This is a genomic window from Undibacterium sp. CY21W, assembly GCF_014284265.1.
Classification (GTDB): domain Bacteria; phylum Pseudomonadota; class Gammaproteobacteria; order Burkholderiales; family Burkholderiaceae_D; genus Undibacterium; species Undibacterium aquatile.
In genome coordinates this window covers 749,728-807,398 of sequence record NZ_JACOGE010000001.1, presented here as the reverse complement: position 1 = coordinate 807,398, position 57,671 = coordinate 749,728, and the positions used below count along the sequence as shown (strand labels likewise).

At 50.8% G+C, this 57,671-nt stretch carries 46 protein-coding genes and 1 other RNA gene (1 of these 47 running past the window's edge); 20 read left to right on the top strand and 27 right to left on the bottom strand.

The genetic code is table 11. From position 1 onward, the window contains the following. Nucleotides 1–22 precede the first annotated feature (22 nt). The 7 genes from H8K29_RS03595 (at nucleotide 23) to H8K29_RS03565 (ending at nucleotide 7,565) form a co-directional block, all read left to right on the top strand. Nucleotides 23–1,018 carry a BMP family protein gene (locus H8K29_RS03595; RefSeq protein WP_186896407.1) on the top strand — a complete coding sequence of 332 codons (996 nt, stop codon included), beginning with the start codon at nucleotides 23–25 and terminating at the stop codon, nucleotides 1,016–1,018. A gap of 91 nt (nucleotides 1,019–1,109) precedes the next feature. Then, nucleotides 1,110–2,639 (top strand): ABC transporter ATP-binding protein, encoded by a 1,530-nt coding sequence (locus tag H8K29_RS03590; RefSeq protein ID WP_186884808.1) that lies wholly within the window; start codon nucleotides 1,110–1,112, stop codon nucleotides 2,637–2,639. A gap of 65 nt (nucleotides 2,640–2,704) precedes the next feature. Beyond that, nucleotides 2,705–3,787 carry an ABC transporter permease gene (locus H8K29_RS03585; RefSeq protein ID WP_186896406.1) on the top strand — a complete coding sequence of 361 codons (1,083 nt, stop codon included), beginning with the start codon at nucleotides 2,705–2,707 and terminating at the stop codon, nucleotides 3,785–3,787. After that, on the top strand, nucleotides 3,784–4,755 hold the full coding sequence (locus H8K29_RS03580; RefSeq protein ID WP_186896405.1) for an ABC transporter permease: 972 nt from the start codon (nucleotides 3,784–3,786) through the stop codon (nucleotides 4,753–4,755). Before H8K29_RS03585 ends, H8K29_RS03580 begins: the two co-directional genes overlap by 4 nt. Nucleotides 4,756–5,200: 445 nt before the next feature. After that, a complete protein-coding gene (locus H8K29_RS03575) occupies nucleotides 5,201–6,193 on the top strand; it encodes a nucleoside hydrolase (protein WP_186896404.1) in 993 nt (330 codons plus the stop codon). A gap of 11 nt (nucleotides 6,194–6,204) precedes the next feature. Continuing rightward, complete coding sequence (locus tag H8K29_RS03570; RefSeq protein WP_186884804.1) at nucleotides 6,205–7,044, top strand: isopenicillin N synthase family oxygenase; 840 nt, start codon at nucleotides 6,205–6,207, stop codon at nucleotides 7,042–7,044. Between the two features lie 122 nt (nucleotides 7,045–7,166). Then, a complete protein-coding gene (locus H8K29_RS03565; protein WP_186896403.1) occupies nucleotides 7,167–7,565 on the top strand; it encodes a cytidine deaminase in 399 nt (132 codons plus the stop codon). Nucleotides 7,566–7,792: 227 nt separating this feature from the next. Here the strand turns inward: H8K29_RS03565 and H8K29_RS03560 are convergent, their stop codons facing one another. Next, nucleotides 7,793–8,365 (bottom strand): hypothetical protein, encoded by a 573-nt coding sequence (locus H8K29_RS03560; protein ID WP_186896402.1) that lies wholly within the window; start codon nucleotides 8,363–8,365, stop codon nucleotides 7,793–7,795. Nucleotides 8,366–8,870: 505 nt separating this feature from the next. Between H8K29_RS03560 and H8K29_RS03555 the strand changes: the two genes are divergently transcribed. After that, nucleotides 8,871–10,292, top strand: coding sequence for an MBL fold metallo-hydrolase RNA specificity domain-containing protein (locus tag H8K29_RS03555; protein WP_186896401.1), 1,422 nt, complete (start codon nucleotides 8,871–8,873; stop codon nucleotides 10,290–10,292). An 83-nt stretch (nucleotides 10,293–10,375) separates the two neighbouring features. Here H8K29_RS03555 and H8K29_RS03550 read toward each other — a convergent pair whose 3' ends face one another. Next, a complete protein-coding gene (locus H8K29_RS03550; protein WP_186896400.1) occupies nucleotides 10,376–12,073 on the bottom strand; it encodes an L-lactate permease in 1,698 nt (565 codons plus the stop codon). A 394-nt stretch (nucleotides 12,074–12,467) separates the two neighbouring features. On the opposite strand from H8K29_RS03550, the gene H8K29_RS03545 reads away from it, so the two are divergent. Both H8K29_RS03545 and H8K29_RS03540 read left to right on the top strand, forming a co-directional pair. Continuing rightward, nucleotides 12,468–13,349, top strand: coding sequence for a dienelactone hydrolase family protein (locus tag H8K29_RS03545; protein ID WP_186896399.1), 882 nt, complete (start codon nucleotides 12,468–12,470; stop codon nucleotides 13,347–13,349). Between the two features lie 209 nt (nucleotides 13,350–13,558). Then, entirely contained in the window at nucleotides 13,559–14,260 is a 702-nt protein-coding gene (locus H8K29_RS03540; protein WP_317889242.1) for a ZIP family metal transporter, read from the top strand. 80 nt (nucleotides 14,261–14,340) lie between these two features. Here the strand turns inward: H8K29_RS03540 and H8K29_RS03535 are convergent, their stop codons facing one another. From H8K29_RS03535 to H8K29_RS03525, 3 genes are all read right to left on the bottom strand, one after another. Beyond that, nucleotides 14,341–15,207 (bottom strand): sulfurtransferase, encoded by an 867-nt coding sequence (locus H8K29_RS03535; protein WP_186896398.1) that lies wholly within the window; start codon nucleotides 15,205–15,207, stop codon nucleotides 14,341–14,343. A 41-nt stretch (nucleotides 15,208–15,248) separates the two neighbouring features. After that, nucleotides 15,249–16,169: a DMT family transporter gene (locus H8K29_RS03530; protein WP_186896397.1), complete on the bottom strand. Its 921-nt coding sequence runs from the start codon at nucleotides 16,167–16,169 to the stop codon at nucleotides 15,249–15,251. Between the two features lie 63 nt (nucleotides 16,170–16,232). Further along, nucleotides 16,233–17,333: an SRPBCC family protein gene (locus H8K29_RS03525; protein WP_186896396.1), complete on the bottom strand. Its 1,101-nt coding sequence runs from the start codon at nucleotides 17,331–17,333 to the stop codon at nucleotides 16,233–16,235. 542 nt (nucleotides 17,334–17,875) lie between these two features. On the opposite strand from H8K29_RS03525, the gene H8K29_RS03520 reads away from it, so the two are divergent. Next, entirely contained in the window at nucleotides 17,876–18,808 is a 933-nt protein-coding gene (locus H8K29_RS03520; RefSeq protein ID WP_186896395.1) for a triacylglycerol lipase, read from the top strand. A gap of 50 nt (nucleotides 18,809–18,858) precedes the next feature. Then, nucleotides 18,859–19,830: a lipase secretion chaperone gene (locus tag H8K29_RS03515; RefSeq protein ID WP_186896394.1), complete on the top strand. Its 972-nt coding sequence runs from the start codon at nucleotides 18,859–18,861 to the stop codon at nucleotides 19,828–19,830. A 48-nt stretch (nucleotides 19,831–19,878) separates the two neighbouring features. On the opposite strand, the gene H8K29_RS03510 is transcribed toward H8K29_RS03515, so the two are convergent. Next, entirely contained in the window at nucleotides 19,879–22,095 is a 2,217-nt protein-coding gene (locus H8K29_RS03510) for a DUF1631 family protein (protein WP_186896393.1), read from the bottom strand. Between the two features lie 411 nt (nucleotides 22,096–22,506). On the opposite strand from H8K29_RS03510, the gene H8K29_RS03505 reads away from it, so the two are divergent. Genes H8K29_RS03505 through dxs form a run of 3 tightly spaced genes read left to right on the top strand, consistent with a single transcriptional unit; the run spans nucleotide 22,507 to nucleotide 25,547 of the window. Beyond that, entirely contained in the window at nucleotides 22,507–22,779 is a 273-nt protein-coding gene (locus tag H8K29_RS03505) for an exodeoxyribonuclease VII small subunit (RefSeq protein ID WP_186884790.1), read from the top strand. Beyond that, nucleotides 22,776–23,663, top strand: coding sequence for a polyprenyl synthetase family protein (locus H8K29_RS03500; RefSeq protein ID WP_186896392.1), 888 nt, complete (start codon nucleotides 22,776–22,778; stop codon nucleotides 23,661–23,663). The genes H8K29_RS03505 and H8K29_RS03500 overlap by 4 nt, the downstream gene beginning before the upstream one ends. A gap of 12 nt (nucleotides 23,664–23,675) precedes the next feature. Next, a complete protein-coding gene (gene dxs / locus H8K29_RS03495; protein ID WP_186896391.1) occupies nucleotides 23,676–25,547 on the top strand; it encodes a 1-deoxy-D-xylulose-5-phosphate synthase in 1,872 nt (623 codons plus the stop codon). 204 nt (nucleotides 25,548–25,751) lie between these two features. On the opposite strand, the gene lpxC is transcribed toward dxs, so the two are convergent. Both lpxC and H8K29_RS03485 read right to left on the bottom strand, forming a co-directional pair. Then, a complete protein-coding gene (lpxC, locus tag H8K29_RS03490) occupies nucleotides 25,752–26,687 on the bottom strand; it encodes a UDP-3-O-acyl-N-acetylglucosamine deacetylase (RefSeq protein ID WP_186896390.1) in 936 nt (311 codons plus the stop codon). Between the two features lie 155 nt (nucleotides 26,688–26,842). Then, on the bottom strand, nucleotides 26,843–27,349 hold the full coding sequence (locus H8K29_RS03485; RefSeq protein WP_186896389.1) for a peroxiredoxin: 507 nt from the start codon (nucleotides 27,347–27,349) through the stop codon (nucleotides 26,843–26,845). A gap of 289 nt (nucleotides 27,350–27,638) precedes the next feature. On the opposite strand from H8K29_RS03485, the gene H8K29_RS03480 reads away from it, so the two are divergent. Together H8K29_RS03480 and H8K29_RS03475 are read left to right on the top strand one after the other, a co-directional pair. Then, the gene (locus tag H8K29_RS03480; RefSeq protein ID WP_186896388.1) at nucleotides 27,639–29,306 is read left to right on the top strand and encodes a hypothetical protein; all 1,668 of its coding nucleotides are present in this window, start codon (nucleotides 27,639–27,641) and stop codon (nucleotides 29,304–29,306) included. A 52-nt stretch (nucleotides 29,307–29,358) separates the two neighbouring features. Continuing rightward, the gene (locus H8K29_RS03475) at nucleotides 29,359–30,867 is read left to right on the top strand and encodes a S8 family peptidase (protein ID WP_186896387.1); all 1,509 of its coding nucleotides are present in this window, start codon (nucleotides 29,359–29,361) and stop codon (nucleotides 30,865–30,867) included. A gap of 104 nt (nucleotides 30,868–30,971) precedes the next feature. Here the strand turns inward: H8K29_RS03475 and ftsZ are convergent, their stop codons facing one another. From ftsZ to rnpB, 17 genes are all read right to left on the bottom strand, one after another. Next, the gene (gene ftsZ, locus H8K29_RS03470) at nucleotides 30,972–32,168 is read right to left on the bottom strand and encodes a cell division protein FtsZ (RefSeq protein ID WP_186884961.1); all 1,197 of its coding nucleotides are present in this window, start codon (nucleotides 32,166–32,168) and stop codon (nucleotides 30,972–30,974) included. A 123-nt stretch (nucleotides 32,169–32,291) separates the two neighbouring features. Beyond that, nucleotides 32,292–33,524, bottom strand: a complete 1,233-nt coding sequence (gene ftsA, locus H8K29_RS03465) for a cell division protein FtsA (protein WP_186884784.1) — start codon at nucleotides 33,522–33,524, stop codon at nucleotides 32,292–32,294. Next, complete coding sequence (locus H8K29_RS03460) at nucleotides 33,521–34,303, bottom strand: cell division protein FtsQ/DivIB (protein ID WP_186884783.1); 783 nt, start codon at nucleotides 34,301–34,303, stop codon at nucleotides 33,521–33,523. The genes ftsA and H8K29_RS03460 overlap by 4 nt, the downstream gene beginning before the upstream one ends. A gap of 14 nt (nucleotides 34,304–34,317) precedes the next feature. Beyond that, entirely contained in the window at nucleotides 34,318–35,277 is a 960-nt protein-coding gene (locus tag H8K29_RS03455) for a D-alanine--D-alanine ligase (RefSeq protein WP_186896386.1), read from the bottom strand. An 18-nt stretch (nucleotides 35,278–35,295) separates the two neighbouring features. Beyond that, the gene (gene murC, locus H8K29_RS03450; protein ID WP_186884781.1) at nucleotides 35,296–36,681 is read right to left on the bottom strand and encodes a UDP-N-acetylmuramate--L-alanine ligase; all 1,386 of its coding nucleotides are present in this window, start codon (nucleotides 36,679–36,681) and stop codon (nucleotides 35,296–35,298) included. Further along, a complete protein-coding gene (gene murG / locus H8K29_RS03445; RefSeq protein WP_186896385.1) occupies nucleotides 36,678–37,760 on the bottom strand; it encodes an undecaprenyldiphospho-muramoylpentapeptide beta-N-acetylglucosaminyltransferase in 1,083 nt (360 codons plus the stop codon). The genes murC and murG overlap by 4 nt, the downstream gene beginning before the upstream one ends. Then, the gene (gene ftsW, locus H8K29_RS03440) at nucleotides 37,757–38,890 is read right to left on the bottom strand and encodes a putative lipid II flippase FtsW (protein WP_223826840.1); all 1,134 of its coding nucleotides are present in this window, start codon (nucleotides 38,888–38,890) and stop codon (nucleotides 37,757–37,759) included. The genes murG and ftsW overlap by 4 nt, the downstream gene beginning before the upstream one ends. Before the next feature lie 83 nt (nucleotides 38,891–38,973). Next, on the bottom strand, nucleotides 38,974–40,476 hold the full coding sequence (gene murD, locus H8K29_RS03435; protein ID WP_186896384.1) for a UDP-N-acetylmuramoyl-L-alanine--D-glutamate ligase: 1,503 nt from the start codon (nucleotides 40,474–40,476) through the stop codon (nucleotides 38,974–38,976). Nucleotides 40,477–40,514: 38 nt separating this feature from the next. Continuing rightward, on the bottom strand, nucleotides 40,515–41,684 hold the full coding sequence (gene mraY, locus H8K29_RS03430; protein WP_186884777.1) for a phospho-N-acetylmuramoyl-pentapeptide-transferase: 1,170 nt from the start codon (nucleotides 41,682–41,684) through the stop codon (nucleotides 40,515–40,517). 1 nt (nucleotide 41,685) lies between these two features. Then, the gene (gene murF / locus H8K29_RS03425; RefSeq protein ID WP_186896383.1) at nucleotides 41,686–43,083 is read right to left on the bottom strand and encodes a UDP-N-acetylmuramoyl-tripeptide--D-alanyl-D-alanine ligase; all 1,398 of its coding nucleotides are present in this window, start codon (nucleotides 43,081–43,083) and stop codon (nucleotides 41,686–41,688) included. Continuing rightward, nucleotides 43,083–44,618: a UDP-N-acetylmuramoyl-L-alanyl-D-glutamate--2,6-diaminopimelate ligase gene (locus H8K29_RS03420; protein WP_186896382.1), complete on the bottom strand. Its 1,536-nt coding sequence runs from the start codon at nucleotides 44,616–44,618 to the stop codon at nucleotides 43,083–43,085. The genes murF and H8K29_RS03420 overlap by 1 nt, the downstream gene beginning before the upstream one ends. Then, on the bottom strand, nucleotides 44,618–46,381 hold the full coding sequence (locus H8K29_RS03415) for a penicillin-binding protein 2 (RefSeq protein ID WP_186896381.1): 1,764 nt from the start codon (nucleotides 46,379–46,381) through the stop codon (nucleotides 44,618–44,620). Before H8K29_RS03415 ends, H8K29_RS03420 begins: the two co-directional genes overlap by 1 nt. After that, the gene (gene ftsL / locus H8K29_RS03410; RefSeq protein WP_186884773.1) at nucleotides 46,378–46,653 is read right to left on the bottom strand and encodes a cell division protein FtsL; all 276 of its coding nucleotides are present in this window, start codon (nucleotides 46,651–46,653) and stop codon (nucleotides 46,378–46,380) included. Before ftsL ends, H8K29_RS03415 begins: the two co-directional genes overlap by 4 nt. Continuing rightward, nucleotides 46,650–47,609 (bottom strand): 16S rRNA (cytosine(1402)-N(4))-methyltransferase RsmH, encoded by a 960-nt coding sequence (rsmH, locus tag H8K29_RS03405; RefSeq protein WP_186896380.1) that lies wholly within the window; start codon nucleotides 47,607–47,609, stop codon nucleotides 46,650–46,652. The genes ftsL and rsmH overlap by 4 nt, the downstream gene beginning before the upstream one ends. 9 nt (nucleotides 47,610–47,618) lie before the next feature. After that, complete coding sequence (gene mraZ, locus H8K29_RS03400; protein WP_186896379.1) at nucleotides 47,619–48,047, bottom strand: division/cell wall cluster transcriptional repressor MraZ; 429 nt, start codon at nucleotides 48,045–48,047, stop codon at nucleotides 47,619–47,621. 430 nt (nucleotides 48,048–48,477) lie between these two features. After that, nucleotides 48,478–51,672, bottom strand: a complete 3,195-nt coding sequence (locus tag H8K29_RS03395; protein WP_186896378.1) for an EAL domain-containing protein — start codon at nucleotides 51,670–51,672, stop codon at nucleotides 48,478–48,480. Nucleotides 51,673–51,945: 273 nt separating this feature from the next. Then, nucleotides 51,946–52,285, bottom strand: an RNA gene (gene rnpB / locus H8K29_RS03390) — RNase P RNA component class A. A 122-nt stretch (nucleotides 52,286–52,407) separates the two neighbouring features. Between rnpB and H8K29_RS03385 the strand changes: the two genes are divergently transcribed. Further along, nucleotides 52,408–54,114, top strand: coding sequence for a thiamine pyrophosphate-binding protein (locus H8K29_RS03385; RefSeq protein ID WP_186896377.1), 1,707 nt, complete (start codon nucleotides 52,408–52,410; stop codon nucleotides 54,112–54,114). Nucleotides 54,115–54,196: 82 nt separating this feature from the next. After that, the gene (locus H8K29_RS03380; RefSeq protein WP_186896376.1) at nucleotides 54,197–55,390 is read left to right on the top strand and encodes an MFS transporter; all 1,194 of its coding nucleotides are present in this window, start codon (nucleotides 54,197–54,199) and stop codon (nucleotides 55,388–55,390) included. A 26-nt stretch (nucleotides 55,391–55,416) separates the two neighbouring features. Here H8K29_RS03380 and H8K29_RS03375 read toward each other — a convergent pair whose 3' ends face one another. Continuing rightward, nucleotides 55,417–55,590 carry a hypothetical protein gene (locus H8K29_RS03375; RefSeq protein WP_186884767.1) on the bottom strand — a complete coding sequence of 58 codons (174 nt, stop codon included), beginning with the start codon at nucleotides 55,588–55,590 and terminating at the stop codon, nucleotides 55,417–55,419. Nucleotides 55,591–55,889: 299 nt separating this feature from the next. Here H8K29_RS03375 and H8K29_RS03370 point away from each other — a divergent pair, with 299 nt between their 5' ends. After that, entirely contained in the window at nucleotides 55,890–56,615 is a 726-nt protein-coding gene (locus tag H8K29_RS03370) for a DNA/RNA non-specific endonuclease (protein ID WP_186896375.1), read from the top strand. A gap of 895 nt (nucleotides 56,616–57,510) precedes the next feature. On the opposite strand, the gene H8K29_RS03365 is transcribed toward H8K29_RS03370, so the two are convergent. After that, a protein-coding gene (locus tag H8K29_RS03365) for an enoyl-CoA hydratase (protein WP_186884765.1) crosses the window boundary here: on the bottom strand, nucleotides 57,511–57,671 show its end. Its footprint extends 616 nt past the window's final position; 161 of the gene's 777 nt are visible here — the last part of the coding sequence; the start codon falls outside the window, past its right edge; the stop codon is at nucleotides 57,511–57,513.

The following is a 57,671-nucleotide window of genomic DNA, read 5'->3' as shown; positions in this document are numbered from 1 at the left end:
ATATACGAATAAGGAAGCTCTCATGAAACTCAAACAACTCTGCCTGACTCTGGCTGGCTTGCTCGTTGCAGGCGGCGCTTATGCTGCAGACCCGAAATTTGCCGTTATCTACGATGCGGGCGGTAAGTTTGATAAGTCTTTCAATCAGTCCGCTTCCGAAGGTGCGGAGCGCTTCAAGAAAGAAACGAAAATCGGCTTCATGGAAGTGCAGGTCGCCAGCGACACGCAAACGGAACAAGTGCTGCGTAATCTGGCACGTAAAAATGTTGATCTGATTGCCGCAATCGGCTTCGGACAAGCGCAGGCAGTGCAAAACATCGCCAAAGAATTTCCGAAAACAAAATTCGTGTTGATTGACGGCGTTGCCGCTGGCAACAATGTCAGCTCGGTATTATTTAAAGAGCAGGAAGGTTCCTATCTGGTCGGTGTTGCTGCAGCACTCAGCAGCAAATCCAAAAAAATTGGTTTCATCGGCGGCATGGATATTCCACTGATCCGCAATTTCTCCTGCGGTTATACACAAGGGGCAAAAGCCACCGATGGCAAAGTTGAAGTGATTCAGAATATGGTTGGCACCACGACCGCAGCATGGAACGATCCGGCCAAAGGCGGCGAACTTGCGCGCGCGCAGTTTGAACGTGGCGTCGACGTGATCTTTGCAGCAGCAGGTGGCAGCGGCATGGGCACACTGCAGGCCGTGAAAGAAAAAGGCAAACTCGGTATCGGCGTTGACTCGAATCAAAATTATATGCATCCGGGCAATATGCTGACATCGATGGTCAAGCGCGTTGATCAAGCGATTTATGACAGCTTCATGCAATTGAAAAATGGCAAATGGCAAGGCGGTACCATCTACAAAGGCCTGAAAGAAGGCGGCGTGGACTGGGCGCTGGATAAAGACAACCGCAGCGTTGTCAGTGCCGAGGTTGAAAAACGCGTCAATGCAGCGAAACAAGACATCATCAACGGGAAAATCAAAGTCGTCGATTTCCGTGATGCCAATAAATGCCCGATTTAAAATAAAACTCACCATGATCGGGGCGCCAACATCGGCGCCCCGAAATTTTTACCCCTATTCCTGACTCGATCACACCGAGAATCCCGAACGTATGCAAGCTGCCGTCGAATTTCAACACATATCCAAACGCTTTGGCGCAGTGCAGGCGAATCGCGATGTGAGTTTTTCCATTGCACCCGGTTCCATCCACGGCATCATCGGAGAAAATGGTGCAGGCAAATCGACATTGATGAGCATCCTGTACGGTTACTATCGTGCGGATGGCGGTCAGTTGCTGATCAATGGCACGCCACAACAAATCCGTAACAGTCAGGAAGCAATCGATCTCGGCATCGGCATGGTGCATCAGCATTTCATGCTGGTCGAAAACATGACCGTGCTGGATAACGTGATGCTCGGCTCTGAAGGCGGCTTCCGCCTTGCCGCTCATCGCAAACAAGTTGAAGCCAGCCTGCGTGAAATTTGTCAGCGTTACTCGCTCGACGTTGATCCACTCGCCAAAATTCAGGATTTATCGGTCGGCATACAGCAGCGCGTTGAGATTCTGAAACAGATATACCGCAGTGCGAATATCCTGATTCTGGATGAACCAACGGCAGTGCTGACGGTACAGGAAACCGCCTCGCTGTTTGCTGTTTTGCGATTATTCAAAGAACAAGGCAAAACGATTATTCTGATCACCCACAAGCTGCAGGAAATTCTCGACATCACTGACGAAGTGACCGTGATGCGCGCGGGTACCGTCGTCGGCTCCGTGCAGACGGCGAACACCAATAAAGAGCAACTGGCCGAGCTGATGGTGGGTCGCCCAATCGAAACACATCTGCCGCGTGCGCCGTATGCGCCGGGTGAAACAGTACTCGATGTGAAGGGTCTGAATCTGATCAACGCCCAGCAAGTCAGTTTGCTCAAAGATTTGAATTTCAATATCCGCGCCGGAGAAATCGTCGCCATCGCTGGCGTCTCCGGCAATGGACAAAGCGAGCTGCTGGAAGTGCTGAGCGGTATGCGCTTACCGAGCAGCGGTGCAGTGATGATGCAAGGAAAGCCGCTGCCATTTGCAGGGCGCAAAGATGCTGATGGTTTGCCTGCGACGTTCCGCGAACTCGGTATCGCACATGTACCGGAAGACCGCTTGCGCGATGCGGTCGTGAAGAATTTCTCAGTCATGATGAACAGCTTTCTCGGCTATCAGAAAAAACTCGGCAAAGCCTTTGGCCTGCTCGACTACAAAGCCATACTGAAAACCTGCAACGAGTTGCTGAATAAGTTTGATGTGCGCCCGGCTGATCCGCATTTGCGCATTGCCCTGCTTTCCGGCGGTAATCAGCAAAAAGTGGTGATGGCGCGTGAGATGGCATCAGAACCCAAACTGATGCTGGTTGGCCAGCCAACACGTGGTGTCGATATCGGCACCATAGAAAGTCTGCACGCGCGCCTGCTGGCGATGCGCGATGCCGGTGTCGCCATACTGTTAGTGTCTGTGGAGTTGGAAGAAGTCCGCGCCCTGGCTGACCGCATACTGGTGATGTCGGGTGGCTGTATCACTGGCGAGCTGAAAGTAGAAGAATTTGATGCGACCCGCATCGGCCTACTGATGGGTGGATTACACAAGCACTAAGCAAGCAGCCGGAATACAAAGCAAACATAAGCGAAATAAGCGAACAAACAAGCGACGAACCACGTATGAATCAAGCCGATCTTCCCCGCTGGGCCACCGCCTTTGCCCTGCCTTTACTGAACTTGCTGTCCGCCTTGCTGGTGGCAGCCGGTGTGATTTATCTGCTGGGTGAAAGCCCGCTGGAGTCGCTGGGCATACTACTGAATGCTGCCGTTTTCAATCCTGAAGGACTGGGCTACACCCTGTTCTACGCCGCCACATTTATCTTCACCGGTCTGTCGGTGTCAATTGCGATGCAGGCAGGTTTATTCAATATCGGCAGCGAAGGTCAGATGTATCTGGGCGGACTCGGGCTGACACTGGTGCTGCTGGCTTTTGACGCCAGCTTACCGGCATGGCTGCTGATACCGCTGGCGATTGCCGGCAGCGCGATCTTCGGCGCGGCATGGGCTTTTTTGCCGGGTTATCTGCAGGCAAAACGCGGCAGCCATGTGGTGGTGACGACCATCATGTTCAATTTCATTGCGGCCAGCCTGATGAACTACGTCATCGTCAGTTTTCTGATTCCTGCCGGTGAACAAAACACCGCCAGCCGTGTCTTTGCCGATAGCGCATGGCTGCCTAAGCTGAATGGCATCCTGCCGGTGCTGGGCGAAACACCGCTGAATATCAGCTTCATCATGGCCTTGCTGGCCTTAGTTATTTACGGTGTTGCTGTATGGCGCACAACTTGGGGTTATCAGTTACGCGCGACTGGTATGAACCAGCACGCGGCGCACTATGCGGGCATTTCCATCAGCAAAACCATCATTATTGCGATGATGATTTCCGGCGCACTGGCTGGTCTGGCATCGGTCAATTCCGTGATGGGTTCCACGCATTATCTGGGCTTGAATTTCCCCGCAGGTGCAGGCTTCATCGGTATCGCCGTGGCATTGATGGGGCGCCAGCATCCGATAGGTATTTTGCTGTCGTCGATACTGTTCGGTGCGCTGATACAAGGTGGCTTTGATCTGTCGCTGGAAAAACCGAATATTCCGACCGAGACTTTTATTTTCATTCAGGGCCTGATCATACTGTTTTGCGGTGCGATGGAAAATCTGTATGCCCCGGCGTTATCCGCCCTGCTCAAACGTAAGGAAAAATGATGTTTGATGATTTTCAATTTTCCAGCATTCTGGTCTCTACTATCCGCAATGCACCTGTATTAATGTTCGCAGCGATGGCGGGTCTGTTCGCTGAACGCAGCGGCGTGGTCGATCTGGCACTCGAAGGCAAAATGCTGGCAGCGGCATTTGTGTCAGCAGCAGTCGCCTTCGCGACGCAAAACCCGTGGTTCGGCATACTCGCCGGTATCGGCATTTCCGCTGTCATCGCTTTGTTGCAAGGCTTTGTCAGCATCACGCAAAAAGGTAATCAACTGGTGGCCGGTATTGCGTTGAATATTGCCCTCAGCGGTCTGACCTTTGTGCTTGCCCAGTTTTTCTTTATGCAAGGCGGACGCACGCCTGATCTCGGCTCAGCCCGATTGTTCGATATTGTTTTACCGGGTTCAGATGCAGTGGCCGGTATTCCGTTTCTGGGCTGGTTTTACACCAAACTGATCGGCGGTCACAGCGCGCTGGTGTATCTGGCGTTTGTCCTGATACCACTGGTGCACTGGGTCTTGTATCACAGCCGTTTCGGTCTGCGTCTGCGCGCCGTTGGTGAAAACCCGCACGCAGCCGATGCCGCCGGCATCAACGTCGAGCGCACCCGTTTTATGGCGATGCTGTGCGCCGGTGTGTTGTGCTCATTCTCCGGCGCTTATCTGTCCATCGTACAAAGCGGTTTCTTCCTGCGCGATATGTCGGCCGGTAACGGTTATCTGGCACTCACCGCGCTGGTGTTCGGTAACTGGCGGCCACTGCAAACGGCGCTCGGTTGCCTGATGTTCGGTTTTTTCACTGCTCTGCAAGTTCAGATCGAAGGCGTGGTCTTCCCTGGCTTGGGCAAAGTACCGGGATCATTGATACAGATGATTCCGTATGTAGTCACCGTCGTCGTTCTTGCGGGCCTGATGGCGAAATCCGTCGCGCCGAAGGCGATAGGCGTGCCGTTTGTAAAGTCACGATAAAAGACTATAAAACCTGCCGGTCGTCCGTATGGGCTTGTCCCGTACAGACTGCCGGTGATTTATTTTTTAAATCGACAAAGTTAGGGTCTGTTAACATTTAAATTACGTGTGCGAAAGGGGTAAAACAGTTGCAGGGCTAGGCGCAGCCCGCGCAGCAGTGTGATCACTGTCAGCGGGATGCAACAACGCCATGCGGCTGTTTTACCCCTTTCCCTCCGGGTTCAAGTCAAAACGCATGCTGGACTGCGTTGCGCGTCTTGTCAGGGGCACCAGCCCTGACTGCGACACACGCCTTGCCAGCCCACGTTTTGGATTGAACGCATCTCGCAATTTAAATGTTAACAAACCCTAATAACGGCCTCCTTGAACCAGGTCAAACACAACAAATTGCTTCAAACTGGGTTCTGTTCAATGGCCAGTTGAAGTTAATTCCTGGAGTATTTCCATGCAAGCAAAACATAAAGTCATTTTCGATACGGACCCTGGCGTTGATGACGCAATGGCCTTGTATTTCGCGCTCGCGCATCCTGATATTGATGTCGTTGGTATCACCACTACTTTCGGCAATGTGTATGTCGAACAGGCGACTATCAATGCGCTCTATTTGACCCGTATTGCAGGCCGCACTATCCCGGTCGCGCAAGGTGTGAATGTGCCGTTTGCGAAAGCCGCCGGCACTCCGCCAGATTTCATCCACGGTGCAGATGGTCTCGGCAATCTGCCTTCCCGTATCGAAGTCGGCGGTAAAGCTGAAGTGGAAAGCGCGGCAGAATTCATCGTCAAGATGGCACGTCAGCATCCGGGTGAAATCACACTGGTTGCAGTTGGCCCGCTGGGCAATCTGGGTCTGGCACTGAAAATGGAACCGCAACTGCCTAAGCTGCTGAAAAAAGTCGTGCTGATGGCCGGTGCTGTCGATGAACCGGGCAATGTCTCACCAGTCGCAGAAGCGAATGTCTGGAATGATCCGGATGCCGCCGATCTGGTTTTCACTGCAGGCTGGGATCTGACCATGGTTGGTCTGGATGTCACGCATCGCGTGGTCTTGCCATCGAGCTTCTTTGCGCGTCTGGCTGGGCAACACAAACACGTGGCGATGGATACGCTGTCGCACGCCGTGAATTTCTACGCGAATTTCTACCAAAGCATACGCCCTGACCTCGGTCACGCTTGCTATGGGCATGACGTGCTGGCGTTTGTCTGGCTGGTCGCGCCGGAAATTTTCGAAACGCAAAATGGCCGTGTGCGCGTTGCTAAAGAAGGCATAGGCAATGGTCAGACCATGATGGCGAAACTCGCGATTCCTTACCCACAAGCGGGTTGGGAAGCCAGCAAGCCAGAAACCCGCGTCTGTATGAAAGTGGATGCCGAGGCCTGCGCTAAGCTGATCGACCAGACCTTGTCCGGCGACTGGCTGAAACCAGCACTGGCAAAATAAGGGGAACCGTCATGTTGATACAACCAGTTGATTACCGTGATCCGGATGCGGCAAGAAAATTCACTGAAAGCCTGCACAACACCGGCTTTGGCGTACTGACCAATCATCCTTTATCGCAAAATCTGCTCAACACCATTTATCAGGAATGGTACGAGTTTTTCCAGACCGATGCGAAAAACAAATACGCGTTTACGGAAAAAATGGACGGCTATTTTTCGCCGAAAATTTCCGAGACCGCCAAAGGCTATGCCAAGCGCGATCTGAAAGAGTTTTACCACGTTTACCCGTGGGGACAATATCCATCCGAAGTCTCCAAGGCTGCGCTGGAATACTACGAACACGGCAACAAGCTCGCCACTGAATTGCTGCAATGGGTCGAAGACCATACCCCGGCAGACATCAAGGCCAAGTATTCGATGCCCTTGTCTGACATGATCACCGACAGCGATCTGACCCTGCTGCGCGTACTGCACTATCCACCGCTGACGGGCGATGAAGAACCAGATGCAGTGCGGGCTGCAGCACATGGCGACATCAATCTGCTGACCGTGCTGCCAGCCGCCACCCAGGCCGGTTTGCAGGTATTGGGCAAAGACAATGCGTGGCACGATGTGCCATGCGATTTCGGCATGCTGATCGTCAACATCGGTGACATGCTCGATGAAGCCTCGCAAGGGTATTACCCTTCGACCATTCACCGCGTGCTGAATCCGACCGGCGAAGAAGCGAAGAAATCCCGTATTTCATTGCCACTGTTCCTGCATCCGCGTCCAGACGTCGTGCTGTCTGAACGTCACACGTCCGGCAGCTATCTGCAGGAACGTTTGCGCGAACTGGGCGTGAAAAAATAATCTCCCAAACCTGCTGCGCCTTTCAGGGCATAAATGATCTGAAAGGCGCAGCAGATATAAGGGATGAACCTGAACAACAAAGAGGCATGCTGACCAGCGTGCCTTTTTAAATGGAGAATGACATGAACACGCAAGAACTGATCATTGAAGCCAAACTGGCACGCGAACGTGCATACGCACCGTATTCCAAATTCAAAGTCGGCGCGGCAGTGCTGACCAAAGACGGCAAGGTTTTCCACGGCTGCAATGTGGAAAATGCGTCGTACGGCCTGTGCAACTGCGCCGAGCGCACCGCCTTATTCAGCGCCGTCGCCGCTGGCTATCGCCCCGGTGATTTCCAACAAATCGCCGTCACCGGCGACACCGACGGCCCGATCGCCCCTTGCGGCGCCTGCCGTCAGGTCATCATCGAACTCGGCGGCCCCGAACTCGAAGTCGTGCTGACCAACACCAAAGGCGACATCAAAACCACCACCGCCGGCGCACAATTACCGGACGCGTTTTATCTGCAACCGGAATAAGTTTCCACCCAATAAAAATCCCCGCCAGATCGTCTGATTTGTCGGGGATTTTTTATTTGTGGGATGTATCAGGCCGTTGTTATCGCCAGATCAGCTTTGAGAATTATGGAAAATCTATTAAACATCGATATTCTTGTATCCCATGGAGCGCAAGAATGGAACAACAGCAAAATAGGTAAACGAAACCAACATTAGCATAACGCCCAGCTTCTCAGCCAACCATAAGATTACGTGTTAATGCCGCCGAGTTTTTTGAGTTTTTCGAACGCGATAGTATTCGATAATCGTCCCATTAACTGCAAGCTAGATAGAATTCGTGCTCGTGGTTCCTCCGGCTCAAAAACGAAGTCCTCAGAATTGATCGTATTGATTAACTGATGCTTGCTAGCTTGCCCTTCCGGCGACGATAAATTGTCAATTTCAAAAAGCTTTTGCTGGACAACAGATGCCTTAGCGGTCAAATTAGAATAGAAGATGTCAAGTATTCTTTTACGAGCGTCTGCAATCTCTGTGCAAGCGACAAAGAATCTATTGAATGCGGCGAAATCATCTTGTGAAAAGTCAGATGCAAAAAGGTGCTTGTATTTTGCCCAATTGTTCTCCAATAGTATTTCTTTGAGATTCCTATCGACCACTTGTTTCTCGAGTATTGTGAGCACAACTTGCTCTGCATGACGAATGTCCATTACGACGATAGTGGCCGCATTTCTTTTCTCAGCGCGCTTAGTAAGCCAATAAACGACAAATGCAATAAGGCCAACAATGAAAGTTACGGTTGCATTCAAAAGTTCCATACTCATCTATTCTCCGTGGAATACATAACTTGTTTTTAAACGAATGAATCAAAACTAACATGCCTTTGTAAAATTAGCTACACTATTCCGAGCTTCTCAAGAGCATGATATTTTCGATTTACGGGCAAGCCAGCAACACCAAAGTTGCTTGCTATTCGCTTCATCACCCCATTCGACGTCAAAACCCCTTCAAACAGCCCAATATATACTCCCCCCAGTATGCTTTAAGCCCCTTTATTCTTACTGAGGTTAGGGCGATTTTCATGAAATATGGGGGGAGTATCTTGTTTTCTGAGAATGTAGCGTCCAAAAGGCGCAGCCATCATCAACGCCAAAGCGGATCACGTAGTGCGCGAAGTTTGCGCTGCCTCAGCAGGCGTGCATTCATTGCGGCATTCGCTGACGATGGTGCGGCGTTCGCTATCTGAATGGCATCACACTGGCTATACTTGATACCTCGGGCGGCGCAGCGGTAAGCACGATGCCCTGATTATTCAGTGAGGAAATTCAATTGAAACTTTCATTTCATGGTGCCGATCTCGGTGTGACCGGTTCCTGCCATCTGCTGGAATGCGATGGCGTGCGCATACTGATTGACTGCGGCATGTATCAGGGTAGCCGTAATCTGAATGAAGAGAATGCCGATGCCTTCGGCTTCGATGCGGCATCCATCGACTATGTGTTGCTGACGCATGCGCATCTGGATCATTGCGGTCGTCTGCCATTGCTGGTGCGACGCGGCTTCCGTGGCAACATCATCGCCACCGCGGCGACCCGCGATCTGGCGCGCATCGTGTTGCTCGATTCTGCGCATCTGCAGGAATCGGAAGCGGAATATCAGAACAAGAAAAGCGCGCGACGCGGCGAGGAAAAACGCACCGAAGCGCTGTACAACACGCATGATGTGTTGCATATGCTGGATCACTTTAACCAGACTGTGCATTACGATCAGGAGCTGCTGATCGCGCCCGGCATCACCGCGACGTTTATCGATGCTGGCCATATTCTGGGCTCGTCCTCCGTCGTGCTGAATCTGACGGAAGACGGCAAAAAATGCCGCATCGTTTTTTCCGGCGATATCGGCAGCAATGGCAGAAAACTGTTGCGCAACCCGACGACGCCGCCGAAAGCCGATGTGGTGGTGATGGAAACCACGTATGGCGACCGTCTGCACAAACCGCTGGATCTATCGATAGAAGAGCTGTATCAGGTGATTACCGACACCTTCCGGCACGGCGGCAATGTCGTGATTCCGACCTTCGCGCTGGAACGTGCGCAAGAGTTGCTGTATTACCTGCGTGAAGGCGTGCAGCAGCATCGTTTACCGCGTTCCATGCAGGTGTTTCTGGATTCACCGATGGCGATCTCGGCGACGGAAATTTTCCGTCAGCATACCGGTTGTTATGACGCCGAAACGGCAGCGATGTTCAGCAATGAGCATGATCCGTTTGATTTGCCCGGTCTGCATTTCACGCGGGATGTGGCGGACAGTATGGCGATCAATCGTTTTTCCGGCGGCGCGGTCATTATGGCAGGCGCTGGCATGTGTACCGGCGGCCGTATCCAGCATCATCTGAAGCATCATTTATGGCGACAAAACGCCAGCATCGTGTTCGTCGGTTTTGCGGCGAAAGGAACGCTGGCGAGGGAAATTATCGACGGTGCGCGTACAGTGCGTGTGCTTGGTGAAGAGATTGCAGTCAGAGCTGGCGTACATACCATCAACGGTTTTTCAGCGCATGCCGACCGCGATGAATTACTGGCCTGGCATCAGCATACGCATGCCACACATACGTTTCTGGTACATGGTGAAGAAGAAGTCATGCGCAGCTTTGCGCGCTTGCTGCCAGCAGGTGCAGTCAGCCTGCCGCAGACGGCCGACAGCATTGATCTGACGCCGTATTGCCATCCTAAGAAAACAGCGAAGCACTGAAAAAAATCCCTGCGCACAGCGTCCTGTGGCAGGGATTTTTTTATACGACAGGGACAATCGCCCCTATCGTTTGTAATGCGTCTTTAATGTACCAGTGAGGTGAATGGAGCAACGTAGGCTTGCATAAACACGAAAAAGCCAACCAGCACCGCCAGCGCCAGACTGTGGAAAAACACGAAGCGCAGAATCGTGCCTTCATGTCCATACCAACGTGTGGCAGTACTGGCGACCACGATACTCTGCGCATCGACCATCTTGCCCATCACACCGCCCGAACTATTGGCCGCCGCCATCAGCACAGGGCTTAAACCGAGTTGCTCTGCGGTGGTTTTTTGCAGCCCGCCGAACAACACATTGGCGGCAGTGTCCGACCCCGTCAGCGCCACACCTAACCAACCGAGCAAGGTGCCGAAGATAGGATAGAAAGCACCGGTATGCGCAAACACCAGACCCAGCGTGGCATCGGTACCGGAATAGCGTGTCAGATAACCCAGCGCCAGCATCAGTACGATGGTCAGCAGGGAATAACGTACCAGCCAGATCGTGCGGAAATAAATTTTGACCAGATCAATCGGTTTGTATTTCATCAGCAAGCCGCTAATGATGGAGGCAAGGAAAATCCCGGAACCTGTGGCCGACAGCCAGTTCAGCGTGTACACCGCCGCTTCTTTATGCGGCTTGGCAACGACAGGGGCGACCTTCTCGACCATGTTATGCAAACCGGTAAATGGAATCTTGAACACAGAAATGCCATCGACCCATTTTTTGAATTCTGGTATGCCCCAGATAAACACTAACGCCGTTAAGATCACCCACGGCATCCATGCCAGCACCAGCGCACGGGTATCGTGCTTTTTGAAAATCGCTGCCGCGGCATCGGCTTCATGACCATGTGGTTTTTCACTTTCCAGATCAGGTTCGCCGGAATCAGTTTCATGACCTTTGAGTGAAGTCGACGTCCAGATTTTTTTTGGCTTCCAGACTTTCAGGAACAAGATCAGGCTGACCATAGACACAATCGCCGCGACCACGTCCACCAGCCACGGACCGTGGTAGTTAGACACCAGATATTGCGGAATCGCGAAGCTCAGACCGGCAACCAGAATCGCTGGCCAGATTTGCAGCATGCCGCGGAAACCGGCAAACGCCCAGATCAGCCAGAACGGCACCAGCAAAGAGAATAAGGGCAACTGACGGCCGATCATGCCGGACAACTGCATCAGATCGATGCCTGTCACAGCCGCCAGCGCAATCACCGGCGTGCCCAGCGCACCATACGCCACTGGCGCGGTGTTCGCGATCAGACACAGACCTGATGCCGCCAACGGAGAAAATCCCAGGCCGATCATGATCGCTGCTGTCACCGCAACCGGAGTACCAAAGCCGGCAGCGCCTTCAAAGAATGCGCCGAAACAGAAGGCGATCAGCAATAACTGTATGCGGCGATCATCGGTGATGCCGGTCAGGCTATCCTGCAATACAGAGAATGAACCGTTTTCTATGGTCAGTTGGTGCAGGAAAATAATATTCAACACGATCCAGCCGATGGGCAGCAGGCCAAATGCCGCACCAAAACCTGCCGCATTCCATGCCAGCCCGGCAGGCATGCCAAAGCCAAAAATCGACACTGCCAATGCGCTCGCTAAACCAAGACCCGCAGCGTAATGCGCCTTCATGTGACCAAATGCAATACATCCCAGCATCACAACCACAGGTATCGCCGCCATGAGGGCGGATAACCATATATTGCCTAGCGGGTCATAAACCTGACTCCAGACCATTTCTATCTCCATTGTTTTAAAAGCGTGTGCGGACAATTGCCGCTATGGCGGCGATAGTACGACAGGAAGCCATGCAGTTTTCGCATTGCACAGATGAAATGATTTTCAACTATTGTTGAATAATTCGATGCTTTCCTTAAAACAGAATTGCGCTTTAGTTAAAGCTGCTTTATTTGATGCGGCAACGTTGCACACCGCAAAACCGTAAAAAGCAACAAGGCGATGCCTCGCTGACGTTATAGTGCGCGGCCAAAGTGCCGTATATGCCTGCGGCAATTGACGTGATTGCGCTAACCGGGGCGGCTTCAGAATAATTTTTCTTTTCAGGTTAATATCTTTCGCACAGCTGCTCACCCGTTTGCAGCTTCCCCCCAAAATACCACCGGAGATCACCATGCAACTTGAAAAAGACTGCCGCAGCCTGATCGGGCATACGGATGTTGATGAAGGCATCAATCGCAGAAATTTTATTCAGACAGCAGTCGGCGTCGGCTTTGCGGCAGCAGCACTGCCCGTGTTTGCGCAAAGTGTGATTAAAACCGATACCAAAGGGTTGACCAGCGGTGTGGTTTCACTCGACATACAAGGGCAGAAAGTACCGCTCTACTATGCGCAGCAAGAAGGTAAAAGTAATCTGCCGGTGATACTGGTGATCTCGGAAATATTTGGCGTGCATGAGCATATTGCAGACGTGGCGCGGCGCTTTGCGAAACTGGGTTATCTGGCTCTGGCACCGGAATTATTTATCCGTCAGGGTGATGCCAGCAAATATGCGTCGATTGCGGAACTGATGAAGGAAGTCATTTCCAAAGTACCGGATGCACAAGTCATGAGCGATCTGGATGCTGTGGTTGCCTGGGCGGGCAAGAATGGAGGCGATTTGCAACGTCTTGGTATCACCGGTTTCTGCTGGGGCGGGCGCATCACCTGGATGTATGCGGCGCATAACCCTGCCGTCAAAGCGGGCGTCGCCTGGTATGGTCGCCTGAGTGGTGACGCCAGCGCGCTCACGCCTAAGCACCCTATGGATATCGCTGCCAGCCTGAAAACACCGGTACTCGGTTTGTACGGGGCGAAAGACACGGGCATCAGCGTGGAATCAGTCAAGAAAATGGAGGCGGCGCTGGCGCAAGGTCACAGTCACTCGGCATTCAACATCTATGAAAATTCCGGCCACGCTTTCCATGCAGATTATCGGGCCAGCTATGTGGAGGCCGATGCCAAAGATGGCTGGAGCCGTTGTGTCGCCTGGATGAAAGCCAACGGCGTCGCCTGATTGCTGCTGTAAAAAAGCGGGTTACCATCAATGTTATGAGTATTGAGGCAACCCGCAAAAGCATGCGTGCATTTGCGTAAATCGCCAGCCTGTGCTTTAATTTGCAACCTGGTTGCAAATTATCCCCGAGGCTCAAAATTCACTCCACGCTGTTATCCATCCTTTTTACCACCGCGATTGCCGGGGTATTAAGTATTTCTGCCGCTGCCATTTTTTCATTTTCACTGCTGACCAAAATGGTCGAGCGCATGGTCAGCCTGTCTGTCGGCATCATGTTGTCGACATCCTTGTTGCACGCATTACCAGAAGCGTTTGAATCAAAAGCCGATACGCGTTCTTTATTCGCCTGTTTGCTGGCGGGCTTATTGGGATTTTTTCTGCTGGAAAAATTTGCTGTTTTACGTCACTCGCATCATCACGAGGGCGATGGACATCATCACGAACACGGCCATGATGCGCATGAAGCAGGCAAAGCTGGCTGGATGATACTGGTTGGCGATGGCATGCATAATTTTACCGACGGCATCCTGATCGCGGCAGCATTTCTGGCCAATCCTGAATTAGGCTTTGTCACCGCATTCGCCATTATTGCGCATGAAATTCCGCAGGAAATCGGTGACTTCATTGTTCTGCTGAATGCCGGATTCAGCCGCATGCGCGCTTATATGTATAACCTCGCCTGCAGCATGATGGGTGTGCTGGGAGGCGTGATCGGTTACTTCACACTGGAACGTGCGAGCAATCTGATCCCGTATGTATTAGTGATGGCTTCGTCGGGCTTTATTTATATTGCCGTCAGCGATCTGATGCCGCAAATGCAGCGCCGCGCAACGATGCGGGAAACGATAATACAAGTGATACTGGTCACTATGGGAATCTTGCTGGTGCTGTTTGTCACACGCCACCGATAAAACACAACGGGCATAAAAAAAGGAGCTGAAGAAGCTCCTTTTTTTATGCCTTAAGCTGCGTTAAACGGTACAGCCATGCATCAACGCGCAACCGGACGGGAAGGATCGGCGCACCATTCACTCCAGGAACCCGGATACAAGGCTGCGCCTGGTAATCCGGCCACTTCCAGCGCCAGCAGATTATGGCAAGCCGTCACACCGGAACCACATTGCATAATCGCTTTGCCTGGATCAGGCAACAGTGCTCGCCATTCAGCGTTTAATTCAGGCGCAGTTTTAAAACGGCCATCGGCTTGTAAGTTATCTTTGAAAAAGCGATTCAGCGCACCGGGAATGTGGCCACCGACCGGGTCTATCGTTTCATTTTCACCGCGATAGCGATCGGCTGCACGGGCATCAATCAGCGTGCATTCCTGAGTGTCTATATTTGCCAATACCTGATCAACATTTACTTGTCCAACTAAAGAAGGCTGGGTGCTGATATTGCCCAGACGTACAGAAGGCTGCGCCGTTGTCACCGGCAATTGCTGCGCTGTCCACACAGGAAAACCGCCATCCAGCACCGCCACGGCCGCATGCCCGACCCAGCGCAACATCCACCATAAACGTGCCGCAAACATACCGCCCTGCGCATCGTAAGCGATCACCTGAGTGTCCTGATTGATGCCCAGATTTCGTAAAGTCTGAATAAATTCTTCTTTTTCCGGCAGCGGGTGGCGACCACGGAACACACCGTCGGCGGATAATTTAGGTGCAGATAAACGCTGATCGAGATGGACAAATTGTGCCTGTGGCAAATGCCCCGCGTCATATGCTGTCTGGCCTGCATCCGGATTCATCAGATCATGGCGGCAATCCAGCACGATCCAGTTACGGCCTGTATCTCTACTGAGTTGGCTGCTGAGTTGGCTGGCCAGATCTGCGGCACTGATCAAGGTGGTATACATCGTCTTCTCCTAAAAAATACATCGCGGACTATCAGGTAATTTTATTCTGAACAAATCGCATCTCTGTGGACCGGTGACTGGTCTGCTCTGGCATTATAAAAAGTGGCAATTAGTCCGCTGCATAAAATCACAGCGATGCCGACCCAACTTAACCATGCAAGACTCTCATCCCATAACAACATATCCCACAAACTGGAAAACACGATGCCCACGTATTGCAGATTCGCCGTCACCAGCGTATTACCAAGGCGATAAGCACGGGTCATCGCCATCTGTGCTGAAGCGGCGGTAAGACCTATCGCCAGCAACAAAAATATGCCGCGGCTATCCAGATGATGCCAGACGATTTCTTGCGCGGAGGCTTGTGCGGATTTAGCAATCAAAGTACCGAGCACGCCGGCAATCGCACATGTCATGGAAAAATAAAATACCACGCGGTATTCCGGCTCACCCATCAATCCCATTTTTCTGACTTGCATATACGCCCATGCGGCCAGCATGCCAGAAACCAAGGCGATAATGCCACCAATGACCTGATCGGCATGTATGCTCGGACGCAACAACAAGACAACCCCGATAAATCCCAGCAAAATAGCGGCGACGGGTTGCCAGGTCAAGCCGCGCTGCTTATGCCACCAGGCACCGATCAGCATCATCGCAGCGATCCATATCGGTGACATGTAATTCAAAGTAACGGCCATCGCCAACGGCAACTTACCGATAGAGTAAAACCATAACCATAAGGCCAGCACACCCACCGCACCACGCACCAGATGCTGAGACGGCATCGGTGTCTTCAAGGTCCCGCCCTGAATTCTGGCCAGCATGGCAATCATCAGCATGCCGATCAGGCCGCGATAAGCGACGATTTCAGATGTCGAATAATCCGTTGAGGCCAGTTTGACGCAGACACCCATAATGGAAAACAAAAAACTGGCAAGCAACATCCACAAAGACTGCATAAAAACCTGACTCCAAAAGACAGGGGAGGCACGCGCCTCCCCTCTTCAACTATCTGAACGACCTCAGATTTCTATTTTTTTCCGGTACCACTCATGGAAATGCTGCATGCCGTCTTCCATTGGTGACTGATAAGGCCCGACTTCGTTCTCGCCGCGATCCAGCAGAATTTTACGACCGGCATCCATGCGTACACCAATTTCATCATCCTCGATACATGTCTCCATATAGGCGGCACGTTCAGCTTCGATGAATTCGCGTTCGAATAAAACGATTTCTTCCGGATAGTAAAACTCGACGACATTTCTGGTCTTGCCGGTGGCAGTAGGCCACAAGGTAGAGACGACCAGAACATGCGGATACCATTCCACCATGATATTCGGATATAAGGTCAGCCAGATTGCGCCATACTTAGGTGGTTCACCGTTGCGGAATTTCAGTACCTGCTCTTGCCAGATTCTGTATTTCTCGGAACCGGATTTCAGCAAACCACTGTTCACACCGACAGTCTGCACACTGTAATCTTCGCCGAATTCCCAACGCAGATCGTCACAGGTGACGAAGCTACCCAGGCCAGGATGAAATGGTTCGACGTGATAATCTTCCAGATAGACTTCGATGAACGTCTTCCAGTTGTAATCGCATTCGTGAACCTCAACGTGATCCAGCATATAGCCGGTAAAGTCGAGATCTTTGGTGACGCTAAGCTGCGCCATGCGTTCCATGACGTTGTAACCATTTTGCTCAAACAGCAAGCCATTCCAATTCTGCAATGGCGTGCGTTTCAGATTCATGCAAGGCGTATCTGAAAAATGCGGTGCACCTATCAGTTCACCTTTAAGATCGTAGGTCCAGCGATGCAGCGGACAAACAATATTATTTGCATTGCCGCGGCCATTAAACATCAGCGCCTGACGATGACGACAGACGTTAGACATCAGCTCGATACCCTGAGCGCTGCGGACCAGCATACGCCCTTCGTTTTCGGACGCTAAAGTTGCGAAGTCACCGAGATTCGGCACCATCAACTCGTGACCGACGTAACGAGGACCAGAATGGAACAGGTCTTTGATTTCGCGCTGTAACAGCGTTTCATCAAAATAGACATGCACCGGAAGTTGCGCGTCAGAACGCGCGAGTGTAGACAAAGAAGCCAGATCGGACATCCCCACCCCCCAAATTAATTTGCACCAACCTAAGAGAGAAAGAATCCACAAAAACCTGTTTTCGCTTGGGTTTTCAATCCAGGCGAAAGTTCAAACGATCAAACGACTTGAAGAGGAAATTTTGGACAGAACCGCGGATTATACCCGAATCGTCGCAGGTTCGCCCCGCAAGCAATGATTTCCTGAGAAAAATCAAATAATTAAACCGATATGGCGCGCGCCTCAACGCAGACCTCTTGCATCGGCAAACAAACAACATCGATGTTTTTTAGATTAGACCGTCTAATTTCACTCTTTCGCCGCATCAAAAACGGTACTTACGACCCGCCTCACTCTGAAGAAAATTTGCTGCAAGTGCAAATATATGATGAAAATTATTAATTCCATTAACCAAGTCCAACTTTTATGCTGCATAGCAGCTTGTCTTCACCTTTCTCTGAACTTAGCCTGATTCTGGCTGATTTGACCAGAACTCGGAGAAGTTCAGTGCAAACACGCTCCCATCCGGTTTCATTTGAATTAACTTATTCGAAAGAATCAACATGAAAAAAACACTGATAACAAAGCTGATGGCGATTTTGTTTGCCATCTGCGCCCTGCCCGCTCAGACATGGGCGGCAGGGTATACGGAGACAAAATATCCTATTGTGTTAGTCCATGGTTTATTTGGATTTGACAATATTGGCCCGGTTGACTATTGGTACGGTATTCCATCGGCCCTGCGCTCAGACGGTGCGCGCGTGTATGTCACGCAAGTCGCGGCGGCCAACAGTACAGAAGTGCGCGGTGAACAATTGCTGACGCAGGTCAAGCAAATTCTCGCAGTCACCGGTGCCAGTAAAGTGAATCTGATCGGTCATAGTCACGGCGGGCCAACGACCCGCTACGTGGCATCGGTCAGGCCAGATCTGGTCGCATCAGTCACCTCAGTCGGCGGCGTCAACCGGGGCTCAGCCGTCGCAGATATTATTTTGGGCATCGCACCGCCGGGCTCTGTGACGAACAGCGTGCTTGTTTCCGTGACTAACGGTCTGGCAAAAGTCATCAGCATCTTGTCGGGTCAGCCTAATTTATCGCAAGATGCACTGGCTGCAGCCAATTCCCTCAGCACCGCTGGTTCGCTGAAATTCAATAGCAAACATCCGGAAGGCGTACCGACCACTGCTTGCGGTGAAGGCGCATATCAGGTCAACAATGTTGCGTATTACTCGTGGAGCGGCGCAAAACCGTACACCAATGTTCTTGACGTCGTTGATCCGGCCTTATCACTGACCTCGCTGGCCTTTGGCGGTAGCAAAAACGACGGACTGGTCAGCAGTTGTTCATCCCATCTCGGCAAGGTTATTCGCGATGACTACGCGATGAATCATCTTGACGAAGTGAATCAGACCATAGGCCTGGTCAATATTTTTGAAACGAATCCGGTGACGATATACCGGCAGCATGCAAATCGCCTGAAAAATAGCGGCTTGTAAGCAGAAACACCAGCGCTGAAGATTTTCTGAATATACCGGATCGGGATTTTATGAAAACAAGAAATCTGACTTTTCTGGCAGCGACGCTCAGTCTGATCGTCGCCTCTTTTTTCCTGATGTCGAAACAAGCTAGTCACGAAGAGCAGGCCATCAGGCTGACACCTCAAGACCGCATGTTTTCATTCGTACGATCGATGGAAGGCACCAGCGTAGATGGACAAGCGACACAAGCAGACGATGGAAATCTGGTCGTCAACGCTGAATTACGACTGATGTTTGATTATTACCTTGCTGCGACTGGTGAGAAAAGCATTCCGGACATTAAACGCGAAATCGAAAACGTACTCAATCAGAAACTCAAGTCGCATGCAGCAGCGCAGGCAAAAGAATTACTGGCACGCTACCTCGGGTACAAGCAGGCATTACTCGACCTGGAGAAAAATACCGGAGCATCAGCGACAAGTCACACAAATAACATGAGCAACGACATGATCTCAGCGATGCAGAACCGTTGGCAAAGCATGCAGAAATTGCGTTTGCAATTTTTTAGCGCTAAAGACAATCAGTCGCTGTTTGGCTTTGATGATGCTTACGATATGGATGCACTGGCACGAATAGAGATTAGTCAAAACCCTGCCTACAGCGATAAACAAAAACAGGAAAAACTTCAAGCCCTGGACGCCACAATGTCGCAAGAACTTCGCGAAGCGAAGAACGCACCATATCAGATCATACGGCTGGAAGAACAGGCGCAGCAATTACGTTCCAGCGGTGCGAGCGAGGATGATATTTACCGGATGCGGGCGGCCGCTGTCAGTCCTGAAGCAGCCAACAGACTGGCCGATCTGGACAGGGAAGAAGCAGAATGGAAAATACGGATCGCAAACTATCTTGAGCAAAGAAGGCAGTTGCTGAGCAGGGATGAAAATAAAAGTACGACTGACAAAATCGCGGCACTACAACAATTACGGGATCGGTATTTCAGTATTCAGGAACAAAATCGCCTGGCAGCGTATGAGTAAATATATCTGATGAAACTGGCCTGCCACCTCAGCCTGAGCAGCAATCAATCAGGCTGCGGGCTCGCGTGCTTCCAGCTGTGTGTCCGGCGAATCCGGCAACGTCGCCAGCGCTTCTTGCAATGCCCGATCAACGACTTTATCTAACTGTAAAATCTGAGCACGTTTTTCACGGAACGCCTGTTCCAGATTTTTTGCGGAGACAGAAAAACTTTTTTCTTTTTCACTCGCGGTAAAAATATACAGGCTGCGCATAGGGCTGACCCATGCGAGCCTGACTCGGGCTATCTGCGCATTCTCCTGGGTGAATTCTATCCAGATACCACGTTCCAGCTGATGCACAACATCGACAAATTCATCGTCAGTGGCAAGCTCTTCTTGCGCTGCATTTTTCTCAGCTTCGGCACGTTTTTCCAAGCGACGTTCGGTCGCTTGCTGCGCAGCTTCAACAGCAAGTTCCAGTTGTCTGTCTGGCGACAACTCTAACGGTGCGCGCACGATAGACGCGTGGCACTCAGAAAGCTCAGCAAAAAACTGTACGCGATCGGCATCTTCCCATTTAATCAGACTCAGCCATTTATTCAGACGTGCCAGAATCGCCGGCAGACGATTTAATAATTCCTGCCGGTCTTGCAAGGTGAATTTTGGCTTCACGCTCCAGATCAGGTCATCCATCGTCTTGATCGCATCTTGCACCGCATGTGGCTTTTCATCTCTGACACTGTAAGCCAGCGTCAATACCTTAATCCACCGGCTTTCAAGGAAAGTTTCGACAAAAGCCACGACCTCGCCAGAACCAACACGAATCGCGACTTCCTGATTCGCATGTATGCTCGCCTGCTTAATTTTTTCCTTGCGGATCGCACTCTTGATCGGTGCTTCTAATGCTTGCGCATTTGCCTGCTCTTCTTTTTCGATGAAAGATTCAAGATCGGTAACGACCTCATCAAACAAGGCAATTTCCTGATCAAACTCTTGCGACACTCGTTCGACATTGCGCTTCATCGTCTGGAACAGAGGATCTTGTGCGCCTTTGTTCTGATCCAAGGACAAACTGTAACGGGACAACAGATCAATCAGGCGACGCGCCGGATGCTGATCTTTAAAGAAAAATTCTTTATCAATTAATGCCGCTTTTAATACCGGTACCTGCAGAACAGAAATCAGTTCTTTTACCGGTGCGGGAATTGCCTGATTACGGAAAACATTATCAAAGACCTGCGACAATAAATCGAGCGTATGTTTTTCAACGCCTGTCGTCGCTACGTCTGCAACATGTTCGCGCATTTGCGACAGGCGCATTACCTCGCCTGCGCCGGACATCATCTGATTGAGTTTCAGATTCTGTTGAAATTCTGCCAGATGCTGAAACAGGCGGGACTCAGCCGGATTGGATGTAAATCCGGAATGGTCAGAGTAATTTCCGTTACTGCGCGGTGCTTGTTGCTGATGCTGCGCACCGGAAAAATAACGCTTCAGCTTTTGCGCTATGTCTTGTGAATGACTTTCCTGTTCCGCGTTTTTAGCTTCCGTTTCATCATCCACCAAGGTGGTCGTCTTGTTTTGATTGCGACGAATTTTGTAAGAATCCTGCAAATCAGGCAGAATTCCTTTCTTCACCAGCGCCGAATTGATCTCGTACAAAATCGGTTCAAGATCAAACAAAATATCGGCTCGTAACAAAGGCAGTACCATCTCATGCGTTCCTACCTCAGGATCAAACTGACACCATGCTGAGTACAAAGCATTCAGCAAACTATCCGGGCGGAACGGATTCTGGGCAATACTTAATGTTTCTCGTCCAAGCAAATGCGACAACCGCATGTTCAATGCCGCATATTGCTCTGCGCTATCGAGCTCTATTGTGCGACTGACTCTGCTGAGAGCCAGCTTTTTATCCATTTCTTCATAACTGATCAGACTCAGATCTGCATCCGGCGCCGTACTTACTCTGTTTCCAGATTGCTTGGGTGAAATCAGCAGATCCACTTCCTGGCGAAACGCTTTTTCTACGTCCGCAGACGATAAATGATAAAACGCATACGCATTTTTTTTCAGTATCTGCCCGGCATTGAAACTCAGATTTGCTTCGCGCGAATCCATGCTTTGCTCAGACATCGCCAGGAAAGCATTCGACAAACGTGAAGAAAATGCATCCAGTTGCGACACAACCAGATGCGTTGCCAGCGGAATCAATCCACGCAACACGTCCTCAGCGGCGGCAGAGCCCGTCGCTGTTTTTGCGTGTAATGGATGAAGACCGCTCATAATTGAAAAGAAAACCTTATCAGATGCAACAAATGTAGAAAATGAGACTCATATTTACGGCACTCAATTGTGGAAGTTGAGGAATTGCGCATATCACGGATGAAATCTGATTATTTCAACAAGATCAGTGACTTACGATGCAATATACAGTCAATAAAAAGGCCATTGAGCACACTATATACGCATATTTTCCACATGGAAATGTTTTGAATGCAATTTCAGATTGCGTTCAGTATAAATCCCTACTCGCAAGCACACCGGTTTCCCAACTGAAACAATTATTTCAAATTGTAAGTAAACATCGGGACTAAAAAAGCAGAATCGCCGCCAAGCTGACTTGTTTGCTCTAAAATAGAACGTTACATTTCTTTTTTGCGTAATTTCACGCGCTGTTAGTCATTAAATATCAATATGCCTAAAAAAAACGCTGGCGCAAACCAGCCGGATCCCGCCAACACGCCAGTCTCTTTTGAGGCAGCAATGAATGAACTAACCGGATTGGTGGCAAAAATGGAAGCCGGGGATCTGCCGCTGGAAGCCTCTGTCATCGCTTATCAGCGTGGCGCTGAATTAATTCAATTTTGCACTTCACAGCTGGATAAAGTGGAGCAACAAGTCAAAGTATTGGAAGCCGGAATGTTGAAATCTTTCCATGCAGACAATGGGGATGAGGATCTCACATGAGCCAAGAATTCCGTGTCTGGATGCAACAAAAACAGGATCAATGCGAACGTGCGCTAGCGGCTTTCATCCCACAAGCCTCCGTTGTTCCGGGTCATTTGCACGAAGCTATGCGTTATGCCGCGCTGGATGGTGGTAAGCGCGTTCGCCCATTACTGGTCTATGCAGCCGGACAATTATTCGATGCGCAGCAAGAAGCGCTGGATCGCGCTGCCGCCGCAGTCGAAATGATTCATGCCTATTCGCTGGTACATGATGATATGCCATGCATGGATGACGACGCGCTGCGCCGTGGCAAACCAACCGTCCATGTGAAATATGACGAGGCAACCGCCCTGCTGGTCGGCGATGCGCTGCAAGCACAGGCGTTTCTGGTTCTGTCCGAAGGAAATACCAGTGCAGAAACCAGACTCGGACTCGTACGTCTGCTCGCGCATGCCTCGGGCTCGGTCGGCATGTGTGGCGGCCAGGCAATCGATCTCGCCAGCGTTGGTCTGGCGCTGACACGCGAACAGCTGGAACAAATGCACCGCTTAAAAACCGGCGCTTTGCTGCGGGCTTCGGTACTGCTGGGCGCATCCTGCGGCAAAACATTAAATCCGGAAGAAACTGCTGCGCTCAACACCTATGCTGCGGCAATCGGCCTCGCATTCCAGGTCGTCGATGACGTGCTTGACGCGACGGCTGACTCTGCAACACTCGGCAAAACAGCCGGTAAAGACGCCGCGGACAATAAACCGACGTATGTCAGCCTGCTGGGTCTGCCCGCGTCACAGGAATTAGCTCAGCAACTCTGCCGCGAAGCACACGGCGCGCTGGATTCTTTTGGCGAAAAAGCACAACTGCTCCGGGATCTGGCTGACCTGATCGTGCAGCGACAAGCATAACTAGCATCTACTATGACGAATTTACTGCAAAAAATTAACTCTCCTGCCGATCTGCGGCTGTTGTCGCGCCATCAGTTAGCGCCGCTGGCGGATGAATTGCGCCAATACGTGATTGATTCCGTTTCCAAAACCGGCGGGCATCTGTCGTCCAATCTTGGTACGGTAGAGCTGACACTGGCGCTGCATTACGTATTTAACACACCGGAAGACCGTTTGATCTGGGACGTCGGTCATCAGACTTATCCGCACAAAATTCTGACCGGCCGGCGTGACCGCATGCACACTTTGCGTCAGTGGGAAGGCATCTCCGGCTTCCCGCGCAGGGATGAAAGTGAATACGATACCTTTGGCACTGCGCATTCATCGACTTCAATTTCTGCGGCATTAGGTATGGCGCTGGCCGCCCGCACGAAAGGTGAAGACCGGCATGCGGTCGCCATTATCGGTGATGGTTCCATGACGGCAGGCATGGCATTCGAAGCACTGAACAATGCCGGTGTGCATGAAGACATCAACCTGCTGGTGGTGCTGAATGACAACGATATGTCGATCTCGCCTCCGGTCGGTGCACTGAACCGTTATCTGGCACGGTTGATGTCCGGTAAGTTTTACGCAGCAGCACGCAACGTCGGCAAATCCGTACTGCCATCGCCTGTGCTGGAACTCGCCAAACGCTTTGAGGAACATGCAAAAGGCATGCTGGTGCCTGCGACCATGTTTGAAGAATTCGGTTTCAATTACATTGGCCCGATTGATGGCCACGATCTCGAATCACTGATTCCGACACTGCAAAATATCCGGCAACTCAAAGGGCCGCAGTTTTTGCATGTGGTCACCAAAAAAGGTCAGGGATATAAACTGGCGGAAGCCGATCCTGTGTTGTATCACGGCCCTGGCAAATTTAATCCTGCCGAAGGGATCAAACCAAGCACGTCAGCGAAACAGACCTATACCCAGGTTTTCGGGCAATGGCTGTGCGATATGGCAGCCAGCGACCAAAAACTGGTGGGGATCACGCCTGCCATGCGTGAAGGCTCAGGCATGGTGGAATTTGAAAAGCAATTCCCGAAACGCTATTACGACGTTGGCATTGCTGAGCAGCATGCCGTCACATTTGCCGCCGGTCTCGCCTGCGAAGGCCTGAAACCTGTTGTCGCGATTTACTCGACCTTCCTGCAACGCGCTTACGATCAGTTGATTCACGACGTCGCCTTGCAAAATCTGGATGTGACGTTCGCGCTGGACCGCGCCGGGCTGGTTGGTGCCGACGGCGCCACCCACGCGGGCAATTACGACATCGCCTATTTGCGCTGCATTCCTAACATGGTCGTGATGGCTGCCTCCGATGAAAATGAATGCCGCCAGATGCTGACAACCGGCTACAACTACCCCGGGCCTGCCGCCATTCGCTACCCGCGCGGTGCTGGTATCGGCGTCAAACCGGATACTGAATTGAGCAGTCTGATTATTGGTAAAGGCGAAGTCAGACGCGAGGGCAACAAGATCGCGATTCTGGCATTTGGCTCTATGCTGCAACCGTCGCTCCACGCCGCTGATATTCTGGATGCCACCGTGGCGAATATGCGTTTCATCAAGCCGCTGGATGTCGAATTACTGAAAACTCTTGCTGCCTCGCATGACGTTCTGGTAACCGTGGAAGAAGGCTGCAAAATGGGCGGCGCCGGATCGGCCGTTGCCGAAGCGCTGGCCGAAGCTGGCATCTGCAAACCTTTGCTGATCCTTGGTTTGCCGGATAAATTTATCGATCATGGCGATCCGGCATTGTTACTGAGCCAGTGCGGTCTCGATAGCAATGGCATCGTGCAGGCGATACGCGAGCGCTTTGATCTCAGCGCCACATCAACACCAGCGCAAGCAGCCTGATTAGCAGCACCGGCGCGATCAACGAAAAATGGCTACCGCACGGTAGCCATTTTTTTGCCTGATTGAGATCGGAGGATGAGCGCCAAAGACATCAATACCGGAAAATCGAAGCCGCTGAGAGCCTAAATATACTCCCCCCAGTATCTATTAAGCCCCTTTATTTACGCTGAGAATAAGCGTTTTTTACGACATACTCCCCTGAAATCAGGCGGCAACCCATTCGCGCGTGGCTTGTCCGGCATAACTCACGGGCGCGCTCTGCACATCATCAAACGTCACGATCTCGTACGCATCCGGTTGTGCCAACAAGGCCCGCAACAATTGATTATTCAGTCCATGTCCGGATTTGTGCGCGGTGTAGCTGGCCAGGAAAGGATGACCGATCAGATACAAATCACCGATCGCATCGAGTATTTTATGGCGCACGAATTCATCGTCGAAACGCAGACCGTCTGAATTCAGTATCCGGTATTCGTCCATTACAATCGCATTTTCCATGGAACCGCCGCGCGCCAGCCCGATACCGCGCAACATTTCCACATCCTGCATGAAACCGAAAGTGCGCGCTCTGGCGACGTCTTTGACAAACGAGACTTTTTCAAAATCGACCTCGGCAGTCTGCACCGTGCCATCCACAGCGGGGTGATTGAATTCAATGAAGAAATGCAGTTTGAAACCGTTATAGGGCTCCAGTCTCGCCCATTTTTCAGCGGCCCCTTTGCCCTCGCGGATTTCCACGGGTTTCAATACGCGGATAAATTTCTTGGGCGCGTCTTGCTGTTGCAATCCGGCTTCCTGCAACAAGTAAACGAACGACGATGCGGAGCCATCCATAATCGGAATTTCTTCCGCGCTGACATCAATATACAAATTATCTATACCGAGTCCGGCGCAGGCAGATAACAGATGCTCGACCGTGGAAACGCGTTCGTCACCGTTGGACAAAGTAGACGCCATACGGGTATCACCGACACCGGTTGCGTTGGCAGGAAAAACTAATGGCGGAATCAGATCCGTACGGGTAAAAACAATGCCGGTATCCACTGGTGCCGGGCGCAAAACCAGCTCGACCTTGGTGCCGGAATGCAGACCCACGCCTATGGTTCTGACTTCTTGTTTGATAGTGATTTGCTTTAACATCTTCGTATTATAACGAGTCACGCCAAGCCGATGTGCTGGCACGGTCATTCGCTGTTGCAAAAACAGATAAGCCGCAAACGAGCGGTAAAAAATCATTTATATAAAAAAACAGCGCCAGCCAGAAATGGCGGCGCTGCTATCATGGAAACTGAAAATTAAGCGAGTTGCGCTAACAAGGTTTCCACATTGGATACTTCAAATTTTCCGCCAGCTTCCACGTTCAGTTGCTTGACGACACCGTCAACTGCCAGCAAAGAATAACGCTGGGAACGAATACCCATACCAAATTTACTGAAATCTGCATCCAGACCCAGCGCTTTGCTGAATGCAGCATTACCGTCGGCCATCATACGCACGACGCCGGTGGCTTTCTGATCGCGGCCCCACGCGCCCATCACAAATGCGTCGTTCACGGAAACACACCATATTTCATCAACGCCTTTGGCTTTTAATTCAGCAGCATGCGCGATGTAGCCAGGAAGATGTTGTGCCGAACAAGTTGGCGTGTATGCACCTGGCAGACCAAAAATGGCAATCGTTTTTCCTTTGACCAGATCAGCAACCTGGAAAGTATTCGGGCCAATACTGCAACCTTCGCCAGCAACCTCGACAAATTCCGCCAGGCTGCCTGCCGGTAAATGTTCGCCAATTTGTATGCTCATCATCATTCCTTTCGTTTAATTCAAATAATTAACTATCTTGCGATAGCCCGGTACGCCAGATCATTCCGGCGATCAAGCTCGCAGTATGCCTGAGCTGTCGAAAAGCTGCTGACGCCGTCATAAAGTCAATTCAGGAAAACCAAAGTTGTAAAAATTTTTACATTTTTATATGTAATTTCCCAACAGTAAGTTCCATAAATGCAATGCGGATGCTAGGATAGTCCAATTAATTACTTAAATATCAATAATTCGGTCTGGTAATTCCCATTACATGGAGGGGTGCATACAAATGAAGCAATCCAAGGCAAATGGCAGTATTCACAGGAAATATCTTGCAAGCGCACTGATCAGCATCGGCGTCAGTTACGGGCTTTCAGGCTGTGGCGGTGGCAGCAGTGCTCCGGCGGCGGTCGCACCACCCACACCACCAACCGTCAGTATCGATGTTTTCGGCGCGCGTGGCGCGCTGTTAACCGCAATCGTCAGCAGCACGGACTGCGCCACGACGCCCACAGTCAGTTGGCAAAATTCTTCTGGCGTTGCGGTAGGTAGCGGCACCAGCATTCAGGACACACAACCCAATTCCATTCTGACTGCGACGGCAAGCTGCTCAACTGCCACTGCCAGCCAGAAGCTCGCAGCGAATTCTGTGCACACTGCACTTTCCGCTTTTGCGGTACTACAAAACGGCAGCGCCGTGGCCTGGGGCAATCCGGTCTGGGGCGGACAAACCAGCACCGCTGCGGCAATCACGAGCATTTCTCAGTTATACGCGTCCGAGCGCGGCTTTGCAGCGCTACTCAGCGACAATACAATGAAGGCCTGGGGCAGCAGCTATGTCGCTGTCACCGATCCGAATTTAGTCTATCCGGCAACAGGCGCGATCGCCACCAGCCCACTGACCAACATCGCTACCGTCATGCCAGGCAGACTCGCCTATTTCGTGACAAAAAAAGACGGCTCGATTGCCGCCTGGGGAAATTTCCGTGGCGTCACCGATGGCGTGGACGGCTATATCGGTGATGCGAAAACAGGCCTCAACCCTGTCACGCTGGCGTTGCTGACCGACGTCAAAGCGCAGGCTTCGACCGAAGGTGCGTATGCCTTACTGAAAGGCGACGGTACTGTGGTGACGTTTGGCGATCAGGATGCGGGCGGGAACTCATCAGCAGTTCAGCCCTTACTGGTTGGCGTAACGCAGATCGTCGGGAATAACTTTGACTTCGTCGCCTTGCGTAAAGATGGCAAGGTAGTGACCTGGGGTTACGGCTACGCGGCAAAATCAGGTGATGCCGAAATTAATCCAACGCTTGCAGACATCTCGAAGCTTTATGTCAGCGGTAATGCGGCGGCGGCAGTATCCAACACCGGAGCCGCATTTGCCTTTGGCTTTACACCCCAGATTGAAGCAGCCGATTCCAGTTCACTGACAGCATCACTGACCAACGTCAGCAATATCTATTCAACGCAAACGGCATTTGCCGCATTGCGAACTGATGGCACCGTTATCAGCTGGGGTGATCTGCCACGGATGGGAAATAGTCTGAATGCCGTTCAGTCCTCCCTGACAAACGTAAAATCAGTACAGGCGACAGAATATGCATTCGCTGCACTGAAAGGTGATGGTACGGTCATCAGCTGGGGCGATCCGGAACTGGGTGGTGACAGCAGCGCAGTGAAAGCGCAGTTATCCAACGTCGTTGCTCTCAGTGCCAACAAATATGCATTCGCCGCACTGAAGTCAGATGGCAGCGTGGTGACCTGGGGCATGAAAACGAAAGGCGGCGACAGCAGTGCCGTCGCGGCAAAATTAACCAATGTCCGCGCCATTTATGCCACTGCATATGGTGCGTTCCTCGCGGTGAATAAAGACGGCAGCTTCGTTACCTGGGGCGATCAGTGGGCTGGCGGCGGAACCGCTCCGGCAACATTGACAAAAATCCCTTACCTCGGCTGACATCAGCGTCATCCATCGCATCAATGCCATGAATAGAAATGGAGAACATCGTATGAAATTTTTCGCTTTTAAAGCAAAACCTCTGATCGCAGCCATACTCGGCACCATGATATGTGCGTCAGCGCACGCTACCGTCAGAGAGCAGGACAACACCACTGCCACGCCTCGCAGAGAAGCAGAAAATCTGACTCAGATCATAGTGAAGTACCGCAATGAGCGCAGCAATGCAAACGAAGCGGCCAGCCTCAGCGGCAATAAAGCGGCGCTGGCACAAGTGCAGACACAAAGAATATCGGCACTACAATCAGTTGCCAGAACTTATAACGCCACATTTGCGTTAAAGCGTCAGATCGTTACCGGCGGTTGGGTGTATCGCGCAAATACTGCGTTAAAACCTTCGCAAATGATGGCACTCGCCGCGAAACTGCAAGCAGCCGACCGCTCTATCGAATATGCAGAACCAGATTACATTCTGCGCCCGGCGTATACCCCGACCGACCCGTTATTTAGCTCGCAATGGGATATGCAGGAAAGTGCCGCACAGCCAGGCGGTCTGAATCTGTCTGCAGCCTGGGATATCAGTAAAGGTGACAAAGTCACCGTTGCCGTCATTGATACCGGCTACCGTCCACATCCGGATCTGCTGCAAAATCTGATCCCGGCACCAGGCGGAAGCGCAAATCAGTATGGCTACAACTTTATCAGCAAGGCCTCGACAGCCCGCATTACGTTACCAAAGGATGTGAGCAGCGCGCGCGGCCCGGATGCGATTGACCTCGGTGACTGGGTAGAAAAAACGGATACAGATTGCCCGTCTCACGCACAAGATAGCAGTTGGCATGGCACACATGTGGCAGGCACAATTGCTGCGGCAGCCAACGGTACCGGAATTACCGGTGTCGCACCGAACGCCCGGATCTTACCGTTAAGAGCACTGGGTAAATGTGGTGGAGAAACTTCAGATATTGCCGACGCCGTTGCCTGGGCTGCAGGTTTGCATATCGAAGGCGTGCCGGATAATACCAACAAAGCGAATGTCATTAATCTCTCTCTTGGTGGTACACATGCCTGCAGTAAAACAAATGCAGCAGCCTATCAAAGTGCGATCGCGAATGGAGCAGTGATTGTTGTCGCTGCGGGCAACGAAGCGCTTGACGCGCGCCTGTCGAGTCCGGCGAACTGTCCGGGTGTGATTACCGTCGCATCAAACTCGATCACCGGTGGTCGCGCAAGTTATTCAAATTACGGAGCGACCGTCAGCGTCACCGCGCCGGGTGGAGGTTTTACGACAGCGGCAGACAGAATCCTCTCAACGCTGCCAAGCGGAAAAACCATCGCGACGGATGACACCACGTATGGTTTGATGGCGGGCACCTCGCAAGCGACACCACATGTGGCAGGTGTGATCGCGCTGATGATGGCAGTCAATCCTAAACTGACATCCGCGCAGGTACGCAGCATACTGATCAAAACAGCGCGCCCGGCACCGGCAAACTGTCCTGGCTGTGGAGCCGGTATTGTTGACGCGGCTGCAGCTGTCAAAGCGGCCAGCGGAAATTAAAAAATAACGCCCCGGATGTATCGGGGCGTACCTTGATTAATTTTGCCAAAAATAAAAAAAGCCCGCATTGTGTGCGGGCTTTTTTAATGAGTACGACAGATAAATCAGTCTGCCTGCTTACGCAAAAATGCTGGAATGTCGTAGGTTTCCATGCCATTTTTTTCTAACGCACGCACCGTGTCTGATGCAGATTCGCGACGCCATACTGCAGGCTTGCTCAATCCGTCAAAAGCTGGTGCAGCGCTTGCCATACCATTCGACACTGTCGTTGTCGCCATCGCAGCAGCCATCATCGGCTCATTATTGGTGCCAGTACGCAGCATCGGTGTTTGCACCAGCTGAATATTTTTCTTACCGCGTCCCAATCCTGTCGCAACGACCGTTACACGGATATCGTCACCCATGGTGTCGTCGTATGCGATACCTTGAGCAATCGATGCATCCGGTGCTGCGAATGCGCGCACAGCTGCCATGACTTCTTTAATTTCTTTACCTTTGAGGCTGCGGCTGGCAGTTACATTCACCAATACACCACGCGCACCGGACAGATCAATACCATCCAGTAAAGGTGACGCAACAGCTTGTTCAGCAGCGATGCGTGCGCGATCAACACCGGATGCTGTCGCAGTACCCATCATTGCTTTACCTTGCTCACCCATGATCGTTTTCACGTCATTGAAGTCAACGTTGATATGACCCGGTACATTGATGATTTCAGCAATACCGGCAACGGCATTATTCAGCACGTCATCCGCGTGTTGCAGCCATTCGATCATGCTGTCGTCTTCATAAATCTCTTCGAGTTTTTCGTTGAGAATGATGATCAGCGAATCGACGTGCTGGGTCAGCGCATCCAGCCCTTCATCAGCGATGTCCATGCATTTCTTACCTTCGTAAGAAAAAGGTTTGGAAACCACCGCCACGGTTAAAGCACCAAGCTCTTTCGCCACTTGTGCCACGACTGGTGCCGCACCGGTACCGGTACCACCGCCCATACCGGCAGCGATAAAGACCATGTGTGCGCCACGCAATGCGTCTTCAATGCGGGCTCGTGAATCTTCTGCCAGTTTGCGACCGACTTCCGGTTTCATACCAGCACCCAAACCGGTTTCACCGATTTGAATCACGTTATGCGCTTTGGATTGCAGCAATGCTTGCGCATCCGTATTTGCGGCGATGAATTCAACGCCGCAAACCCCTTTATTGATCATGTGCTGAACAGCATTGCCGCCGGCACCACCCACGCCAACCACTTTGATTACAGTACCTTGTGTGGCGTTATCAACCATATCGAACTCCATCATGACTCCTCCAGATAGGCAGTTACCAGTCGCTAATGATCACAAGATGTGACGACTAGCGACTAATAACTGTAGATCAAACCATTATAAAATGAGTACACCAATTACGATACAAAAAGCTACTTAAAAATTCCCCAAAAACCACTCTTTCATGCGCTGCCAGACTGCTTTTGCTGAACCTTCCTGCCTTGTCACAAGATGACCGCGCAAATACTGCTTCTTCGCTTCCAACAACAACCCTAAAACAGTGGCGTAACGCGGACTTCTGACAACATCAGCAAGTTGTCCGCTGTACGCTGGCATCCCTAATCTCGTTGGCTTTAAAAATATATCTTCAGCCATCTCAACCATGCCTGGCATCGCAGACGATCCGCCTGTTAAAACGATGCCTGATGAGAGCACATCTTCATAACCGGATTCACGTACCACCTGGTGCACCAGCGCAAATAACTCTTCAACACGTGGTTCAATCACTGCTGCCAACGCCTGACGTGACAACGAGCGCGGACCACGATCACCCAGCCCCGGCACATCCAGCGTATCCGCCGGATCAGCGAGCACTTGTTTGGCAACACCGAAACGCACTTTGATTTCTTCCGCTTCCGAAGTCGGTGTGCGCAAAGCCATCGCAATATCATTCGTGATCTGATCTCCTGCAATCGGAATCACAGCCGTGTGACGAATCGCGCCTTCACTGAAAACCGCCACATCTGTCGTGCCGCCGCCAATATCAATCAGAACAACGCCGAGTTCTTTTTCGTCTTTCGTCAGCACCGCTTCTGCCGAGGCCATCGGTTGCAGAATCAGATCGGATACTTCCAGACCGCAACGGCGCACGCACTTCACAATATTCTGTACAGCAGAAACGGCGCCAGTCACGATATGTACTTTGACTTCGAGACGGATACCGCTCATACCTATCGGTTCACGTACGTCATCCTGACTATCGACAATGAATTCCTGTGGCAAGGTATGCAGCAGCTGCTGATCAGTCGGAATGTTGACCGCTTTTGCCGTTTCGATTACGCGCGACACGTCGGCGGCGGTGACTTCCTTATCTTTAATCGCCACCATGCCGCTGGAATTAAAGCTGCGGATATGACTACCTGCAATGCCGGTATAAACACGACTGATCTTACAGTCCGCCATCAACTCGGCTTCCTCAAGCGCACGCTGTATCGATTCGACGGTCGCCTCAATATTCACAACCACGCCTTTTTTCAGGCCTTTCGATTCGTGCTGTCCCAGGCCGATCACTTCATGCCTGCCATCCGGCATGACTTCAGCGACAACCGCCACCACTTTGGAGGTTCCGATATCGAGACCAACGATCAGATTTTTTGCGTCTTTTGTCATGTCTTTCCACTTGCTTTTGTTTGCTTTTTCAATCCCATGGAACTGTGGCTGGATTTCAACGCCAATCCATTTGGATAACGCATATCTACACTTTGAATACTATCTTCCAGACTCGATATCAATTGCGGATAAACCGTCATCAATTTATCCACTCTATCCTGCAAAGTCTTACCGTCCTGCACCCTGCCCAACTCTACCTGCATGCCATTATTTAACTTGACGCTCCACGCATACCGACTGGAATATTTCACTTCATCCGGTTCAAGATTAATTCTGGAAAACCATTTTTTAAATTCCTGATACTGCGTCAGCACTTCTTTTTCACTGCCATCAGGGCCGCTCAGGTTAATCAGATCAGCGTCTTCTTCTGCTTCGGCAAGATTGGCGGTAAACACATCACCATTCACAGAAATCAAACGACCGTCATCCCCCCATGTGCCTAACACAACATGCTCGTCCAGTTTCACAATCAGCTTATTCGGCCACTCTCTCTGAATACTCGCTTTTCTTACCCACGGAACGCTTTCGAAAGCACCGCGTACTGCATCCAGATTCGCCGTAAAAAAATTTCCTCTGATTCGTGGAATCGCTGAATTTTTAATCGTCAACGCATTCACGTGTTTTAAGGCTTGCGAACTCATGCCTTCCACCCGGATCGAGGCCAATGTGAACATCGGGCGTTGTATCACCCACCAGACGCCAGACATCATCAGAATGAACAGCACCATGCCGAATAAGGCATTTGCCGTGTTGTTCATCAGTTTGACGTCATGCCACATCAGTTATTCCTTTTTTACTTTGTTTCAGTGCAGATTTTTAAGCGCGCTGTTTTTAAAATTTCAACGCACAGATCCTCGTAACTCATCCCGGTTGCTTTGGCAGCCATCGGTACCAGTGAATGCCCTGTCATACCTGGCGAGGTATTTATCTCCAGCAAAAATGGACGCTGATCCGAATTACGTACCAACACGTCTATCCTTGCCCAGCCTTCACAATCTAATGCGCGATAAGCCTCGACAGCCATTTGCTGAATCGCTGTTGTCAGTACCGCATCCAGTGGTGCGGGACACAGGTATTGCGTATCGTCGGTAAAATATTTGTTCTGATAATCATAGTTACCATCCGGTGCAACGATTTCAATGATGGGCAATGCATAAGCCTGCTCACCTCTGCCGAGCACGGCAACAGTGAATTCACGCCCCTCAATAAACTCCTCCGCCAGCACGACTTCATCAAACTGCGCGGCAAGCGTATACGCCTGCTGCATTTCAGTGGCAGTATTCACTTTGGTAATTCCTATCGTCGAGCCCTCGTGCGGCGGCTTCATGATCAGCGGCAAACCCAGGTTCTGAGTAATCGCTGCCAAATCAGATTGCGCGTTCAACACAGCGTAGCCCGGCGTACTGATGCCATGGGTTTGCCAGATGCGCTTCGTAAAAATTTTGTCCATGGCAATCGCAGATGCCATGACACCGCTGCCTGTATACGGAATATTTAACTGTTCCAGCACACCTTGCATACTGCCGTCTTCACCATATCGACCATGCAATGCGATAAACACGCGATCAAATTTTTCAGCAGCTAATTCCGCAATACTGCGTTCAGCAGGATCGAAGGCATGCGCATCGACGCCCTTGCTTTTCAGCGCTGCCAATACGCCGCTGCCAGACATGATGGAGATATCGTGCTCAGCAGAACGCCCGCCAAACAAAACGCCGACTTTACCTAAAGATTTATAATCAATTTCGCTCATGATTTTGTATCACTTCATTTATTTTGCCTGTGCCAGTTTTGCCGGCACTGCACTGATAGATCCAGCACCCATCACAATCAACACGTCACCATCTTTTAGGACGTGTAATAAGCTTTCCGGCATCTCTTGTATTTCCTCAACAAATACCGGCTCTATTTTCCCCATCACCCGCAAGGCGCGTGCCAGTGAACGTCCGTCAGCGGCGAGTATCGGCGCTTCGCCTGCGGCATACACTTCTGCCAGCACGGCAGCGTCAGCTGTAGAAATGACTTTAACAAAATCCTCAAACAGATCCCGTGTCCGGGTATAGCGGTGCGGCTGAAATGCCAGGACTAAACGACGTCCCGGATAAGCGCCACGCGCGGCCGCCAGGGTTGCCGCCATTTCGACAGGATGATGACCATAATCATCTACCAGTGCGAAACTGCCGCCACCGGCCAGAGCGATTTCACCATAGCGGGTAAAGCGACGACCCACACCATTGAATTCGCTCAATGCTTTTTGTGTCGCTTCATCTGCGACGCCGACTTCACGCGCGATCGCAATCGCGGCGCAGGCGTTCTGAACATTATGCATACCAGGCTGATTTAAACTCACTCGCATATCAGCATAACCGTCCTGCACCACGGTGAAATGCATCTTGCCATCGGCAGCAATCGCGTCAATCGCGCGGACATCTGCATCTTCACGGAAGCCGTAAGTGACGACAGGCTTAGAGATAAACGGCATGATTTCACGCACATTTGAATCATCCACACACAACACCGCGACACCATAAAATGGCAGGCGCTGCGTGAATTCGATGAATGCCTGTTTCAACCGCGCAAAATCATGTCCATAGGTTTCCATGTGATCGGCATCGATATTCGTGATGACTTCTATCACTGGCAACAGATTCAGAAATGAAGCATCCGACTCATCCGCCTCGGCAACGATAAAATCGCCACTTCCTAATTTAGCATTGGCACCAGCGCTGTTAAGGCGTCCGCCAATCACAAACGTAGGATCAAAACCACCTTGCGCCAACACGCTCGCCACCAGACTGGTCGTCGTTGTCTTGCCATGTGTGCCGGCAATCGCAATGCCGCTCTTCAGACGCATCAGCTCGGCCAACATCAGAGCGCGTGGCACGATAGGAATGTGCTTCGCTCTGGCAGCGATCACTTCGGGGTTATCTGCTTTCACTGCCGTTGATGTCACAACCGCATCTGCACCTGCAATATTTTCCGCCGCATGCCCGATCTTCACGTCAGCACCGAGGCTCGCGAGACGCTGCGACGCAGAGTTGCTACTCAGATCTGAACCTGAAATGGTGTATCCGAGATTGAGTAAGACCTCGGCGATACCGCTCATGCCTGAGCCGCCAATACCGACAAAATGAATATGTTTAACTTTATGCTTCATGCTAATGCTTCCAGAATTTTTGCAATGTTTGCATTCGCTTCGCGTTGACCGAGTGCATACGCTTTCTCTGCCATCTGCAAACATTGGTGGCGATCAAGCGCCTGTAATTTTTCAGCCAACAGTGCTGGTGTGAGTTCTGATTGCGGCAGATAAACTGCGGCCTGCTGCTGTGCCATCCAGGTGGCATTTTCTTTTTGATGCGACGTACTGGACGCCATAAAAGGCACGAGTATGCTGGCGACACCTGCTGCTGTTAACTCCGAGACCGTAATTGCGCCGGCGCGGCAAATCACCAGATCTGCCTCGGCATAACGCCGTGGCATGTCGTCGATGAAATCGCGTATCTCGGCCTGCACGCCGGCTTGCGCGTAATTCGCCCGCAAAGCATCAATATTTTGTTTGCCTGACTGATGAGTTAACGTCGGACGCTGCGCTTCCGGAATCAATGCCAGTGCTTTTGGCAGGCAATCATTCAACACTTTTGCGCCAAGGCTACCGCCGACAACCAGAATACGTAAAGTACCTGTACGCTGCGCATAACGCGTTGCGGGTGCAGGCAAAGCCGTAATTTCCTGACGCACAGGATTACCGGTCAAAGCGATTTTTTGATCTACGGATAAACTCTCAGACGGCAGTCCAAATAACAGTTTGCTGGCAAATGGTTTCAACGCTTTATTCGACAACAACAATGCGGCATCGGCATTCATCAGTACCAACGGCGTACCACGCAAGGCCGCGACAACACCGCCTGGTACCGTCACATAGCCGCCCATACCAAGCACAACATCAGGACGACGCTGACTGAAAATGCGTGCACAGTGGAAAAAACTGGCGATCAGTTTGTATGCCCCTGTCACGGTATGTTTCCAGCCTTTACCTCGCAACCCGGTGAAGTTCAGGCTATCCATAGGAATTTGATGCTTAGGCACAATCTGGCACTCCATGCCGGTCATTGTTCCCAACCAGGATACTTCCCAGCCGCGTTCCCGCATCAATTCTGCAATTGCCAGGCCTGGGAAAATATGGCCACCAGTACCCGCCGCCATAATCATGAGTTTTTTCGAAACGACTGAAGTCATAAGCGGCCTCCACGCATCAAAACACGATTTTCATAATCGACCCGCAGCAAGATAGCCAGCCCCACACAATTAATTAACACACCAGAACCACCGTAGCTCATCAACGGCAAAGTCAGACCTTTGGTTGGCAGCAACCCGAGATTCACACCCATATTGATAAACGCCTGTACACCAATCCAGATGCCGATTCCCTTCGCGGTCAGACCGGCGAAAGTCTGATCCAGCGCGATCGCTTGTCTGCCAATTTCAAATGCGCGTTTGATGATCCAATAAAACAATAAAACGACGACAGTCACACCGACGAAACCCAGCTCTTCACCGATCACGGCCAACAGAAAATCCGTATGTGCCTCCGGCAGATAATGTAATTTTTCAACGCTGGCACCCAAGCCGACACCAAACAACTCGCCGCGCCCGAACGCAATCAGTGAATGCGTCAATTGATATGCTTTACCAAGCGCATGATCATCGTCAAACGGACTCAGGTACGCAAAGATACGTTCGCGGCGCCACGGCGACAGCAAAATAACCATCGTGAAAATACCCACCAGCGTTGCGGCAATACCACCGAACCAGATGCCATTAATCCCACCCAGAAAAAGTATGCCCATCGCAATACAGACAATCACACCGAAAGCGCCAAGATCGGGCTCCAGCAGTAACAACAATCCCACGACGCCCACAGCTGCCAGCATAGGAACGAAGCCTTTGGTCAGCTTGTGCATATATTCTTGTTTACGCACCGTATAGTCAGCGGCATACAGCACCATGAATAACTTCATGAACTCGGATGGCTGCAAATTAAATACTTTGAACGAGAGCCAACGTTTCGCGCCATTCACACCCTTACCGAGTCCAGGGATCAGAACCGCGACCAGCAAAATCAACGTGAAGACGAACAAATACGGCGCCAGTTTTTGCCAGGTCAATACCGGCATACGAAATACCAGTGCAGCTGCGATAATCGAGACCAATACAAACATCGCCTGGCGCACCAGAAAATGCGAATTTTTATAGCTCGCATATTTAGGTGAGTCTGGCAGAGAGATCGATGCCGAATACACCATAACCATGCCGAATAACATCAGGATCATGGTGACCCATACCAATGGCTGATCGTAGTTCATCATTTTCGAGCGGTTCACCAGTTGCGTCTCCGGACCCGGAGCCGAAAATGGCAGCCATCGCTGTATTGGCAGGAGCAATTGCTTCATCAGCAAATCTCCCCGCGTGACAATGCTACTTCACGCACTGCATCAGCAAAGACCTCGGACCGGTGCGCATAGTTACGGAACATGTCCAGACTCGCACAAGCAGGGGACAGCAGAACAATATCGCCCTCTTTTGCAACATCTGCCGCCGCCTGCACCGCAAGCTCCAGACTGTTAAATTCCTGAGTCTCGACCTGCGTTGTAGAAATCGCCTGACGAATCTCGCCCTTCGCTTTACCGATCAGCAATACACTCTTCGCATATCGTCCGACCACATCTGCCAATGGAGAAAAGTCCTGTCCCTTGCCCTCGCCACCCGCAATCAGAATAATGCGTTTGTCGAATCCGTCAGCCTGCTGCCCCAATCCTTTTAAGGCGGCGACAGTTGCGCCGACATTCGTTCCTTTACTGTCATCGATGTAATCAACACCGCCAACACTATTGATGAGCTCAACCCGGTGCGGCTCGCCTTTATATTCACGTAAGCCGTGCAGCAAAGGCGCAAATGAAAGACCTATGCCACGACATAATGCCAGTGCTGCAAGCGCATTCGCTGCATTGTGCTGCCCGCGAATCTGCAATGCATCCGTTGGCATCAGTCGCGTGATCATGCACGGAATTTCTTCTGTTTCTTTTTTCTTCCTGCGACCGGTGACAACGGGTGCGTCTTCTGCCGCAACAGAGACCGCCAACCAGCCCATGCCATGTTCATTCAACAGACCAAGATCACCGATATGCTCTGGCGCATCAACCCCAAAACTGATTACCGCCGCCTGTGGCTTCAACATCGACATCACCAAGGCGTCGTCACGATTCAGGACTTGTATCGATCTCTCACCGAAAATCCGCGCTTTATCAGCGCAATAGGCTTGCATGCTGCCATGCCAGTCGAGGTGATCCTGGGTGATATTAAGCACGGTCGCCACATCCGCATTCAGACTGAATGTCGTGTGCAACTGAAAACTGGATAATTCCAGCACCCATACTTGTGGCAGAACGTCTTGTTCCATCACTTCGTACAAGACATCAAGAACTGCCGGACTGATATTGCCAGCGACACGGGTTGATAAACCAGCCCGTTCGCACAATAAGCCAACCAGACTGGTCACTGTAGTTTTACCATTCGTGCCGGTAATCGCAATGACTTTCGGTTGATACGCACGCTCTTCTTTCAGACTCAACAGGGCTTGCGCGAACAACTCGATCTCGCCCCACAGCGGGATATTCTGCGCAGCAGCCGCCGGAATGATGTCACGCAGTTCGCGCGCGGGAGCAAGACCGGGACTGACTGCCACAAAATCTATATCGTTCAGCAATTCTGCAGAAAACTCACCGCCAATGAATTCAATCTGATCGCTCAAAGCGCGTAACGCCGTTAAACGTTCAGGTGCAGAGCGGGTATCCGCAACACGCAGACGAGCCCCGGCACGCAACAACCAGCGCGCCATTGCGAGACCGGATTCTCCCAGTCCCAGGACTAATACGTGTTTTTCAGAAAAATTCATAAACCCTTACTTCTGCCAGAAAATAACAAAGCCAGACTTCAACGTAACTTGAGTGAAGATAAGCCAACCAATACCAGCAACATTGTGATGATCCAGAAACGCACGACCACCTGCGTTTCCTTCCAACCTTTTTTCTCAAAATGATGATGCAGAGGTGCCATCAAAAATAAACGGCGGCCCTCACCAAATCGTTTTTTAGTAAATTTAAAGTAAGACACTTGCAAGATAATCGACAGCGTTTCCGCGACAAAAATACCGCCCATAATGAACAAAACGATTTCCTGTCTGACGATTACCGCCAGCGTGCCGAGCGCACCACCCAGCGCCAATGCGCCGACGTCGCCCATAAATACCTGCGCCGGGTGAGCGTTAAACCACAGGAATGCGAGACCGGCACCGGTCATCGCGCCGCAGAAAATCAGCAATTCACCGGCTCCCGGAATATGCGGAATCAACAGATATTTCGAGTAACCAATATGTCCGGACAAATAGGCAAACAAACCTAATGCTGTACCGACCATAATCACGGGCATGATGGCAAGGCCATCGAGTCCATCAGTGAAATTCACTGCATTACTGGTGCCGACAATCACGCAATACGTGAGTGCGATAAAGCCCCAGACGCCGAGTGGATAGCTGATCGATTTAAAAAACGGCACAATCAAATCTGCCTTCGGCGGTAAATCCATACTAAAGCCCGATTGCACCCACGCAAACAGCAGTTCAAGAATTTTGGAATTACTTGGTGCCGATACCGAGAATGCGAGATAAAACGCAGCAGCAATACCGATCAATGATTGCCAGAAATATTTTTCGCGCGAACGCATGCCTTCCGGATCTTTGTAGACTACCTTGCGATAATCATCAACCCAACCGACCGCACCGTAACCCAGAGTCACGATTAACACGACCCAGATGAAGCGGTTACTCAAGTCAGACCACAGCAGCGTCGACACCGCAATCGAAATCAAAATGAGTACACCTCCCATCGTTGGTGTACCGGATTTCACCAGATGCGTTTCCATGCCATACGAACGCACGGCCTGACCGACTTTCAGGCGAGTCAGCATACGGATCACCGCTGGCCCGGCAAAAATGCCGATCGCCAACGCGGTCATGGTCGCAAATACTGCGCGGAACGTGATAAAACCGAAGACGCGTAGCAGCCCCAGATCCTGTTTAAAAATTTCTGCCAACCAGAGCAACATGCTAATGAGTTCCTGTTATTTTTTGTTGTGTTGAAGTGCCGTCATCCGCCGCCAACAAATGGCTGACAACGCGTTCCATTTTCATGAAACGTGAGCCTTTGACCAGTACTGTCTTTTCCTGATGAATACTGCTGTCTAAGGCTCTGAATAAATCCTGTATATCGGTGAAATAGTGTGCCCCGGCATATGCCCTTGCCGTATGGGCGACCAGATCACCAAGTAAATACAGCTCTGTAATACCCTGAGCTTTGGCATATTCGCCGATCTCTTTATGAAACTGAGCGCCGTTTTCGCCCACTTCACCCATGTCACCCAGTACCAGAACAGTAGCTCCGCCGATCTGCGTCAGTACATCGATTGCGGCACGTACAGAATCCGGATTGGCATTGTAGGTATCGTCAATCACCATCGCGCCACAACTGGCTTGCTTACGCTGCAAACGTCCATTCACCGGGCTGAAATTCTCCAGGCCAGCAACGATTAATTCGTCAGAAATTCCTATCGCGTGGCAGCACGCGGCGGCGGCGAGCGCATTCAGTACATTGTGCTGACCGGCTGCCTGCAAATGAACCTCAGACGAGCGGCCTGCTATATGCATGTTGACTTCACTACCAAATGGGGTCGCCACAAAACTGGCATGGACTTCGGCATCGCTGTTTAATCCAAAGCGAATAACTTTACGTTGGCCGCGTTCTGCCGCATATTGCTGCCACAAAGAACAATATTCATCCTCCGCAGGAATAACGGCAACACCGTCATCTGGCAGCGCTCTTATAGCTGCACCATTTTCTTCAGCAACAGCTTTCACCGTCTGCATGAATTCCTGATGTTCACGCTGGGCGTTATTAACTAAGACGACTGTCGGCAGGGCGACTGAAGCCAGCAAGGCAATTTCCCCGGGATGATTCATACCCATTTCTATCACTGCTGCCCGGTGAGATGGGTTGAGACCAAGGATAGTCAGCGGTACGCCGATTTCATTATTCAGATTGCCGCTGGTCGCTAAACGACATTCGACACCAAAAGCCACGCTCAGAATCGATGAAATCATTTCTTTAACGGTCGTTTTACCGTTACTGCCAGTCACTCCGATGACAGGCAACATAAACTGTTGTCGCCAGTATCGGCCGATCTCAGCTAATGCCAGTTTGGTATCCGGCACGATCAGTACAGGTAATGCAAAATGTTCCGGAATCCGTTCTGCCACGACGGCGACTGCGCCTGAATTGGCAACCTGCGCGAGGAAATCATGGGCATCAAAATTTTCACCACGCAAGGCGACAAACAAATCCCCCGCCTTAATTTTGCGGCTGTCGGTGGTTAAACCTGTGACCGCTGCGTCCGCTGTCATGATCGCGGATGTCAGCACTGGTTGCAATTGTTGAAGAGTAAAATGCATCAGATACCTCTCTTCATGTTGCCGCTGGTTGCCACGGTTGCCAGTGCAAGTGCAGCATGTTCTTCATCTGAAAATGGCCATTTCTTACCGTTGATATCCTGATAGGTTTCATGACCTTTACCTGCCAGCAGCACCACATCCTGATCACCAGCGTGTTTAATTGCGTACAAAATTGCGTTTGCCCGGTCTTCGATGATGTGGGGAGTTTTACTCATCCCTGCCACAATCTGCCCGATGATATGAGCGGGATCTTCGCTGCGCGGATTGTCGCTGGTGACAATCACGTGATCCGCTTGCTCCGATATCCGTCCCATCTGTGGACGCTTGCCCGGATCTCGATCACCGCCACAACCAAAGACACACCATAGTTGTCCACCGCGCTCATCCGCGACGAGGCGCAAAGCTTCAAGAGTCTTTTCAAGGGCATCCGGTGTGTGGGCGTAATCAATCACGACCATTACATGTCCGGCGCTACCGGCTAATTGCATGCGACCTGGCACCGGCGGTAATTTCTCTATCAGCGCCAACGCTTTCGGCAAAGGAATTCCTTTGCTCAGCAGAACAGCGAGGACGCCAAGAATGTTGCTGACATTAAACCGGCCTATCAGTTGTGTTTTCACCAGACCGGAGCCAAGCGGCGATTCAAGATGAAAGCTGGTTCCGGCATGCGTTGTTTTCAAATTACTGGCGCTCAGTAAAGCAGTACCTTCGTAACTTGATTTTTCCAGGCTGTAAGTCATCAAACGCACGTCTGGCCGTGCCTGCTGCAAATACGCTAAAAGTTGAAGCCCGAACACGTCATCGAGATTGATGATGGCGGTCGTCAAACTATTCCAGTCAAACAAGCGTTGTTTGGCGGCGGCATAGGCATCCATATCACCGTGATAATCAAGGTGATCGCGTGTCAGATTGGTGAATAAAGCGACATCAATATGTAAGCCATTCAGCCGCCCCTGATCCAGACCAATGGACGATGCTTCTATCGCCAGCGCCTCTGCACCATTCTTCTGCATCACAGACAACTCGCGTTGCAAACTGATTGCGTCTGGCGTTGTAAAGCCCGTTTCTGATAACTGTCCTAATACACCCTGATGATAAATGCCGGTACCCAGTGTGCCTATCACTGCGGTGTCACACTTTTCCATTGACAGCGCTTTTGCCAGCCACTGACTGCAGGATGTCTTACCGTTGGTGCCGGTCACAGCGACGCTGAACATAGCCCGATCTGGATTGCCATACCACTCGTTGGCGATCAACCCGAGTTGCTGCGATAAATCCGGCACTGCAAAATGAGGGACTGAAATACTCTCATCCCACACGAAAGTGTCGCCATCCGCAACGTCATATATAACTGCAATTGCGCCACGAGCAAGCGCATCAGGAATATATTTGCGGCCATCGCCATGGTGCGTACGGGCAGCAAAAAACACATCGCCAGTCAGGATTTTTGCCGAATTTGAGCACAACTGTGCGTCAGGTGCGACTTGCCGCAGCCAGTTAACAATCTCGTTGATGGATATTTTTTTATTGGTCATTACATGCTCTCCTGCACGCTATTGTCAGGAATGATGCTGGTGACTGATGAATCAGGTGGCACGTTCATAGAGCGCAATACGTTCGCGGTGATTGCAGCAAAAACCGGGGCAGCGACGATACCGCCAAAATGACCGCCAGCGCTTGGTTCATCAATCATCACAGCAACGATGACTCGTGGATTGGATACCGGAGCAAAGCCAATAAAGTCGCCGACATATTTATTCACGTAGCGACCACCTTCTATCTTATGTGCAGTACCGGTTTTTCCGGCAACGCGATAGCCGGGCACACGTGCCTGCGTTGCGGTACCACCTGGCTGTGTTACCGATTCCATCATGACGCGCAATTGCTGCGCTGTTTTGTCGGAAATGACCCGCTGCGCTGCCGGCGCGTCACTAGTTTTTTGAAATGTGATCGGTATCATGTCGCCGTTGCGCGCAAAAATCGTATACGCACGCGCCATTTGCAGCAAGGACACCGACAGACCATGACCGTAACTCATCGTCGCCTGCTCGATGGGCCGCCAATTTTTATAATTACGCAAACGACCGGCAACGGCACCGGGAAAACCAATTTTCGGCTGCTGACCAAAACCTAAGGTGGTAAACAACTCCCACATTTCCTTGGGTGGCATTTGTAACGCCATTTTGGCGACGCCGATATTCGAAGATTTCTGGATAATCTGCGCAACGGTCAGCACAGATTCTTTATGGGCGTCATGAATCACAGCCGGGCCTATCGTCATATAACCCGGTGCGGTCTGAAATACGGTATCCGGAGTAACCCGTCCGGTCTCAAGCGCCAGTGCAACGGTGAAGGGCTTCATGGTCGAACCCGGCTCGAACGTATCGGTAATAACACGATTACGCAACTGCGCACCGGTCAATACCGAGCGGTCATTCGGGTTATAGCTGGGCAAATTCACCAGAGCCAAAACCTCTCCGGTGTGAACGTCAAGCACAACGGCGCCGCCAGCTTTTGCCTTGTGTTTTTCTACTGCATCTTTTAAATGGGTGTAAGCGATATACTGAATCTTGCTATCAAGCGACAAGGTCAGCTCTTTGCCATCATGTGGTTCACGAATAGCACGGATATCTTCAACGATGCGGCCAAGGCGGTCTTTAATGACGCGACGGCTACCCGTTTTACCTGCCAGATTTTTTTCCGAGGCGAGCTCAATTCCTTCCTGCCCGATATCTTCCACATTCGTGAAGCCGACGACGTGTGCCATGACTTCACCCTCAGGATAGAAACGCTTGTACTCTTTGCGGGTTTCAACACCAGGAATAGCAAGCGCCTGAATTTTGTCAGATATCTGCGGTTCTACCTGCCGCTTCAGATACACAAACTGACGATCAGAATCGAGTTTCTTACGTAACTCAGCCTCACTCATATCGAGTAAGGCTGCGAGTTGTCGGATTTTATCTTTGGGCGCTTCCAGAACATCATCGGGGATCGCCCATATCGCCTTTACTGGTACCGATGACGCCAGCACCTGACCATTCCGGTCTGTGATTTTTCCGCGCGTTGCCGGTAACTCTAATGTACGGGCATATCGATTAGCTCCCTGCTTCTGCAAAAAATCCGTCGTCATTCCCTGCAGCCACAAAGCACGGGCGATCAGCGCAAAAAAAGCGCCGAATAATAAAAATAAAACCAGCCGGGAACGCCAGATAGGCAATTTCACTTCCAACACCGGATTGGACGAAAATGAAACACCGCGTGAAGCAGCTGTGCGCGACATGTTCCCAGCACGGCTCATTTCAGCTCCGCCGCTTTCAGATATTGGGTACGCGCCGGCGTGACCGGCACCATGTTCAGTTCCTTGCTCGCGGTTTCCTCAATGCGCGAGTGTTTACCAAAAGTGGATTGATCCAGTTTCAATTGGGTCCATTGCAATTCATATTGTTTGCTGAGACTTTGCTCACGCTCGAGCTCAATAAACAAACGTCGAGCCTGATACTGAGAATTAATCAGAGACAAAGCGCAGGCGATCAATGCGATTGCCAGAAAAATGTTCACGCGCGTAATCATTTCAGCACCTCTGGCAAACGTTCAGCAATACGCAAGATCGCCGAGCGCGCACGAGGATTGGCAACCACCTCGGCTTCAGAAGGCTTAATCCGGTTCAGCAAACGCATTTGTGCTTGCGGTAAATCGACGTGACGGATAGGCAAGCGCCGGTCTGGCTGCTCAAGTTTCACTTTAGAAGCAAAAAACTGCTTCACTATCCGGTCTTCCAGAGAATGAAAACTGATCACTGACATTCGCCCGAAAGAAGAGAGCGCAGCAAAAGCTGCATCAAGCCCTATCTCGAGATCTTCAAGCTCCTTATTGACGAAAATCCGTATAGCCTGAAAGGTGCGAGTTGCCGGGTCCTTGCCCTTCTCGCGAGTTTTGACGGCGTGCGCGACAAGTTCGGCGAGTTGTCGGGTTCCAGTAATGGACTCCGTTTGCCGGCGAGCAACAATCGCCTTTGCAATCTGAAAAGCAAACCGTTCTTCCCCATAATTTTTTATCACCTCCCTGATTTTTTCTTCTTCTTCCACTGCCAGCCATTCAGCAGCAGACATGCCACGACTGGTATCCATCCGCATATCAAGCGGACCGTCTGAGCGGAAACTAAAACCACGGCTCGCGTCATCCACTTGCGGTGATGAAATACCCAGATCCATCAAGATACCGTCCACTTTACTGACGCCGAGTTCTTCCAGCGCAGCGGTCATTGCCGCAAAACTGTCATGCACAATATGAAAACGGGGATCGCTGATTTCAGCTGCACTGGCAATCGCCTGCGCATCTTTATCAAAAGCAATCAGACGACCTTTCGGTCCAAGCTGTTGCAGGATCAGGCGGCTATGTCCACCTCGCCCGAACGTGCCGTCAATGTAGATACCATTTACCCGTTCACCGGCTATGCCGAGTGCATCCACTGCCTCATTCAAGAGCACAGTTGTATGGGTATATTCTGTCGCCTGCTGTATGGTCATTGCCCGCGATCAGAAAGTAAAATTGTTTAATACGTCAGGAGCACCGGCCGCTTTCGCGTTGGCTTCATTTTCGGCAAGCTTACCGGCATCCCATATTTCAAAATGGCTACCCATGCCCAGCATCATGATGTCACGCTGAATACCAACGGCATTACGCAACTCTGGTGCCAGCAAAATACGACCCGCACTATCCATATCGACGTCAAATGCATTTCCCAGAAAAATACGCTTCCAGTCACGCGCCTGGATAGGCCATGCGGCGATTTGCTCACGATGAGATTCCCAGGTCGGGCGCGGAAACAGCAACAGGCACCCGTCAGGATGGCGGGTCAGGGTGATGTGACCCTCGTATTGTTCGCTCAGGGCATCACGATAGCGGGCAGGAATTGACATTCTGCCTTTCGCATCGAGATTGAGTGCGGATGGACCCTGGAACACGCTTTTACCTTTTACCTGGACTTGGATTGATATGACTCAGTTTGCGAAGATAAATGAAAATTGGGGACTTATCCCACAAAATTACACTTTCTCACACTGTTTCCCACTTTAGAGGATGCTATCAACATGGTCAAGTGAAATTACTCAGAAAAACAGCAGTTTCTTTAATGAAGTCAATGACTTAGCGCAACTATCGAGAAAGTTAATTTATTCAAATAACTGAATAAAATTAATGAGTTACAGAAGATAGTGAAAGTGGCTTGTAATACGCGGAGGAATAAAGAGCTTAAAATCCCGCGTCATTGGATCTCTTAGGGTAATTTTGAGGATGTTGCGACCGTGTTTGCCGACGTTCGCCTGCATTTCCAGCGGCAAAGATGAAATGAGAGAGATCACAAGTAAAGATCGCCTCTTGAATAAGGCGATGGCTTTAATTCACTTGCTGTTGCAGCAGTTGAAGAAATTCTTTTGCAGGCACCGCTTTACTAAAATAAAAGCCCTGATATTCGTCGCACTTAAAGTCAGTCAGAATTGCCAGCTGAGTCTGCGCGTCGACACCTTCAGCAATAACTTTAAGTCCCAGGGTGTGCGCCATCGCGACGATGGCTAATACGATCGCGGTGTCATTCGGGTCATCCGGGATATCTTTGATGAAGGAGCGATCCACCTTCACACTATCCACAGGAAATCGTTTCAGATAAGCCAGGGAAGAATAACCGGTACCGAAATCATCGATGGAAAGGCTGAAACCCGCCGACCTGAAGCCATCCATCAACACTATCGCCTGCTCACGGTTATGCATCACCATACTTTCCGTGATCTCAAATTCAATAGCATCGGCAGGCACCCGCCAGAAATCGACGATACCCTTAATTTCATCTAAAAGCTGAGGATCATTGAATTGCGAGCCTGATAAATTAATTGCAATCCGCCCAAAATCACTGTCCATCTGACGGAAGCTCAGCACATCGCGACAGGCAATATCGAGCACGAGCATGCCGAGCCGGCTAATTAAGCCCGTTTCTTCCGCCAATTCAATAAAATCTCCGGGATAAAGAATTCCACGCTCAGGATGATCCCAGCGAACCAAAGCTTCGGCTCCGACAATCTTTCCGGTCTGCAGTGAAATCTTAGGCTGATAATACACAACAAATTCCAGTCTCTCTAAAGCCTTACGCAAACGAGCCTCAAAAGCTAACTGCTCAATTGTGTGCGTATTCATTTCAGATGCATAAAACTGGTAATTATCCTTGCCCTTATTTTTGGCTCTGTACATCGCGATATCCGCATTTTTCAGCAGAGTTTGCGCATCGTGTCCATCTGCGGGGAAAGTGGCAATACCAATGCTGGCACTGAGTTGGCATTCCTGACCATGAATTTCAAATGGTTGCGATGCTTCGAATAACAGTTTGTCCGCGACGTCCCCCAAATCACGTGGATCACTGAATTGATCAATCAGCAAAATAAACTCATCACCGCCAACTCTGGCAATGATGTCCGATTCCCTTAAGACCTGTCGGAAACGTTGAGAAATACTGCGCAAGACACGATCACCTTCATCATGACCAAAGGTGTCGTTAATATTCTTAAATCGGTCCAGATCGAGAAAAAGCACCGCAAGCTGACAGCTGTTTCGCTCCGCCAGTGCCAAAGCCTTGGCGAGATGCTGATGATATAAAAATCGGTTGGGTAAACCAGTAAGCTCGTCATAATGCGCCAGTTGCAGTATTTTTTTCTCGGAGCGGCGGCCTTCAATCGCGATCGTAGCGATCTCGATCATGATGCCAATCAAACTCATATCGTCATCGCTTAATTCTTGCGATTCCGCCAGTAACACCGTGAAACTGCCTAATATGTGGCCATGCTTGTCCATCAACGGCCATGCACTGCCAGCATTTATTTTACCCAACGCTTCCAGATCATTGACGAACTGCATCGATGGCGCTTGCTGAAAATTACTGAGCTGCACCGGGCAGGCGACTAATACAGCTTCGCTCCAGATCCCACTGCCATGCGCAACCGGCATATCGACGATCTGTTTTGATAATATGTCAGGAAAACCGCGCCCGACACTTTGAATAAAAGTTCTCTGATCATCGGCCAGTAACTGAATTCCCACACACCAGAATGGCCGTAATTTTTCGACAAAATCACAGACTGAGCTCAGAATAAACAGCGGATCTTCATTCGCACCGATCAGTTGCAACAGATGATTCTGTGACTCCAGCAATTGTTCTGAATATTTCTGGGCGCTGATGTCTCTCTCGGTACAAAACAACAACCTCTCGCCATTTAACTCAACCAGGCTGAGAGTCACCTCGTTGTACAGGGTATTCCCCTCTCTCTCCATGATCGATTCAAAACGCTGAGGAACACCATCAAAAGCCCGTTCGATGAATTGATCAATCAAAGTATCACCGTCAGTTTGCGGCGTGCCCGGCATCGCTTGCAATATGGATGAAAACTCACCCGCTTTGTGACCGACGATATCAGCGATACCGCTGACGCCAAACAGCCTGACGGCAGCGGGATTGCAATCGACATAACGATGATCCTGATTAATCAGCAAAATCGCATCTTCTGCGCCGCTAAACAGCAACCGATATCGCTCCTCACTTGCCTCTATTCGGAGGCGGGAGTGATTTAACTGCTGCACCTGCCTTAACAAGAGCCAGATCAGAATCAGGATAAGAATAAGCGTCGCTGATGTGTACAGCATTTTATGCCTGACCCTGTTCTTCCAGTCTGACAAAATATTTTCGACATTGCGTGCATATAACAGCGTCAGTGGAAATCCTGCGACTTTCCGGTAGGTATACAAAAATTCACCGCTGCCGTCCTGTAATGCGCCACCATAAAGCGATCCCTCTCTGGAGCCATCGACGATCGCCGACAATAAAGCTGGCTGCTTAAGACTACGATTAAAAATATAATTATCAGCCGGTGCCCCGGTCAGGACGATTCCGTTCAAATCATGAAGTGAGACCGATGCCACGCTGCCGCGTGCAACCAATTCATAAAATTCTTGTAGATAGTTGAGGCGCATTTGCACTTCAAGAATGCCAGCACGCTGGCCATTCAGCCCCATCACATTTCTCGCAACCGGTAATATCCACTGATCAGAACCTGTCAACTTGATTGCGGCCCCCACTCTTAATTGCGTATCGGTGGGATTACTGATGAGCGATATCACATGCAACTGTGGCGATAACGGTGGTGTTGGCCGAAGCTGCTGAGATGAGCTATCGACAAAATCAGAAGCAAGATGCTGCCCCTGTGTATCGAACAGCGATACCGCACTCAATAACTGAGAATGGTGGCGTTGGTTCGCTAAAATCTGTTCCGACGTGCTTTTCTGGGTATCTTTTTCAGGCGGGTAAGTAGCGACCTGTTCACTGATCGCATCCATCAACTGAACAACTTCACTTAATGCGCGATTGGCATGCTCTTCAAGAATACGGACGGTAAAGTAACTATCCTGCTGGGCATCAGACAAGGTCAGATTTTTATCTTCGGCAATCGACCACCAGCTCTGCGCCACAATGATGGCAAGAATCAGACAAGTGCAAAAGGCAAATATCTTCAGGGGAATAATCCGTTCTTTATTTTTGCCTCGGTTTTCCATGAGTCTGGAATAATTTATCGTTAATAGGTATTCAGAACAGGCGTTTGCAATGATCAGATAGGATATTAGTCAGCAAGCTGCTGCATATAAACCGGATTGTATTGCGGCAAGTGAGTGTAACACCAGTTTTTTTGAATTAGTCCGATTTACAACAAACCGAAGCGCAATCGCGTAATACTGCGAAAAATGAATATGGTGCGGTGTCTGGAGTTGTGTCAGGATGATTCTGACAGATAGCGGTCGTCTGCGCCTGGCAACGACCAATGGAAAAAGAAGTAAAGCAGGCCGGTAGGCCGGATTCTGTTACGGTCTTTCATATTGCTATGACCGACTATGACAATCATTCCTCTAGGCGACGGATTGCTCCGCCGCTCAAGCTTTCTACCCGCACGCTCCGCGAGCCACCTCAACGCGTGCCTATTTGAAATTGCTCCGGGTGGAGGTTACCGCGTTTCACCGTAACTTAATACGCTCGTCTCTGTGGCCCTATTCCTCGTCTTATACCTTGCGGCTTTCAACGTACGGCCGTTAGCCGTCACCCTGCTCTATGGAGTCCGGACCTTCCTCCCGTCACCATATTGCTATGGCAACCAGCGATTGTCTGGCCTGCTTCGGGCGCTATTTTACTCTACTCACCCGCAATTCGTTCGCAATTCGTCGTGACTCATCAATAGCGCTGCAAATTCGGCAAGCTTTCTGTTAGCGTATGGTTTTTCCTTTTTAGCTATTACTGTCATGTTGAAATCTCGCTCGGGTGGTCAGTTAATTGTCGATGCTTTGCAAATTCACGGTGTCGATACTATTTTTGGTGTGCCCGGCGAGAGTTACCTGCCGGTGCTGGATGCGCTGCATGACAGCGCGATACGCTTCATCATTAACCGCCAGGAAGGCGGTGCAGCATTTATGGCCGATGCCTATGGCAAGATGACCGGCAAGCCCGGCATCTGCTTCGTCACACGCGGGCCGGGTGCCACCAATGCCTCGATAGGCGTGCATACCGCGTATCAGGATTCGACACCGATGATCCTTTTCATCGGTCAGGTCGGCAATGATTTTGTGGAGCGCGAAGCCTTCCAGGAAATCGATTACCGCCGCATGTTTGGCCCTATGGCGAAATGGGTGGCGCAAATCGACCGCGCCGACCGTGTGCCTGAATACATTGCGCGCGCCTTTCAGGTCGCCACCAGTGGCCGCCCTGGCCCGGTGGTGCTGGCACTGCCGGAAGACATGTTGGCCCAAACGATGGAAGTGGCGGATACCCTGCATTACACGCCAGTACAGGCCTACCCTTCGCCAGCACAACTGAGCCAGTTACGCAGCATGCTGGAGGCGGCTGAGCGTCCCGTGCTGATTCTGGGCGGCAGCGGCTGGGATCAAACCGCCTGCACGCAGCTGCGTGAATTCGCGGAACTGAATCATTTGCCGGTCGCCTGCGCTTTCCGTTTTCAGGATTTGCTGGACAATGCGCATCCTAACTACATCGGCGATGTCGGCATCGGCATCAACCCACAACTGGCAAAACGCATACAGCAAGCCGATCTGGTGATCGCAATCGGCCCGCGTCTGGGTGAAATGACGACCGGTGGCTATACCCTGCTCGAAGCGCCGCTGCCAAAACAAACTCTGGTACATGTACACAGCGATGCGCTGGAACTGGGACGCGTGTATCAGGCACCGCTGATGATCAACAGCGGCATGAAGGAATTCGCGCATGCGCTGTCGGAGCTGAGCAAGCAGGGCAAGTTAGAAAGCGCCGCCCGCTGGCAGCACAGCGTGACTGAAGCCAAAGCAGAACTGCACGCCTGGCAGCAGGAACCCGCCATTTTTGCCAAAGAAAATGCGCCGCTGAATCTGTGGCAAGTGGTGCAGGACATCATGCGCCTGGCACCGGCCGACAGCATCATCACCAACGGCGCCGGCAATTACGCGACCTGGGCTCACCGTTACTTCCGTTACGCCGGGCTACGCACTCAGCTGGCACCGACTTCAGGTGCAATGGGTTACAGCGTGCCATCTGGCGTGGCCGCCAAGCTCACTGCACCTGAGCGTTGCGTGATCACATTTGCGGGTGATGGGGAATACATGATGAATGGTCAGGAGCTGGCCACCGCCGTGCAATACCGTGCAGGCATCGTCATCATCGTGTTTAACAATGGCATGTACGGCACCATACGCATGCATCAGGAAAGGGAATTCCCAGAACGCGTGTCCGGCACGGAATTACATAATCCTGATTTTGCCGCACTGGCCCGCGCTTATGGTGCGAGTGGAGAAACCGTCCTGACGACAGCTGAATTCGGCCCGGCACTGGAACGCGCTCTAAAGCATACGCACGATCACCAGTTACCGGCTCTGATCGAACTGCGTTACGACGGCAATCTGATCACCCCGGGCACCACGCTGGAAACTCTGCGACAAACAGCACGTAATGCGGGAAAATGATCAGTACTGACCAGATCAGTTTCAGATAAATTAAATTCCTGCATTTATCACCATTGGCGCAGATGATTTTCGCTCAACACACATGACACGTCCCCAAATTCCCAGAAGTATCTGGATACTCGGTTTCGTCAGCATGCTGATGGATATTTCTTCAGAAATGATACATAGCCTGCTGCCGATGTTTATGGTTGGAACCCTGGGGATCAGTGTGTTTGTGGTGGGCGTGATTGATGGTATCGCCGAATCAACGACCTTACTGGTCAAGGTATTTTCCGGCGCACTCAGTGATCGTCTTGGAAAACGCAAAATGCTGGCAGTGTTTGGTTATGGGATCAGTGCCTTCTCTAAACCGCTGTTTGCACTTTCCCAGGGAATGGGGCTGTTGTTAACTGCCCGCCTTCTCGACCGCGCAGGCAAAGGCATACGTGGAGCTCCGCGCGATGCACTCATTACGGATATCACTCAGGCAGAAATCCGTGGCGAAGCCTTTGGCTTAAGACAGTCACTAGATACGATAGGTGCCGTCGCAGGGCCGCTGCTGGCCACGGCACTGATGCTGCTATGGGCAAATGATTACCGCCATATTTTCTGGCTTGCAGTGATACCGGGGCTGGGGGCAATGTTGCTGCTATTTGTCGGCGTGCAAGAGCCGGATACCAGACCACAAACCAGCCTTGGCAACCCACTCAGCAAGCACAATCTGAAACGGATGGGGCGGGAATACTGGTGGGTGGTTTCGCTTGGATGTTTGTTTACGCTCGCCCGATTCAGCGAAGCATTTCTGATTTTACGGGCACAACAATTATCCGTTCCGGTCGCGCTGGTGCCACTTGTGATGGTTGCCATGAACCTCGTCTATGCGGCGACAGCTTATCCATTTGGTAAATTGTCAGACCGCATATCTCATCGCCATATGCTCGCTGGCGGATTAGTCATACTGATTGCCTCCGACCTGATACTCGGATACAGCCAGAGCTGGAGTGGATTGTTAGCTGGCATCACGCTCTGGGGCATACATATGGGAATGACGCAAGGCCTGCTGGCAAGTATGGTTGCCTCCAGTGCACCATCCGATTTACGTGGCACGGCATTTGGCTTTTTCAATCTGGTCAGCGGTATCGCTCTGTTGCTTGCCAGCGTGGTAGCGGGTCTTTTGTGGGATCAGTTGGGTTCCACTTTTACTTTTTATACCGGCGCGGCATTTGCCACCGTCAGCCTGATTGGTTTATTGGTGCATTCAGCTCGCAACGCGCCGTTACTGTCTGAAAAAAAATAAACGTAAACATCGGCTCCCCAAAAAAATCAGTCGGTGTCATCCCCACCGGACCGACCGGATAACACACCATGCAGGCGTTGCTTGTACTTTCGCCGTTCTGCCCGCGCCGGTTGAGATGCGCCATGCGCCCCGCCTTTACGCTGTTTCACTAATACAGCCAAAGGATTGCGCGGTTTTGGCAATTTGACTCTGATCTTCATCGATGAACTTCCCTGAAAAATGATCGGGGTGTTAGTGGCATACGTCTCGCCAGCACACACCTTACGAATAGCAGCACCTGATTAAATAGTGAGCAAACCAATGTTCGGTAGTGCGACTCTACTGTACGGAAGCAAATAAATAAACACAACTGAGATTTGTTGCCGTTAAAATTCGTGTCGGAAATGTGCTGCTGCACTTTCTTCTTCGCTTCACTCTCCCGCTTTGCTGATGGCCGCGTGGTTGTATGAGTTGCGGTTTTCAGTACCTGTTTTTCTTTTGATTTTCGCGCATAAAATTCATGTTCAAAAAGTTTATTTTCGCGTTAGCGTTAGCGCTATCGTCGTCTGCCAGTTTTGCCGCCCCGCTATTTTCAGAATGTCGCCAATTTTTTTCCAGAGGACAGATTCCCGTTATCCCGCATGAAACCGAACTCAATGCACGGGCATTGTGCTATTCATCGTTCGCGATCCTTCATTCGGCCAAAAGCCACACACCGATTTATGTCGCAGAAAAACTCAACCGACAAACCATCATCGATGCGAAAGGAAACGAAAGAACGAATCGTTTTTTTGCCGATGCCCGTTTGCCTCGTGCTGAACGCGCTGAACTGAGCGATTACAAGAACTCCGGCTATGATCGTGGTCACATGGCGCCGGCAGGAAATATGGCAACACCGGAGGCAATGGCGCAGAGTTTTTCTCTTGCAAATATGGTTCCGCAAGCACCGGAAAACAATAGAAAGACCTGGGCATCGATAGAAAATGCGACACGTAAATACGCCATGCGTGCCCGTGGTGATGTCTATGTCCTGACTGGCCCGGTATTTGAAGCCAGACCGACAACGATAGGAGAGAATAAAGTCTGGGTACCCAAATATCTTTTCAAACTGGTCTACGACCCGTCAGAAAACAAGAGATGGGCTTACTGGGTCGAAAACATCGACAACACAAAAGCAGGAAAACCGATCACCTATGAAGAACTGGTCAAACGCACAGGCATACAGTTCTTTACTGAGAGAATGTAAGCAACAAAATAAAAAACCTGTTCATTGACATGAACAGGTTTTTTCACCAGCGTAAAGTGCCACAATAGTCGAGACCAGAACAATCATAAATAGTATTTTTCAAGAAAATTTGCCAGAAAATTTGAGACTAATTGCCATGAAAAAGGAGATTTTTCCCATTATTGCCAAGGAAGATGAGATTTTTTGAAGTGGTCACGTTTAAGCGTGAAGCACGCAGCTAATAAGCGACTGAAATACTACACCTGAGGTCCCTAGTGCGTATTCCGCTCAAAACCAGTCACACACTCTAGTTCCATGCCGGCCAAGGCTTCCGATTCGGATTTGGCCATTGGTTCCAGTTAGATATCGTCCCCCAGGAATTATCAAGTAAATTTAGGGTGACGGCTTTTGATGACCGGCAGATTTCGCCCCGTTGCGGACATTCCATTCCGAAGAGGCAAGGTTATAGAAGCCAGTGATGCGAGTAATCAATATTTACGGAAATTACCCATACTGCTGGGCCGACCAAGTCTGTGACGTTTAATCTCCATTCCCTTGTTTTGTAAAACGAGATACTGCCTGTGACAGCCCAATAAAAATTCATAAGCGCAAAGAGAATAAGGATTGGAAACGCGGTAAGGCCCCAAATAATAGGGTCGCCAGCACCTACGCCTGGGATGTTGGCTAGCTCATCTGGTGCCCAAAGTGGCATCGAATAGCGTAGGTACGCAAGGGCTCCAATAACGTTCACGGCAAGCCGAATGGTGCTCTTAAGACTGACAAATTTGGAATAATTTGGCATCGATTTTTATGGCGAATGTCTACTAATGGCCGACAGCAGGATGGCGGTGATCTCTTCCAAAGCAACGTATTTATCCTCGCCTTTAAATCACCAGATAAACGATTATTTACGCTATCAATTGAACTGACTGAAATCCGGTTTGCGTTTCTGGAAAAAGGCCATGAATGCTTCTTTGGCTTCTGGGCCATTCAGCATCGCCGCAAAATGTTTATTCTCTTCCAGCATTTTTGCATTCACTTCGGCAGGCTGATTCGCTTTCATCAGACGTTTAGTGA

Coding starts and splice junctions, on each gene's coding strand:
- H8K29_RS03595 (WP_186896407.1), top strand. CDS start 23: ATGAAACTCAAACAACTCTGCCTGACTCTGGCTGGCTTGCTCGTTGCA.
- H8K29_RS03590 (WP_186884808.1), top strand. CDS start 1,110: ATGCAAGCTGCCGTCGAATTTCAACACATATCCAAACGCTTTGGCGCA.
- H8K29_RS03585 (WP_186896406.1), top strand. CDS start 2,705: ATGAATCAAGCCGATCTTCCCCGCTGGGCCACCGCCTTTGCCCTGCCT.
- H8K29_RS03580 (WP_186896405.1), top strand. CDS start 3,784: ATGATGTTTGATGATTTTCAATTTTCCAGCATTCTGGTCTCTACTATC.
- H8K29_RS03575 (WP_186896404.1), top strand. CDS start 5,201: ATGCAAGCAAAACATAAAGTCATTTTCGATACGGACCCTGGCGTTGAT.
- H8K29_RS03570 (WP_186884804.1), top strand. CDS start 6,205: ATGTTGATACAACCAGTTGATTACCGTGATCCGGATGCGGCAAGAAAA.
- H8K29_RS03565 (WP_186896403.1), top strand. CDS start 7,167: ATGAACACGCAAGAACTGATCATTGAAGCCAAACTGGCACGCGAACGT.
- H8K29_RS03560 (WP_186896402.1), bottom strand. CDS start 8,365: ATGAGTATGGAACTTTTGAATGCAACCGTAACTTTCATTGTTGGCCTT.
- H8K29_RS03550 (WP_186896400.1), bottom strand. CDS start 12,073: ATGGTCTGGAGTCAGGTTTATGACCCGCTAGGCAATATATGGTTATCC.
- H8K29_RS03545 (WP_186896399.1), top strand. CDS start 12,468: ATGCAACTTGAAAAAGACTGCCGCAGCCTGATCGGGCATACGGATGTT.
- H8K29_RS03535 (WP_186896398.1), bottom strand. CDS start 15,207: ATGTATACCACCTTGATCAGTGCCGCAGATCTGGCCAGCCAACTCAGC.
- H8K29_RS03530 (WP_186896397.1), bottom strand. CDS start 16,169: ATGCAGTCTTTGTGGATGTTGCTTGCCAGTTTTTTGTTTTCCATTATG.
- H8K29_RS03525 (WP_186896396.1), bottom strand. CDS start 17,333: ATGTCCGATCTGGCTTCTTTGTCTACACTCGCGCGTTCTGACGCGCAA.
- H8K29_RS03520 (WP_186896395.1), top strand. CDS start 17,876: ATGAAAAAAACACTGATAACAAAGCTGATGGCGATTTTGTTTGCCATC.
- H8K29_RS03515 (WP_186896394.1), top strand. CDS start 18,859: ATGAAAACAAGAAATCTGACTTTTCTGGCAGCGACGCTCAGTCTGATC.
- H8K29_RS03510 (WP_186896393.1), bottom strand. CDS start 22,095: ATGAGCGGTCTTCATCCATTACACGCAAAAACAGCGACGGGCTCTGCC.
- H8K29_RS03505 (WP_186884790.1), top strand. CDS start 22,507: ATGCCTAAAAAAAACGCTGGCGCAAACCAGCCGGATCCCGCCAACACG.
- H8K29_RS03500 (WP_186896392.1), top strand. CDS start 22,776: ATGAGCCAAGAATTCCGTGTCTGGATGCAACAAAAACAGGATCAATGC.
- dxs (WP_186896391.1), top strand. CDS start 23,676: ATGACGAATTTACTGCAAAAAATTAACTCTCCTGCCGATCTGCGGCTG.
- lpxC (WP_186896390.1), bottom strand. CDS start 26,687: ATGTTAAAGCAAATCACTATCAAACAAGAAGTCAGAACCATAGGCGTG.
- H8K29_RS03485 (WP_186896389.1), bottom strand. CDS start 27,349: ATGAGCATACAAATTGGCGAACATTTACCGGCAGGCAGCCTGGCGGAA.
- H8K29_RS03480 (WP_186896388.1), top strand. CDS start 27,639: ATGAAGCAATCCAAGGCAAATGGCAGTATTCACAGGAAATATCTTGCA.
- H8K29_RS03475 (WP_186896387.1), top strand. CDS start 29,359: ATGAAATTTTTCGCTTTTAAAGCAAAACCTCTGATCGCAGCCATACTC.
- ftsZ (WP_186884961.1), bottom strand. CDS start 32,168: ATGGAGTTCGATATGGTTGATAACGCCACACAAGGTACTGTAATCAAA.
- ftsA (WP_186884784.1), bottom strand. CDS start 33,524: ATGACAAAAGACGCAAAAAATCTGATCGTTGGTCTCGATATCGGAACC.
- H8K29_RS03460 (WP_186884783.1), bottom strand. CDS start 34,303: ATGTGGCATGACGTCAAACTGATGAACAACACGGCAAATGCCTTATTC.
- H8K29_RS03455 (WP_186896386.1), bottom strand. CDS start 35,277: ATGAGCGAAATTGATTATAAATCTTTAGGTAAAGTCGGCGTTTTGTTT.
- murC (WP_186884781.1), bottom strand. CDS start 36,681: ATGAAGCATAAAGTTAAACATATTCATTTTGTCGGTATTGGCGGCTCA.
- murG (WP_186896385.1), bottom strand. CDS start 37,760: ATGACTTCAGTCGTTTCGAAAAAACTCATGATTATGGCGGCGGGTACT.
- ftsW (WP_223826840.1), bottom strand. CDS start 38,890: ATGATGAACTACGATCAGCCATTGGTATGGGTCACCATGATCCTGATG.
- murD (WP_186896384.1), bottom strand. CDS start 40,476: ATGAATTTTTCTGAAAAACACGTATTAGTCCTGGGACTGGGAGAATCC.
- mraY (WP_186884777.1), bottom strand. CDS start 41,684: ATGTTGCTCTGGTTGGCAGAAATTTTTAAACAGGATCTGGGGCTGCTA.
- murF (WP_186896383.1), bottom strand. CDS start 43,083: ATGCATTTTACTCTTCAACAATTGCAACCAGTGCTGACATCCGCGATC.
- H8K29_RS03420 (WP_186896382.1), bottom strand. CDS start 44,618: ATGACCAATAAAAAAATATCCATCAACGAGATTGTTAACTGGCTGCGG.
- H8K29_RS03415 (WP_186896381.1), bottom strand. CDS start 46,381: ATGAGCCGTGCTGGGAACATGTCGCGCACAGCTGCTTCACGCGGTGTT.
- ftsL (WP_186884773.1), bottom strand. CDS start 46,653: ATGATTACGCGCGTGAACATTTTTCTGGCAATCGCATTGATCGCCTGC.
- rsmH (WP_186896380.1), bottom strand. CDS start 47,609: ATGACCATACAGCAGGCGACAGAATATACCCATACAACTGTGCTCTTG.
- H8K29_RS03395 (WP_186896378.1), bottom strand. CDS start 51,672: ATGGAAAACCGAGGCAAAAATAAAGAACGGATTATTCCCCTGAAGATA.
- H8K29_RS03385 (WP_186896377.1), top strand. CDS start 52,408: ATGTTGAAATCTCGCTCGGGTGGTCAGTTAATTGTCGATGCTTTGCAA.
- H8K29_RS03380 (WP_186896376.1), top strand. CDS start 54,197: ATGACACGTCCCCAAATTCCCAGAAGTATCTGGATACTCGGTTTCGTC.
- H8K29_RS03375 (WP_186884767.1), bottom strand. CDS start 55,590: ATGAAGATCAGAGTCAAATTGCCAAAACCGCGCAATCCTTTGGCTGTA.
- H8K29_RS03370 (WP_186896375.1), top strand. CDS start 55,890: ATGTTCAAAAAGTTTATTTTCGCGTTAGCGTTAGCGCTATCGTCGTCT.